The organism is Pseudarthrobacter naphthalenicus, assembly GCF_029076445.1.
In the GTDB taxonomy this organism is placed as follows: domain Bacteria; phylum Actinomycetota; class Actinomycetes; order Actinomycetales; family Micrococcaceae; genus Arthrobacter; species Arthrobacter naphthalenicus.
On record NZ_JARESG010000020.1, the window covers coordinates 1 to 57,671 of the forward strand.

The 57,671-nt window shown below is 64.2% G+C and carries 46 protein-coding genes and 1 riboswitch (1 of these 47 running past the window's edge); of the genes, 27 read left to right on the forward strand and 19 right to left on the reverse strand.

From position 1 onward, the window contains the following. Window positions 1–112 precede the first annotated feature (112 nt). From PY310_RS17015 to PY310_RS17050, 8 genes are all read right to left on the reverse strand, one after another. The gene (locus tag PY310_RS17015; RefSeq protein ID WP_275215655.1) at window positions 113–1,342 is read right to left on the reverse strand and encodes an alginate O-acetyltransferase AlgX-related protein; all 1,230 of its coding nucleotides are present in this window, start codon (window positions 1,340–1,342) and stop codon (window positions 113–115) included. 158 nt (window positions 1,343–1,500) lie between these two features. Next, complete coding sequence (locus PY310_RS17020; protein WP_275215656.1) at window positions 1,501–4,644, reverse strand: glycosyltransferase; 3,144 nt, start codon at window positions 4,642–4,644, stop codon at window positions 1,501–1,503. Window positions 4,645–4,691: 47 nt separating this feature from the next. Then, window positions 4,692–6,224, reverse strand: a complete 1,533-nt coding sequence (locus tag PY310_RS17025; RefSeq protein ID WP_275215657.1) for a rhamnosyltransferase WsaF family glycosyltransferase — start codon at window positions 6,222–6,224, stop codon at window positions 4,692–4,694. Between the two features lie 97 nt (window positions 6,225–6,321). Beyond that, window positions 6,322–7,662 carry a UDP-glucose dehydrogenase family protein gene (locus PY310_RS17030; RefSeq protein ID WP_275215699.1) on the reverse strand — a complete coding sequence of 447 codons (1,341 nt, stop codon included), beginning with the start codon at window positions 7,660–7,662 and terminating at the stop codon, window positions 6,322–6,324. A 73-nt stretch (window positions 7,663–7,735) separates the two neighbouring features. Beyond that, window positions 7,736–8,599 carry a glucose-1-phosphate thymidylyltransferase RfbA gene (rfbA, locus tag PY310_RS17035; RefSeq protein ID WP_275215658.1) on the reverse strand — a complete coding sequence of 288 codons (864 nt, stop codon included), beginning with the start codon at window positions 8,597–8,599 and terminating at the stop codon, window positions 7,736–7,738. 91 nt (window positions 8,600–8,690) lie between these two features. Next, window positions 8,691–9,830 (reverse strand): non-hydrolyzing UDP-N-acetylglucosamine 2-epimerase, encoded by a 1,140-nt coding sequence (wecB, locus tag PY310_RS17040; protein ID WP_275215659.1) that lies wholly within the window; start codon window positions 9,828–9,830, stop codon window positions 8,691–8,693. 85 nt (window positions 9,831–9,915) lie between these two features. Further along, a complete protein-coding gene (locus PY310_RS17045) occupies window positions 9,916–10,212 on the reverse strand; it encodes a hypothetical protein (protein ID WP_275215660.1) in 297 nt (98 codons plus the stop codon). Between the two features lie 73 nt (window positions 10,213–10,285). Further along, window positions 10,286–10,852, reverse strand: coding sequence for a YdcF family protein (locus PY310_RS17050; protein ID WP_275215661.1), 567 nt, complete (start codon window positions 10,850–10,852; stop codon window positions 10,286–10,288). 151 nt (window positions 10,853–11,003) lie between these two features. On the opposite strand from PY310_RS17050, the gene thiL reads away from it, so the two are divergent. The 4 genes from thiL to rsmD are packed head-to-tail and all read left to right on the forward strand — an operon-like array spanning window position 11,004 to window position 15,877. After that, on the forward strand, window positions 11,004–11,957 hold the full coding sequence (gene thiL / locus PY310_RS17055) for a thiamine-phosphate kinase (RefSeq protein ID WP_275215700.1): 954 nt from the start codon (window positions 11,004–11,006) through the stop codon (window positions 11,955–11,957). Between the two features lie 22 nt (window positions 11,958–11,979). Further along, window positions 11,980–12,990 carry a DAK2 domain-containing protein gene (locus tag PY310_RS17060; RefSeq protein WP_275215701.1) on the forward strand — a complete coding sequence of 337 codons (1,011 nt, stop codon included), beginning with the start codon at window positions 11,980–11,982 and terminating at the stop codon, window positions 12,988–12,990. Further along, window positions 12,980–15,262, forward strand: coding sequence for an ATP-dependent DNA helicase RecG (locus tag PY310_RS17065; RefSeq protein ID WP_275215662.1), 2,283 nt, complete (start codon window positions 12,980–12,982; stop codon window positions 15,260–15,262). The genes PY310_RS17060 and PY310_RS17065 overlap by 11 nt, the downstream gene beginning before the upstream one ends. A gap of 9 nt (window positions 15,263–15,271) precedes the next feature. After that, entirely contained in the window at window positions 15,272–15,877 is a 606-nt protein-coding gene (gene rsmD, locus PY310_RS17070; protein ID WP_275215663.1) for a 16S rRNA (guanine(966)-N(2))-methyltransferase RsmD, read from the forward strand. 91 nt (window positions 15,878–15,968) lie between these two features. Here the strand turns inward: rsmD and PY310_RS17075 are convergent, their stop codons facing one another. The 3 genes from PY310_RS17075 to PY310_RS17085 form a co-directional block, all read right to left on the reverse strand. Next, window positions 15,969–16,946: an ABC transporter substrate-binding protein gene (locus PY310_RS17075; RefSeq protein ID WP_275215664.1), complete on the reverse strand. Its 978-nt coding sequence runs from the start codon at window positions 16,944–16,946 to the stop codon at window positions 15,969–15,971. 181 nt (window positions 16,947–17,127) lie between these two features. Next, window positions 17,128–17,919 carry a spermidine synthase gene (locus PY310_RS17080; RefSeq protein WP_275215665.1) on the reverse strand — a complete coding sequence of 264 codons (792 nt, stop codon included), beginning with the start codon at window positions 17,917–17,919 and terminating at the stop codon, window positions 17,128–17,130. After that, entirely contained in the window at window positions 17,919–19,148 is a 1,230-nt protein-coding gene (locus tag PY310_RS17085; protein ID WP_275215666.1) for an aminotransferase class I/II-fold pyridoxal phosphate-dependent enzyme, read from the reverse strand. Before PY310_RS17085 ends, PY310_RS17080 begins: the two co-directional genes overlap by 1 nt. Before the next feature lie 43 nt (window positions 19,149–19,191). On the opposite strand from PY310_RS17085, the gene coaD reads away from it, so the two are divergent. The 8 genes from coaD to PY310_RS17125 all read left to right on the forward strand — a co-directional run bounded on the left by coaD (window position 19,192) and on the right by PY310_RS17125 (window position 25,457). Further along, window positions 19,192–19,671: a pantetheine-phosphate adenylyltransferase gene (gene coaD, locus PY310_RS17090; RefSeq protein WP_275215667.1), complete on the forward strand. Its 480-nt coding sequence runs from the start codon at window positions 19,192–19,194 to the stop codon at window positions 19,669–19,671. Between the two features lie 145 nt (window positions 19,672–19,816). Beyond that, entirely contained in the window at window positions 19,817–20,341 is a 525-nt protein-coding gene (locus tag PY310_RS17095) for a YceD family protein (protein ID WP_275215668.1), read from the forward strand. 36 nt (window positions 20,342–20,377) lie between these two features. Beyond that, a complete protein-coding gene (gene rpmF, locus PY310_RS17100) occupies window positions 20,378–20,581 on the forward strand; it encodes a 50S ribosomal protein L32 (RefSeq protein WP_009356569.1) in 204 nt (67 codons plus the stop codon). A 21-nt stretch (window positions 20,582–20,602) separates the two neighbouring features. Continuing rightward, window positions 20,603–21,343, forward strand: coding sequence for a ribonuclease III (rnc, locus tag PY310_RS17105; protein ID WP_275215702.1), 741 nt, complete (start codon window positions 20,603–20,605; stop codon window positions 21,341–21,343). A gap of 8 nt (window positions 21,344–21,351) precedes the next feature. After that, a complete protein-coding gene (mutM, locus tag PY310_RS17110; protein WP_275215669.1) occupies window positions 21,352–22,314 on the forward strand; it encodes a bifunctional DNA-formamidopyrimidine glycosylase/DNA-(apurinic or apyrimidinic site) lyase in 963 nt (320 codons plus the stop codon). Between the two features lie 108 nt (window positions 22,315–22,422). Beyond that, on the forward strand, window positions 22,423–23,118 hold the full coding sequence (locus PY310_RS17115; protein ID WP_275215670.1) for a hypothetical protein: 696 nt from the start codon (window positions 22,423–22,425) through the stop codon (window positions 23,116–23,118). 12 nt (window positions 23,119–23,130) lie between these two features. Next, the gene (locus tag PY310_RS17120; protein WP_275215671.1) at window positions 23,131–24,417 is read left to right on the forward strand and encodes an MFS transporter; all 1,287 of its coding nucleotides are present in this window, start codon (window positions 23,131–23,133) and stop codon (window positions 24,415–24,417) included. Then, on the forward strand, window positions 24,414–25,457 hold the full coding sequence (locus tag PY310_RS17125) for a TolB family protein (RefSeq protein WP_275215672.1): 1,044 nt from the start codon (window positions 24,414–24,416) through the stop codon (window positions 25,455–25,457). Before PY310_RS17120 ends, PY310_RS17125 begins: the two co-directional genes overlap by 4 nt. An 81-nt stretch (window positions 25,458–25,538) precedes the next feature. Here the strand turns inward: PY310_RS17125 and PY310_RS17130 are convergent, their stop codons facing one another. The 4 genes from PY310_RS17130 to PY310_RS17145 form a co-directional block, all read right to left on the reverse strand. Continuing rightward, window positions 25,539–30,314 (reverse strand): DUF4082 domain-containing protein, encoded by a 4,776-nt coding sequence (locus PY310_RS17130; RefSeq protein WP_275215673.1) that lies wholly within the window; start codon window positions 30,312–30,314, stop codon window positions 25,539–25,541. A 361-nt stretch (window positions 30,315–30,675) separates the two neighbouring features. Beyond that, window positions 30,676–31,671 carry an NAD-dependent epimerase/dehydratase family protein gene (locus PY310_RS17135; protein WP_275215674.1) on the reverse strand — a complete coding sequence of 332 codons (996 nt, stop codon included), beginning with the start codon at window positions 31,669–31,671 and terminating at the stop codon, window positions 30,676–30,678. Then, the gene (locus PY310_RS17140; RefSeq protein ID WP_275215675.1) at window positions 31,668–34,430 is read right to left on the reverse strand and encodes an alpha/beta fold hydrolase; all 2,763 of its coding nucleotides are present in this window, start codon (window positions 34,428–34,430) and stop codon (window positions 31,668–31,670) included. The genes PY310_RS17135 and PY310_RS17140 overlap by 4 nt, the downstream gene beginning before the upstream one ends. After that, entirely contained in the window at window positions 34,424–35,446 is a 1,023-nt protein-coding gene (locus PY310_RS17145; protein ID WP_275215676.1) for a 3-oxoacyl-ACP synthase III, read from the reverse strand. Before PY310_RS17145 ends, PY310_RS17140 begins: the two co-directional genes overlap by 7 nt. Window positions 35,447–35,736: 290 nt before the next feature. Between PY310_RS17145 and smc the strand changes: the two genes are divergently transcribed. Both smc and ftsY read left to right on the forward strand, forming a co-directional pair. Beyond that, window positions 35,737–39,324, forward strand: coding sequence for a chromosome segregation protein SMC (gene smc, locus PY310_RS17150; RefSeq protein ID WP_275215677.1), 3,588 nt, complete (start codon window positions 35,737–35,739; stop codon window positions 39,322–39,324). 54 nt (window positions 39,325–39,378) lie between these two features. After that, window positions 39,379–40,581 (forward strand): signal recognition particle-docking protein FtsY, encoded by a 1,203-nt coding sequence (ftsY, locus tag PY310_RS17155; RefSeq protein ID WP_275215678.1) that lies wholly within the window; start codon window positions 39,379–39,381, stop codon window positions 40,579–40,581. Between the two features lie 126 nt (window positions 40,582–40,707). On the opposite strand, the gene PY310_RS17160 is transcribed toward ftsY, so the two are convergent. Continuing rightward, window positions 40,708–42,417 carry a hypothetical protein gene (locus PY310_RS17160; protein ID WP_275215679.1) on the reverse strand — a complete coding sequence of 570 codons (1,710 nt, stop codon included), beginning with the start codon at window positions 42,415–42,417 and terminating at the stop codon, window positions 40,708–40,710. Between the two features lie 72 nt (window positions 42,418–42,489). After that, the gene (locus PY310_RS17165; protein ID WP_275215703.1) at window positions 42,490–43,674 is read right to left on the reverse strand and encodes an MFS transporter; all 1,185 of its coding nucleotides are present in this window, start codon (window positions 43,672–43,674) and stop codon (window positions 42,490–42,492) included. A gap of 319 nt (window positions 43,675–43,993) precedes the next feature. Here PY310_RS17165 and PY310_RS17170 point away from each other — a divergent pair, with 319 nt between their 5' ends. Both PY310_RS17170 and PY310_RS17175 read left to right on the forward strand, forming a co-directional pair. Next, window positions 43,994–45,337 carry an ammonium transporter gene (locus tag PY310_RS17170; protein WP_275215680.1) on the forward strand — a complete coding sequence of 448 codons (1,344 nt, stop codon included), beginning with the start codon at window positions 43,994–43,996 and terminating at the stop codon, window positions 45,335–45,337. Further along, window positions 45,334–45,672, forward strand: a complete 339-nt coding sequence (locus PY310_RS17175; RefSeq protein ID WP_056349123.1) for a P-II family nitrogen regulator — start codon at window positions 45,334–45,336, stop codon at window positions 45,670–45,672. The genes PY310_RS17170 and PY310_RS17175 overlap by 4 nt, the downstream gene beginning before the upstream one ends. A 94-nt stretch (window positions 45,673–45,766) precedes the next feature. Here the strand turns inward: PY310_RS17175 and PY310_RS17180 are convergent, their stop codons facing one another. Continuing rightward, window positions 45,767–47,170, reverse strand: a complete 1,404-nt coding sequence (locus PY310_RS17180) for a glucose-6-phosphate dehydrogenase (RefSeq protein ID WP_275215681.1) — start codon at window positions 47,168–47,170, stop codon at window positions 45,767–45,769. A gap of 99 nt (window positions 47,171–47,269) precedes the next feature. On the opposite strand from PY310_RS17180, the gene ffh reads away from it, so the two are divergent. Beyond that, window positions 47,270–48,850, forward strand: a complete 1,581-nt coding sequence (ffh, locus tag PY310_RS17185) for a signal recognition particle protein (protein ID WP_275215682.1) — start codon at window positions 47,270–47,272, stop codon at window positions 48,848–48,850. A gap of 102 nt (window positions 48,851–48,952) precedes the next feature. After that, a complete protein-coding gene (locus tag PY310_RS17190; protein WP_275215683.1) occupies window positions 48,953–49,687 on the forward strand; it encodes an alpha/beta hydrolase in 735 nt (244 codons plus the stop codon). Here the strand turns inward: PY310_RS17190 and thiC are convergent. After that, window positions 49,670–51,556 (reverse strand): phosphomethylpyrimidine synthase ThiC, encoded by a 1,887-nt coding sequence (gene thiC, locus PY310_RS17195; protein ID WP_419095514.1) that lies wholly within the window; start codon window positions 51,554–51,556, stop codon window positions 49,670–49,672. The genes PY310_RS17190 and thiC overlap by 18 nt on opposite strands. Then, window positions 51,552–51,659, reverse strand: a riboswitch (TPP riboswitch). Its footprint overlaps the gene before it by 5 nt. A 117-nt stretch (window positions 51,660–51,776) precedes the next feature. Between thiC and PY310_RS17200 the strand changes: the two genes are divergently transcribed. The 9 genes from PY310_RS17200 to lepB (PY310_RS17240) form a co-directional block, all read left to right on the forward strand. Then, complete coding sequence (locus PY310_RS17200) at window positions 51,777–52,652, forward strand: VOC family protein (RefSeq protein ID WP_275215684.1); 876 nt, start codon at window positions 51,777–51,779, stop codon at window positions 52,650–52,652. Window positions 52,653–52,766: 114 nt separating this feature from the next. Then, entirely contained in the window at window positions 52,767–53,204 is a 438-nt protein-coding gene (locus tag PY310_RS17205; protein WP_275215705.1) for a hypothetical protein, read from the forward strand. A gap of 208 nt (window positions 53,205–53,412) precedes the next feature. Next, complete coding sequence (rpsP, locus tag PY310_RS17210; protein ID WP_190989827.1) at window positions 53,413–53,829, forward strand: 30S ribosomal protein S16; 417 nt, start codon at window positions 53,413–53,415, stop codon at window positions 53,827–53,829. A gap of 1 nt (window position 53,830) precedes the next feature. Continuing rightward, window positions 53,831–54,073 carry an RNA-binding protein gene (locus tag PY310_RS17215; RefSeq protein WP_056349097.1) on the forward strand — a complete coding sequence of 81 codons (243 nt, stop codon included), beginning with the start codon at window positions 53,831–53,833 and terminating at the stop codon, window positions 54,071–54,073. 113 nt (window positions 54,074–54,186) lie between these two features. Continuing rightward, window positions 54,187–54,732, forward strand: coding sequence for a ribosome maturation factor RimM (rimM, locus tag PY310_RS17220; protein WP_275215685.1), 546 nt, complete (start codon window positions 54,187–54,189; stop codon window positions 54,730–54,732). Further along, window positions 54,733–55,560: a tRNA (guanosine(37)-N1)-methyltransferase TrmD gene (trmD, locus tag PY310_RS17225; protein WP_275215686.1), complete on the forward strand. Its 828-nt coding sequence runs from the start codon at window positions 54,733–54,735 to the stop codon at window positions 55,558–55,560. Window positions 55,561–55,809: 249 nt separating this feature from the next. Beyond that, on the forward strand, window positions 55,810–56,169 hold the full coding sequence (gene rplS, locus PY310_RS17230; protein WP_275215687.1) for a 50S ribosomal protein L19: 360 nt from the start codon (window positions 55,810–55,812) through the stop codon (window positions 56,167–56,169). 83 nt (window positions 56,170–56,252) lie between these two features. Next, window positions 56,253–56,930, forward strand: a complete 678-nt coding sequence (lepB, locus tag PY310_RS17235; RefSeq protein ID WP_275215688.1) for a signal peptidase I — start codon at window positions 56,253–56,255, stop codon at window positions 56,928–56,930. After that, window positions 56,931–57,671 carry the 5' portion of a signal peptidase I gene (lepB, locus tag PY310_RS17240; protein WP_275215689.1) on the forward strand. 78 nt of this gene lie beyond the right edge of the window, so 741 of the gene's 819 nt are visible here — the first part of the coding sequence; the start codon lies at window positions 56,931–56,933; the stop codon falls past the right edge of the window.

Below are 57,671 nucleotides of genomic sequence, written 5' to 3' on the forward strand. Positions count from 1 at the left end.
GGAAGAGGCGGCGCCCAGTGCACCGCCTCACCCATAGCGCAGCACCCAGCGGCCACGACAGCACCAACTCACCGGAACAGCAATACCAACAACCCGGAACACGCGTACCAACTCAAGCTATCTGCCAAAATATTACCTTTGCCCACCACGCTATTTCTCTGGGGATCTTTCCCGATCCAAAAAATGAATTTCCGAAGACGGTGACCCGCAGGGGGCTAGGCGATGTTTCGTTTCGCCACGCAAACCAACTGCCGATGTGTCCCCTAGAAGGCTCAAAATTCTTGGTCTGCTGAAGATCCTTGTTGAACGGCCTCAGTTGTAGTTCGCTGGGCTCAAGGAACTTGCAGTAAATCGGTAGATTGTAGAATCGACGACTTAGGTCACCCATGTCGTAGCGCGCTGTGTCAAGGGCGATACCTTTGACAAACTTCTCCACTTTGGGATCAATTCGGCGTCCTAGCAGTGCAATCATAGCTTTTGCCCCTGCGGCCGAGAGATGACTATCTGCTGCGAGGAAGGGATCGTCATCCTCTTCCCAAGAATCGAATAGCCTCAGGCTGCTAACATAGCTTGAATCACTCTGCAGTTCTTTGTCGAGGGCGGCATAAAGCGGCGTGGGTCCATCAATTTTTATCGGAGCATATTGTCTTAGGGCGGTGAGCTTTTCCGGGATTATTGTTTGGTAGAACGTGATTCCCCGAGATTCAGCCTCATGCCTACGCGTTGCAACTAGCTCTTTCCATTGGGCCACGCGGCTGTTCAGCCGGCCCTCAACGTTCGCGAAATGTGCATCGTATTGCTGGAGGAGGTCATTAGTGCCAGCAGTGAGAAAAAGATGCCCGCTGTGGCCAATGCGGGCAGATTTGTCCCTTGACTCGAGACCCACGGGAAGCAATACAGGTGACAGGATGCCTGCCCGTGCGTCGTCCACCGCATGCGAAATCTCTCCGCCCGAAAGCAGTGATCGCACCGGCTGAAATGTTCCCAACAAGTCGGTGTCCATTAGAGCTTGAACAACCAAACGCCGCAGCATTAAAGACGCTCCTGCGGTGGGCGCCAGGGTGGCTTGGCAAGCATGGCCCAGGACATGGACTTCCAATCGTCCGGAAATAACGTCCAGCGGAGTAAATGCCGTTCGGCACGACACCGAATAGACCAGGTCCTGTGCCGTTGTGACCTTCTTGAGATCACCCCTTGTTCCGTGTGGACGTCCGCTTCCGATCGATATCCCATCACGACGTACGACGACTTCGGTGTCACCATTGACTGAAGATGTATCGTCGAGCGCCCAGCCATGGATGACTCGTCGCTTAAAATCGAATGACTCGATGTAGCCACGCATGCAAGCTTCCGCCTTTAATGTCATACCTGGTTTGTTCCAAGTCTGGAGAAATTATCGGGCACACTAAATGAAATTCCTTGGCTGGGACGGATGGCGTCCCAATCAAACGTCCCAGCCATCCAGGCGACACCAGCAAGGTCAAAGCTGGCGTTTATGGTTTAGCGAGTGATCGTCTCAACCCAGCGGCGAACGTGCTCGTCGCTCATTGCTCGGTTAGCGACGGATTGTGTTCCGCCCAACCGAACTTCGCCGAGGCTTTTCGCCAAGACTTTAGTTATTCCACTCTTCCAAGCGGCCGTTGTGTTGTCGACGACGAGACTTGGCTGAAGGTGATCACGGTATGGGCCCACGTTGGAAGCAACCGTAGGTAAACCGAGAGCAGCGTACTCAAGTAGCTTAAGGTCGCTCTTGGCTGCGTTGAAATAGTCATCGACAAGTGGAGCCAACGCCACATCCCAGCGCGTGCTGTTGATTCGGAGATACTTGATGAAATCGGGGTATTCCGAGGCAGTTGGCTGCAGTCGCTGGAACCACGCTTTATTGTCCGGGGTAACGCCGATCACGTCGAGCAGTACTTTCCGACCGTGGAAGCTGAATCCATCAGCAAAGACGCCTTCGAGCAGAGCCAAATCTGCTGTGTGTGTAGTGGTCCCTATGTACACGGCGCGGATAGCATCGTCACTTGGTCTGGCAAAGTGAGAACCGATCTTTGTATCCCAAATACGCGGGTCAAGCCTGTTTTCAAAAACTTCAATCTCTCGCGCAATCGGACCCAGCCGCTTTGCAAGTTCAGGAGTGCTGACGATCACAGTTTCAGCGGCGCCAACAAGAACTTCCAAGCCATCTGAAATCTCAGGATTAAGCTGCGATATCTGTCGGTGAGCCGCGCCGTGCCCAACTGTAACTAGATCATCATCCAAATCCAGGACGATCTTGATTCCTCTCGAAGATGCCGTCGAAATAAAGGCAGCAGTCTGTTCGGGAGTCAAAGCGTCTCTTTGAACATAGATTGCGTTGAAAGCGCTACGGTCTATCCCAGCGATGAAGTCATCGGCAACTACGCGTTTGAAATGCGCAAGCCCCAAAGCCGAAGCTTTTTCTATCATTCTCATGCTTCGGACATGAACTGATGCCGGATAGCTGCCAACGCGTTTAAAAGCACGCACGACGTACCCCACGGTAGGAAGCAGCTCTGTGTCATTGCGCATGGTTCGGGTGTACAGACTTAGGTAGTCCTGACCCATCGTAATGTCCGAGCGTATCGACGATCCGGGAACCTCAGAGCGTAGAGCTTCGCGCTGTTCGACGTTTCGGGCAAGGGCTAGGATCTCACGAGAAGCTTGGTAGGCATCGAGGGGAACGGTAATTCCACCACCGTGCTCCTTGATTCGGTCAGCGGGGGCGCCGATGTCTGTGGCAATGAGGGGAACTCCCAGAGCCCATGCTTCAGTGACGGTGTGTGAATAAGTCTCTGCCCAGATGGAGAAAATCCCGATAAAGTCAGGATCCACTTCATCAGCTAGCTTTTGCAGATTCTCCCTTGTGTACTCATCGTGGGCAATCGCAATGTCAGCAAAGTTGGACGAACTCCTTCGTCCAAAGGCATGCCATTCCACCACCGGTGCCGTCAGAGTAACAATCTCCCGGATGAGATCTATGCCCTTATGGGGAGCCCAGTTTGCTGGCACCATGATGCGTAGCGGACCAGGAAGCCGCTCCCCAGATTTACGAAGCTGCCCAATCTTCGAAACGTCCCGTCCGTGCTCGATTAACTGAATCTTATTCGCATGCTTAGGGTAGTTCGATGCGTATATTTGTCCGGCGGAAGGGGTAGTTGCTATCACATGCCTTGACAGGGCTAAGACTTCGTCGGAGCGTCTCTTCCACTCCTCTATCCACTGGTGCTTTAAAGGTGGGACTTCTGATACAAACTCGGTGGGCAAGCTACATAGGCCTTCGCCCGGAGTGCACTTTCCTCCACAGAAAGCCAATTTGTCATCGAGCAGGTTCACCGTGGGGCAGATGTAATAGAAGTCGTGAGTCGAGAGAATGACTGGTATCGACAGCAGATCTGCCAAGACTGGAACGGTTGTCAGGGGCTGATTAATCAAGTGCCGAATGTGGATAAGTTCAACGTTGTATGAGACCAGGATTTTGGCAACGAACTGCGCATAGTCTTCTCGCCATGTGTCCGTGACGGCAAACTGCGGCTCCGCATCCCATTGCGCCAACTCCTGAAATCGACCGGAACTGAATTTGTAAAGTCGAACAGAATTAGTGCTTGCCTCGAGAAGGATACTATCCTGATGTTCTACGAGCTGGCCTAGAAGATCCTTGTTTGTAGCAGGCGTTCCGCCACCAGCTTTGTGGATGACATACATCACCACTGGCTTTGTTCGGGACTGTCCTGTTAATTGGGTGCGCGTCACATCTAAGGATTTGCGCATTTCCTTCATAGCGCTTGAGCCGGCCCAATCGCGAACTGACTTTGTATATTCAGGATGAAGTTCATCCACGGCGGCCCTGCCGGCACGGATCAGCTCTGCACGTCTGCTTTCGCCAAACGACTGACTCCGAGCGTGCTTAACCATCACGTGGGGTGCCACCAGATTGACAAATCCACTCTTAACCGCTCGCCGGGAGAAATCATTTTCCTCACCGTAGCCCTGCGGAAATGAGGCCTCATCGAAATACCCAATACTCTCAATAAGACTCCGACGTACGTACATACAAAATCCATGTCCGGTGGGCGTTTCGACCCCGGCGCTCTTGACTCGATGAGAAACACCGCGAGCAATTTCTGGCCATGTAAGATGCTGCGGCCAATCATTGGCTTTTCCGGATTCGGGGACCGACATGGCTCCAGCATTGTCGGAAACGGCGCTCACGGTTCCGATATTCTCGCGGGAGTAAGCGGTCCAGCGAAGCCGGCGAAGCCAACTCGGGCCCACGGCAGTGTCACTATTCAGAAGAACGACATCATCAGCCTCAGCCAGGCGGAACGCATGATTGGCAGTTCGGGTATAGCCCCAATTCTCAGCATGGCGCACGAATGAGATGTGTCCATCGGAGGCTAGACGGTCCAGCATGCTGACCACGGCATTGTCTGTGCTGGCATCATCGATGACGATTATCCTTGCGCCATCTGAATATTGAATTGCCGACAGTATGCAGTCTCTGACGACTGATGCTCCGCCGTTAAAGACCGGGATAGCGACCGTCGTGGCGCCAGCACGCCGCAATAGTCCCAGCATCTCTGCAATCGTGTCGGGGGTCCATTCTGTTGCTGCTGCCTGCGTCATATCTTCCCCATTACTTTGATGATTCAACGTTTCCCTCATGTGCCGTTTCAGACCCTTTTCTTCAGTAGAGTGCGGACTTGACGGCGCAGGCGGACCATCCGGCGGAATGTCGGTAGGAGGGGCTGGATTGATTTGAGTGACTTGATCTTGTTATAACGCCATAGCTGGCGGCGCTGCAATTGCAGCTTCTGACTGAGACTCTTGACTTGCCTCTTCAGTTCGACAACTTCATGACTCTGCGAGTTGGTTTGGTTATTGGGTAGTTTGTTGGCTTGTGACAGCTTCTTTTGTGTTGCTTCCAGCTCTTTGCGCAGCACTGTGATCCGAACGGCGCGTAGGGCGGCGATTCGACGGTATTCCTGGAGCAGGTCGCCAGTGGTGCCTGGCGTTTCACAATCACGTCCAAGTTCGCGGATTCCGCTCCCGACAGCGAGCTGAGCAACGTGGGCGGCAGAACTCTCAAGAGTGGGACCTAGCTTGCCAGCATCAATTGGCTGGAAGTCGTGAGCGGTAAGTCTGTCAGCGATCTGCTTCGCGTGCTCCAGTGCTGACGCCAGTTGAGTCGGTTCCGGTGCCGAGACGGTCAGGAGGGGATTCCAAGGCTGCCGATACCCACCAAAACTGTTGGTGACTGTTGGAATACCAGCGGTGGGCATTTCGAGCGATAGATGCCCGGGGTGAGGACTGTGCATAAGTGAAAAGCCGATGTCTGAATGAGCAAGTAGTTCGTAGTAATCTCCGAGCGAAAGCTTGCCCAGTGAATGCAGCACCTTGCCGCGTCCCAGTTCGATTGGTTCATGGGGCGTGCCGGCCGAGGTGAACGTGATTCTGTCCAGGTCACTTGATGGGAGTTCGTGAACCCACGCGCGAAGGGCATCAAGACCCAGCTCGAATAGATTTCTTGGATGGGCGGGTCGTCCATAAAACAATACTCGTAGGTTGGCATCGGCCGCGGGACGCCAATTTGCCGCCGCACTCATGAGTTTGTTTTCATCTAGCGTAGGACTAAAACAGTGTGCTAATGCGAAATCAGCATGGCCCTTATCGGTAAGGTATTGGGCGAGCGGACGCGAATTTACCAACGGTATAAAGCCGTAATGATAGGTATTCTCAGCTAATGCAAACGACGTACCCCAAGGCGCAAAAGCCGGCTCAAAGTCCTGAATCAGATAGATGGCCCGGTCTGTGGCGTAGTCCCTTTCTTTGAGGAACTTCTCCAATACAACGGCAGTCATCCAGTGGGTGCAGACCCAGGTGTCTGTAGACGATGTGACAACGGAAGCCAGATCTGGCCCGTGGAAAACTTCTGTGGGCTGGTCAAAGTCTGGGACCTGAGTCCTTATCCATGCATCCAATGCCCCGGGATCAAGTTCACCGCGTTTGTCAGGATCTTTAAGGATAAAAATTCGGAGCGGTCGTTGAATAGCGGAAGCTATTTGCACCCCAGTCAGCAGCGCGGTTCTTTGCCCGGCAAAGGCTGCAGCCGGGTCCAAATCGATCATGAGGAGATTGACATGGTGGTTGGCTGTACCGGATTTAGTCGCCGCGAGCCAGGTGTGCATCTCTGTAATTCGGTCCAAGATGGGATTCCAAAGTCTGATTGGTGGTGTGTGGGTATGAACTGTGCCGCTGAATAAAGTTGAGGTCAAGAATCCACCCTTCGCGGATTCGTGTCTTTCAGCCGGCAGCTTCTGAAAGTACTTTAGTAGCCGATTTACGGCCGAGAGCCTGAAATGTCCATCCAGCACCGATCCAAACATCAGGGTCGAGAACATTTCGACCATCTATAAGGTTCCTCCGATTGACCAGCCCACCGAGCGCTGCTGGCGTCATGCCGACGAATTCGTCCCACTCCGTCAGCAGAAGGACGATGTCTGCCCCACGAACTGCTTCTTGAAGTGAACCGCAGTAGTTTAGCCGTGGGAAGCGCTTTGCTGCATTGGCGTTTGCTTTAGGGTCATAGACATTCACGTCAGCGCCAGAACTATATAGGCGGCCAGCAACGTCTAGCGCCGGGGAGTCCCGGACATCGTCGCTGTTGGGCTTGAACGCCGTCCCGAGAATGGCGATTTTTGCGCCTTCAACATTCTCCTCTAGAACTTCCGTAACTAAGTGGATGACGCGTTCACGTCTTCTCAGATTAACCTCGTCGACTTCATTTAGGAATCGCATTGTTGAATCGAGGCCCAGCTCGGAGACTCTTGCCTGCAGGGCTCGAATATCTTTTGGAAGACAGCCGCCGCCAAAACCTATTCCTGCGTTTAAGAAGCGGCGTCCTATGCGGTTGTCATGTCCAATTGCGTCGGCCAATGTGCGTATGTCCCCACCCACCGTTTCAGTTACTTCAGCGAATGCATTGATGAACGATATTTTCGTGGCAAGGAATGCATTGGCGGCAACCTTGACCAGTTCGGCCGTCTCGAAATCTGTGGAGATATACGGAGTTTTCCTCGAAAGAGCGTTTTCGTAAACTCGCCGCAAAACCGAATCTGCCTCATCCGAGTCGATGCCGACAACGAGTCGGTCTGGTCGCAGGGTGTCTTCCACTGCGAAGCCTTCCCGCAGGAATTCGGGGTTCCAGGCGAAATCCACTCTCACGCTGGGCCTAGCCTCTTCCGCAACGAGGGCCTTAAGTCGGCGTGCTGATCCCACGGGGACTGTGGACTTTCCCACGATCAAGGAGTCCCTGCATATTGCCCGAGCGATGGAGGTGACGGCGGCATCCACATATGTCATGTCGGCTGCGTGTTCGCCTGACCGCTGGGGGGTGCCAACCGCTATGAAATGCACGTCCCCGAACGCCCCAGCTTCTTCAAAAGACGTTGTGAAGCGGAGGCGACCTGATGCGGTGTGCTTGCGCAAGAGTTCGGGCAAGTCCGGCTCGTGAAACGGCAGTTCACCGCGGCTGAGGCTGTCGATCTTTCTCTTGTCAACGTCGACCCCGAGTACTTCGAACCCGAGTTCGGCCATGCAGGCCGCATGAGTTGCACCGAGGTAGCCGGTGCCGATGACTGTCATTTTTAGAGTCAAGATTCTCCTCGAGAATTTGAGGTGCTGCTGTGTTCAGGGGCGTAAGTGAGTTCAGGGAGCGCTAACGGTCAAGGAGTCCTAAGAGGTAGCTCCCGTAGCCGCTCTTGATCAGCGGTTGAGCCCGCTCACACAGCTCATCGTCCGTGAGGAACCCTTGGCGCCAGGCAATTTCTTCAGGAGCGCCGATCTTCAGACCTTGCCGGCTTTCAGTGGTCCTAACGAAGTTCGATGCGTCATTGAGGTCGCTAAATGTCCCCGTGTCGAGCCAAGCGGTGCCTCGAGGCAAGATTTCAACGTGCAGCTTGCCCCGTTCGAGATATTTGAGGTTGACGTCGGTAATCTCAAGCTCGCCGCGGGCCGAAGGCTTCAGGTTTTCGGCGATGTCCACCACATCGTTGTCATAGAAATATAGTCCCGGCACCGCGTAATGGCTTTTGGGCTCTTCGGGTTTTTCCTCGAGAGAAATTGCCCTTCCGGCACCGTCGAATTCAACCACGCCGTACGCTTTCGGATCTGAGACCCAGTAACCGAACACGGCACCCCCGTCAATCGATGCAAATCGGCTCAATTGCGTGCCCATGCCGCGTCCATAGAAAATATTGTCACCTAGAACCAGTGCGACGGTGTCGTTGCCGATGTGCTGCTTGCCCAGGACGAAGGCCTGTGCCAAGCCATCGGGGGAGGGTTGCCGCGCGTAGGTCAGATTGATGCCGAACTGGGACCCATCTCCCAAGAGGCGTTCAAACTGTTCTGCGTCATGGGGAGTGGTGATGATCAAGATGTCTCTAATTCCAGCAAGAATCAGCGTGGAGAGGGGGTAGTAGATCATCGGTTTGTCGTAGACGGGAACCAATTGTTTGCTAATGCCGTGGGTAATGGGATGCAGCCGCGAGCCTGTCCCTCCGGCCAAAATTATGCCTCGCATCTGTCGAATTCTCCTGTGTAAGGGTGCTGCGTGCAAACGGATAAACATGTGAACCTGGGCGGAATGCCCAGTTGGAGTGGGCCGCGGCTCTTCACGAAAACGCAGCCATGCGGGACCCCGCGCCAAGCAGTTGAGCGACTGCGGCTACGCTTCGCAGAGCTGCCTTCCCATCGCCGTACGGGTTCACTGCCTGGGCCATTTTGTCGAATGAAACGGAGTTGTGCAGTAGGGCGTTGACTTCGGCGACAATCCGATTTTCATCAGTGCCGATGAGCTTCACCGTCCCCGCACTCACTGCCTCGGGACGCTCAGTATTTTCACGCATCACCAGGACCGGTTTGCCAAGGCTGGGGGCTTCTTCCTGCACTCCGCCAGAATCCGTGAGCACGATGTGCGCTAGGGAGAGCATGCGCGTGAACTCACCGTAGGAGAGGGGCTCAGTCACTATGACGTTGCCTTTCCCCTCAAGAGCCGGAAGGACGGCTTCGCGGACAACGGGGTTCTTGTGAGCCGGCAGCACGATGACGAGGTCGGGTTCAGCGTCTGCGATGCGGGCGAGAGCCCGGCCGATGCCATGCATGGTATCGCCCTGGTTTTCGCGGCGGTGGGTTGTCACCAGGAGGATCCGGCGTCCGCTGGCAGCCAATTCCTCGAGCCGAGGGTCCACGAATGCGATCATCTTGTCCACGGTGGTGAGCAGCGCATCGATCACAGTGTTTCCTGTGACAACGATGTCTTCCCCGGAGATGCCCTCTGCCAGGAGGTTTGCCTTGCTGGTGCTGGTGGGTGCCAGATGGAGGCTGGCGATCTGGCTGGTGATCTTGCGGTTCGCTTCTTCCGGGAAAGGCGAAAAGAGGTCGCCGCTACGGAGACCGGCCTCAACGTGCACCACGGGAATGCCGTGGTAGAAGGCGGCAATGGCGCCAGCCGTGGAGGTTGTGGTGTCACCCTGGACGATGACGGCGTCGGGCTTGTTTTCAGTAAAGAGTTTGTCCAAGCCATCGATGGTGCGGGTCATGATCGCCGACAGGGACTGACGCTGCTGCAGGATGTTCAGGTCGTGGTCCGGGACGATGCCGAACAGCTCGTTGACTTGGTCCAGCATCTCGCGGTGCTGGCCCGTGACGGTGACGATGCAGTCGAAGTCGGGGGATTCCTGAAGAGCCATGACGATGGGGGCCATTTTGATGGCTTCCGGACGTGTCCCGAAAATTGGCATGACACTAGGCATGGATTTCCCTCAAAAGTGGCAGTGGTGGTGTCCTGATGCTATCGCAGTGACTACGAACCGATGAATTGTGTTGCGGCCTCAGGGCTCAGCCGGCAAAGATCAACAGCAGAGCCAGGGCTGGGATGCTGAGCGCAACCAGGATCACTACGCACAGTGCCACAAGGCGTTTTCGGCGCTGGCCGGCACTTCTTGATGCGGGCCCCGACGTTGCATTTGGCTTTTCGGGTTCCCCGGTGGAATCTTCGCGGCGTGGTGAAACCGGCTCCGCCAAAGCGCGGCCTCCCGGCAGCAGCTCGTCCGGTACTTCCCGGCGGAACCGGCGTTTGCGCATGTGCCGGGGACCCGTGGCCGGTGGCAGTTCGGGACCGTCAGTCTCGCTCAAAGTCACCTCTCCTCACCATGAATTCAGCCCGACCGTTCTACCCAGGGCAGCTTCAATTGTTGCATCCAGCGCCCTAGGTACCGCATTCCGGATGCAGCTTCACATCCAGGAGGCCGCCGGTTTCGATCACAAACCGCCGCAGCCACTGCAGGGAGTCCAGCTTGGGTTCGGACGCCACCATGCTCACCCGGGCATCGGTGCATTGCTCGATCAGCGTCCTGGCCCGGGGGACATGGTAGGAGGACGTGACCACTGCAATGGATGACCATCCGTTGGATTTCACCAGCTTCCGGATCGCCTCCGCCTCCCCGCGGGTATCCATGCCCGGCGGCCGGAAACAGACCAGCGAGGAACTGGGAAAGGACGCCTCCCGGCACAGGGCGTCCGCGGTGAGGTTTCCCGGTGTATCCGTCCAGGAGACCGCCAGAACGGGGGCACCGGCGTCGGCGGCCAAGCGCTGGGCCACGGGCAGGCGCTCCGCGCTGCTGCCGCCTAGAACAATGACGGCATCAACATGGGACGCCGGCGCGGCGGGGGAGTCAAGGTTGAAAAGGAACAGGCAGACGGTGAACCACACCGCAAACAGACCGAGGAGGGTGTCGGTGATGATCTTCACGGCGACGGTCCCCTTCTGATGCACCCTGCAAGTCTAGGTGCAGCGGCAGTGCCTCGATGTCGGTGCCAGCAGATACCGTAGTTGAGTGCCTGAAAAACCGCTGACCGATGAATCCCCCGCAGTCTCCGCGCTGTCCGAATCCCAGCTCCTGGCCCGGATCTTTCCGCGCCTGGACATGACCGGCCATGCCCGCGGCGCGGCCACGCTCCTCGGCCCGGGGGACGACGCCGCGCTGGTGTCGGCGCCGGACGGCCGGACCCTGATCAGCATCGACACCCAGGTCCAGGACCAGGACTTCCGGCTTCACTGGAACAACGGCTACCGCACCACCGGCTTCGATGTCGGGTGGAAAGCCGCGGCCCAGAACCTCAGTGACATCAACGCCATGGGCGGCACGGCGACGTCGCTGGTGGTCAGCCTCACCCTGCCGCCGGAAACACCCGTCAGCTGGGTGGAGGACCTGGCCGACGGGCTCACCGCCGCCATCGGGGAACTGGGTGCCACGGCCTGCTCCGTGGCGGGAGGGGACCTGGGCCGCGGCACGGAAATCTCCGTGACCGTGGCAGTGCTGGGCACGCTGGACGGCGGAAACCCCGTGCTCCGCTCCGGGGCCCGCGCAGGCGACGTCCTGGCGCTGGCGGGCACGGTGGGCCGGGCGGCCGCAGGACTGGCACTCCTGGAATCCGCAGCCCCCTTCGACTCCCTCAACGAACCTCAGCGCGCCCTCATCCACACCCAGTCCCGCCCGCAGCCCCCCTTGGCAGCGGGCCCCCTGGCCCGGTTGTCCGGGGCCACTGCCATGATGGACATCTCGGACGGCCTGGTGCGCGACGGCGGCCGCCTCGCCGCCGCCAGCGGCGTGGTGCTGGACCTGGACCCGCTGGAACTGAAGCGGCAGGCCGGAAGCCTCAGCCCGGCGTCGGACATCCTCGCAGCGGACCCCCTGGCCTGGGTGCTGGGCGGGGGAGAGGACCACGGGCTGCTGGCCACATTCCCTGCCGGCATTCAGCTTCCGGCCGGATTCACTGCGATAGGCTCAGTACAAGCCCCGGGAACCCACACTGGCCCGGGCGTCACAATTGCAGGCCGCGTCGCTGGCGCCACGGGATGGGATCACTTTGCAGACTAAGGTTGCCGCGAATGCCCAGGCGATGAAGCGGTGGTTGGACCAGGCCGAAACGGCCATCGCCAACCATAGCGACCGCATCAACGCCATCAACATCTTCCCCGTGGCCGACGGCGATACCGGCACCAACTTGTACCTCACCGTCCGCGCGGCCGCGCGTGCCCTGCACAGCTACCACGCAGGCCATGACCCGGCCGCCCCTGCGGACCTGGCACAGACGGATGTGGGAGCAGTGCTGGCGCACGCCGGCCGGGCCGCCATGGAGCAGGCCCGCGGTAACTCCGGCACCCTTTTCGCTGTGTTCCTCTGCGCCGCCGCGGAGCCTCTGGAAGGGCACACCCGCCTCACGTCGGCCCTGTTGGCCGCGGCCCTGAACCGTGCCCAGATCCGTGCCTGGTCCGCGTTGAGCGACCCCGTGCCGGGCACCATGCTGTCAGTAATGGAAGCCGCCGCCCGGGCCGCCGCCGCAGTGGATGCCGGCCACAACGGCGACGACAGCAACCTTGCCCTGGGCAAAACCCTGGATGCCGCCGTCGAGGGGGCGCTGGGAGCGGTGGTCAGCACGGAGGGCCAGCTGGCCGCCCTCGAAGCCGCCCATGTGGTCGACGCCGGGGGCGTTGGCATGCTGCTGATTCTCGATTGCCTCCGCTCCGCTGTCCTGGGGGAGGGCCTGCAGGGCGAACTCCTCGACGGGCTGCACGGCTACGACGTCCAGGACCCCCACATCCACGCCACCATGCCCGATGACGACGGCGTTGAGGTCATGTGCACCATCAGCCTCTCACCGCTGAACGCAGCCACCCTCCGGCAACGGCTGGACGAGATCGGCGATTCCGTCATCATGAGCCAGGTGGGCAACGCCGCGGAACCGGACGGCAACTACCGCTGGCGCGTCCACGTCCACGTTCCGGACGCCACCCCGGCCGTGGCCCTGATCCGCTCCCTGGGCCACCCTTCGGAACTCACCGTCAGCGAACTCGCCATAGCCCGTGATCCCGAACCAGCTCCAGCGAGCTCCTCTGGACATGAGCGCTGAACTCGGCCAGCGCCTTGAACGCCTGATCGGAAAACGGTCAGCCTCGGCCATTGAAAAACATTTGGGCATCAGCACCGTGGGCGGGCTGCTGAATTACTTCCCCCGCCGCTACCTCAACCGGGGCGAGCTGACACCCATCGACGAACTGCCCGTGGACGAGGAAGTCACCCTCATCGCCCGGGTCCTCTCCAACAGCACCCGCAGAATGCAGACCCGCCGCGGGTCCATTACCGATGTCATCATCACCGATGACGCCGCCTCCCACGGCCGTCCGCGCCTGGCCTCCGTCAGCGCCGGCAGCGGACACGGCACCCTCAAAATCACCTTCTTCAGCGGTTACCGCGCCCAGGCGGAACTCCTGCCGGGCCGGCGGGTCATGTTCTCCGGCAAAGTAACCCGGTACGGCAACTCGCTCGGCCTGACCAACCCGGACTTCAACCTCCTGGACGAAGACCCGGACATGCCCGGCATGGACCCGGAAAAGCTCGCAGCCATGCCCGTCCCGGTGTACCCGGCCACGGCAAAGCTCACCAGCTGGTCCATCCAGAAAGTGATCGACACACTCCTCCAAACCGTCGATCTGGAGGCCCTGCCGGACCCGCTCCCGGCCGACATCGCCCGCAGGGAAAAGTTCCTCCCCGTGGCGGAGGCCTACCGGCTCATCCACAAACCCGAAACGCAGGCCGACTGGAGGCGCGCCCAGGACCGGCTCCGGTTCCAGGAGGCCCTGGTCCTGCAGGCCGCACTGGCCCGGCGCCGTGCCCAGCTCGCGGCCGAGGAAGCCACCGCCCGCCGCCCCGCCGCGGAGGGCCTGCTGACGGCCTTCGACCGGCAACTGCCCTTCACGCTCACCGCCGGACAGGCCGCCGTGGGAAAAACCCTTGCCGCCGAACTCGCGCAGGACAGCCCCATGAACCGGCTCCTGCAGGGGGAGGTGGGCTCCGGCAAGACCATTGTCGCGCTGCGGGCCATGCTGCAGGTGGTGGACGCCGGCGGCCAGGCGGCCCTGCTCGCGCCCACCGAGGTCCTCGCCGCCCAGCACTTCGAATCCATCCGCCGTACCCTGGGCTCCCTCTCCCGCGATCCCATGCTGTCCCCGGACGGGCTGCTGGGAAGCCTGGCCGAAGGTGCCGTGCAGGTCACCCTGCTCACCGGTTCCATGTCCACGGCGGCCCGCAAACGGGCGCTGCTCGATGCCGCCTCCGGTGCCGCCGGCATTGTGATCGGCACACACGCGCTGCTGAGCGAGAACGTCTCGTTCTATGACCTGGGCCTGATCGTGGTGGACGAACAGCACCGGTTCGGCGTGGAGCAGCGCGACGTCCTCCGATCCAAGGCCAACAAGCCGCCGCACCTGCTGGTCATGACGGCCACCCCCATTCCCCGGACCGTGGCCATGACGGTCTTCGGCGATCTCGAGACCTCCATCCTGGACGAGCTCCCCGCAGGGCGCGCGCCGATCTCAACCCACGTCGTGGGCCTGGCCGAAAACCCCGGCTGGGCAGCGCGGATCTGGTCGCGTTCGCGCGAGGAAATCGACGCCGGGCACCAGGTCTACGTTGTGTGCCCCCGGATCGGAACGGACGACGACGGCGATTTCAGTCCCGGCGAAGCGGAACCGTCCGCGCCTGCCCTGGCAGGCGGCGGCGGCGAACGCGAACTCGCGTCCGTCACCGCCGTCGTCGAGCAGTTGCTCCAGGAACCCGCACTCGCCGGCGTGCCGCTGGGACCGATGCACGGCCGCCTGGACACGGCAGTGAAAAACGCCGCCATGGCCGACTTCACCGCCAACCGGACCAAACTCCTGGTGTCCACCACCGTGATCGAAGTGGGTGTGGACGTCCACAACGCCACGCTCATGGTGATCCTCGACGCCGACCGCTTCGGCATCTCCCAGCTTCACCAGCTGCGCGGGCGCGTTGGCCGCGGCGGCCTCCCGGGCACCTGCCTTCTGGTCACCAGCCTGGAACCGGGGCACCCGAGCCGGCGCCGGCTGGATGCGGTGGCCTCCACGACGGACGGTTTTGTGCTTTCCCAGGAGGACCTCAAGCTGCGGCGCGAAGGCGACATCCTGGGCGCGTCCCAGTCCGGCGGCCGTTCCACCCTGAAACTGTTGCGTGTGCTGGAGCACGAGGACATCATTGCCCGGGCAAGGAAGGACGCCCAGGACGTGGTGGGATCGGACCCGGCGCTGGTACGGCATCCCCGCCTCGCCGAAGCCATTGACGAATACCTGAACCCCGAGAAGGAGGCGTTCCTTGAACGCGGATAGGACGCGGGCATGAGCCGCATCATTGCGGGCGCGGCCGGCGGGACACCGCTGGTCAGCGTCCCGGGGTCCCTGACCCGGCCCACCACGGACCGCGTCAAGGAGGCGCTCTTCTCCCGCCTTGACGCCTTCGGGGTCATTGCCGATGCCCGGGTCCTGGATCTGTACGCCGGGTCCGGGGCGCTGGGGGTGGAGAGCGGCAGCAGGGGAGCCAGCTCCGTGGATCTGGTGGAATCCGATGGCAAGGCAAGTTCCGTCTGCCAACGCAATGCCGACCTCGTCAACGGCGCGGTGGGCCGCAAGGCCGTCACGGTCCACCGCTCCAGGGTGGAGCCGTTCCTGGAGCGGACGGCCGAGGACACCCACTGGGACCTTGTTTTCCTGGATCCGCCCTACCCGCTGGACGAGGTTGCCGTGTCCGCGGTTCTGGCCAAACTCGCGCCCCACCTCGCCCCGTCCGCGGTGGTGGTGGTGGAACGTTCCTCACGCTCGCCCGAACCCGGCTGGCCCGCGGGCCTCGAACGGTTTGCGGAACGGAAGTACGGCGAAACCAAGCTCTGGTTCGCGGAACCCTCAGTGCCGGACGCCATCGTTCCCTGCGTGGAGGCCATGGCCTAGCGCCTCCCCCCGGCGGAAGCACCCCCTGCAGGACGCAGAGGGACGACGGCGGAGTTCCCGCCGTCGTCCCCGTCCGGTCACCCGGCAACCGCTATTTCAGGATCGTGCCCGAAACATCCGGCGCCGAAGGCACAATGCCGTACTTGGCCATCAGGTCGCCAAGTTTGCCCAGCGTTCCCTCATCCAGCTTCCCGTCGAATGCTTCGAGCCGCAGGTTCTTGGCCACCGACTCCGGCATCTTCATAAACGCGGGCAGCAGTGCCCGGACCTTGTCCGGGTTGCTCTGCGCCAGGGCGAGAGTCTCCGTTATGGCCGCCTTGAAGTCAGCCACCACCTGGGGATTCTGTTGGGCGTAGCTGCCGCTGGTGAAGGTCACCATGGTGGGCGGGCCCGGGATTGCCTCCTGGTTGTTGTACGTCACCAGTTTGTTGCCGTCGGCCAGCAGGCCGGAGAGGAACGGTTCGGGAACCCAGACGGCGTCCACATTCCCCTGGGCCAGCTGGGCCCCCATGTCCTGGAACGGCAGCTCAAGGAACTGGACCCCGCCCGGATCGCCGCCCTGTTTGGACACCACTTTCTTGATGGTCAGGTCTCCCTGGGCATTGATGGTGTTGACGGCCACTTTCTTGCCCACCAGGTCCTTGGCCGTGGTGATGCCGGAGTTGGCCTTGGCGACGACGCCGTTGATGTCATTGCCGGTGGGGAGGGAATTCGAAAACCCGGAGACAATCTTCATGTCCAGGCCCTTGTTCTTGGCCAGGAGTACGGACAGCGGGTTACCCACGGAGAAGTTCATCGTGCCGGTGGAAACCGCCGGCAGCATGGCTGCCCCGCCCTGCCCGCTCTGCAGCTCGACCTTCAGCTTGTGCTTCTCAAAGATGCCCTCGTCGATGCCCAGCTGCACGGCAGCGGACGGCGCGATCGAGATGACACCAACGCTGATGTTGCGTACACCGTCGCCTCCGGCTGCCGCAGAGGACGAGGTGGAGCCCGACGGCGATCCGCCGCCGCAGCCGCTGAGCAGCAACGCCGCGGCAACGCCGGCAACGGCCAGTTTTAGCTTTTTCATAACAGTCCACTTCCTTGGGGCGAGTTATCAACGATCGGGTCCGCTGCCAGGCAAACTCTGCGGTCCCGCGAAGGTATATAGATAACAACCCATATAGTTGAAACTGTCAATGATACTTTTCCCCAACGCTTTAGTTCCGCCCGCAAAGTCCCCGCACGGCGGGGGTGGGCCGGGCTGCGGCTCAGTCCGAGAGCACGTCCAGCTCAACACCGGCGAGTACCTTTGCCGGGTGCGGGCCGCGGGCGGTCAGTGCCGCGGTCCAGGCGTCAGGCCAGGCGGACTGCGTGCCGGCGAGGATGATGTTGCCGGGGTAGCGGCCCGCGAACATGCCGGTCTCCGCGAAGGCCGCAACGTCGGTCATGGCCCGGCGCATCGCTGTGACCTGGCTCCGCACCAGTGTGAGGCCCGGCTCGTCGCCCACGTTCACGATCAGCACGCCCCGCGGCGTCAGCCGAGCCGCGGCCTCCTGGTAAAATCCGGTGCAGGCGATGTGTTCCGGCGCATTCGGCCCGGAGAAAATGTCCAGAATGACGACGTCGAAGCGCAGTTCCGCGGGCAGCGTGGCAAGCGACTCCCGGGCGTCGCCGATCACCGTGTGCAGCCGTGTTCCCTGCGGCATCGGGAGCTGCTGCAGCACGAAGTCCAGCAGTTCGCGCTCCAGCTCCACGGCGTACTGCACGGACCCCGGCCGGGTGGCCTGGATGTAGCGGGCCAGCGTCAGGGCACCGGCGCCCAGGTGGAGGGCCGTGATGGGCTCACCCCACGGGGCCGCAAGATCCACCACGTGCCCGATCCTGCGCAGGTACTCGTAGAAGATGTCGGCGGGGTCGGCCAAATCGACGTGGGATTGCTCGGCTCCTCCGATGCTCAGCACAAAACCGCCCTCCGTGAATGTGTCGGGCTCGATCACCGCATGCTGCCCGGTGGTGCGCAGGAAGCGGCTGGCGGTCCGGGTGCCGTCGGGCTCCGCCATCACAGCTTCCCGGCCAGTGTGGCCAGCCGCGCGGCAGCCTCCTCGAGGACCTCCACCTTCTTGCAGAACGCGAAACGGAGCAGGCTCCGGGTCCGTGCGGCACCCTCGGGGTGGCAGAAGACGGGCACGGGGATCGCGGCGACCCCCACCAGGGCGGGCAGCCGGCGGGCCAGGTCCACGGCGTCGGCAATGCCGAGGGGAGCGGTATCAACGTTGACGAAGTAGGTGCCCTGCGGGGTAAAGACATCAAAGCCGGCGGCACGGAGGCCATCGCTGAGGATGTCCCGCTTCTTCTGCAGCGTGGCCGAAATCCCCTGGAAGAATTCGTCCGGCAACGCCAGCCCGGTGGCAATGGCGGCCTGGAACGGGGTGCCGGAACTGTAGGTCAGGAATTGCTTGACGGTGCGGACGGCCGCCACCAGCTGTTCCGGTCCGGTCAGCCAGCCGATTTTCCAGCCCGTGAAGGAGAAGGTCTTTCCCGCCGAGGAGATGGTGATGGTCCTTTCGGCGGCTCCCGGCAGCGTCGCGACGGGAAGGTGGCTGGCACCGAAGGTCAGGTGCTCGTACACCTCGTCGGTGATGATCAGGCAATCGAACTTTTCGGCGAGCTCGACGACGCGCTGAAGGACCTGGCGGGGGAACACCGCGCCGGTGGGATTGTGGGGGTTGTTCAGCAGAACCACCCGGGTCCGGTCCGTGAACGCCGCCTCGAGGGCCGCCATGTCCGGGAAGAAGTCGGGGGCAAGCAGCGGAGCGGTGGTGTGGGTGGCCCCCGCCAGTCCGATGACGGCGCCGTAGGAGTCGTAGAACGGCTCGAACGTCAGCACTTCATCGCCCGGGCCTACGAATGCCAGCAGGGCGGCGGCGATGGCCTCGGTGGCTCCGGTGGTGACAATGACCTCCGTCTGCGGGTCCGGAGTCAGGCCATAGAACCGGGCCTGGTGCGCCGCGACAGCCTCACGCAGCTCCGGAAGGCCCTTGCCGGGCGCATATTGGTTGGCCCCGGACTCGATGGCGGCCATGGCTGCGGCCTTGATCTCAGCCGGTCCGTCCTCGTCCGGAAAGCCCTGCCCCAGGTTGATGGCGCCGGTGCGCGCCGCCAGGGTGGTCATCTCCTCGAAGATGGTGACGCCGAGCTGGCCGGCGGGGCCCAGGAGGTTCGCGCCGGCCGCTGTCCGCTGCCACGGAGCCGGGGCTGCGGGCAGGGAAAGTTGCCGTGGTGGATGCATGCAGTCATGGTATCCCGGCCTTCGGATGCGGTAGGTTCGGTGCATGAGACGCGCTGTCTGCCCCGGATCCTATGACCCCATCCACAACGGTCACCTCGAGGTCATTGCCCGCGCCTCCGGGCTTTTTGACGAAGTCATTGTGGCGGTATCCACCAACTACGCCAAGAAGTACAGGTTCAGCCTGGGGGACCGGATCGACATGGCCCGCGAAACGCTGGCGTCGCTGCAGGGCATCGTGGTGGAGCCGGTGGGGGAGGGCCTGTTGGCTGAGTATTGCCGCCAGCGTGGTGTGTCCGCGATCGTGAAGGGCCTCCGGTCGTCGTCGGACTTTGATTACGAACTCCCGATGGCCACCATGAACCGCCAGCTCAGCGGCGTTGAAACCGTGTTCCTGCCGGCCGAGGCACACTACCTGCATTTGTCCTCCACCCTCATCAAGGAAGTGGCGAGCCTGGGCGGCAGCGTCTCGGACTATGTACCGCGTTCCGTGCAAAAAAGGCTGCTCTCAGGCGAGTCGGCGTAGGACCCGCGCTCAAGAGGGTAGGCTTGTCCGGTACTTCGGCGGCTGTCCGACGCCCGGTTTGAGTCCCTGCGGCTCTTCAGGCTAAGATAGTACGTCGGTCATATGTTCAACAGGAGTTCTCATTAAACGAGATGCTAGTTCGCCCTTGGCGTTCGACGTCAAGGATCTCGGGCGCAGCCCGGGCAGCATGCGGACGCTGAAAGAACATGTACCCGCGCCAAAGGATTTTGGCGTGGCACTCATTGGCGTTCAGGAAGGCTCGGATATCGAGCTGGACCTGAGGCTTGAGGCCGTACACGAAGGAATTCTGGTATCAGGAACCGCGCTCGCCGAAGTTACAGGCGAATGCGGCCGATGCCTGGATCCCCTTGCGTATGACCTTGAGGTCAATGTGCAAGAACTTTTCTTCTATGAAGGCGTCCTGCTTTCGGATGAAGAAGACGAAGAAGAGCAACGTCGAGTCGAGCACGATCTGATCGATCTTGAGCCGGTGTTGCGGGACGCAGTTGTAACCATGCTGCCGTTCCAGCCGGTGTGCCGGGAAGACTGCCAGGGCCTTTGCTCCGAATGCGGAGCGCGCCTGGAAGACGAGCCGGGGCATCACCACGAGGTTGTAGATCCTCGCTGGGCCGCCCTGGCTGACTTGGCTAAGCCTGACCGGCAAAACTGATTTGTACGTGTTTGTCTAGAGAGAAATGAGTTAGCCGTGGCTGTCCCGAAGCGGAAAATGTCTCGCTCGAATACCCGCGCCCGCCGCTCCCAGTGGAAGGCAACTGCCCCCCACCTGGTGAAGACTGTCGAGAACGGCCAGGTTACTTACAGCCTGCCGCACCAGGCAAAGGTCGTTACCGACTCGGCTGGCACTGCGCTGTTCCTTGAGTACAAGGGCCGCAAGGTCGCAGACGTCTAATCGGCCCCCAAGGCTGACATGATGTCTTCAACTGAAGAGCTTCTGAAGCGTCTCGGTGTCTCCATTGACGCCGGGACGCTTCGTCTTGCTCTGACACACCGTTCCTACGCCTACGAAAACGGCGGCATCCCCACCAATGAGCGGCTCGAGTTCCTCGGCGACTCCATCCTGGGTTTCTCCGTGACGGACGCCCTGTACCGGGACAACCCGACGCTGCCCGAAGGCGACCTTGCGAAACGCCGCTCCGCGGTGGTCAGCACAAGGGCCCTGGCGGGCATTGGCCGGAGCCTGGGCATCGGCGACTACATCTACCTGGGGCAGGGCGAAAAGCTCACCGAGGGTAAGAACAAGGCCTCCATCCTGGCGGACACCATGGAAGCGCTCATCGGCGCCACCTACGTGTCCAATGACATCGAAACCGCACGGCAGCTGGTCATGCGGCTGATCGGCCCGCTCCTCAAGGACGCAGCAGCCCTTGGCGCCGGCACCGACTGGAAGACCAGCATCCAGGAATTGGCCGCCAGTCGTCAGCTCGGCACCATTTTCTACGCGGTCGAGGGTGCCGGTCCGGATCACGCCCGCACCTTCAAGGCGGTCCTGAACATCGGCGGCATGCCGTACGGCAACGGTTCCGGCCATTCCAAGAAGGAAGCCGAACAGGAAGCTGCCGCGGACGCTTGGCGTACCCTGTCGGCGGCCAAGGATGCGGCGGCCAAGGGAACCGCGGCCGGCGGATCAGCCGAGCCTGCGCCCGGCGCCTAGGTCCGGCTTTGCCCGAACTGCCTGAAGTTGAAGTGGTCCGCCGCGGGCTGGTGAGATGGCTCCGCGGCCGCACCATTACCTCCGTTGAGGTCCTGGACCCCCGATCGCTCCGCCGCCACGCCCTCGGTCCCGAGGACTTTATCGGGAACCTCCAGGGCACCACGGTGGTGGACGTGGTGCGCCGCGGAAAATTCCTGTGGATGCCGCTGCGCGACACCCCGTCCGCAGCGGCCGCTCCGGAACAGTCCGTTCCGGCCGTCGCCCTGATGGCCCACCTTGGAATGAGCGGTCAACTGCTGATGCAGGACCCTTCCGTTCCGGACGAGAAACACCTGAAGGTCCGCCTCCGCCTGAGCCCCGCCGACGGCATGCCGGACGAACTGCGGTTTGTGGACCAGCGCATCTTCGGCGGGCTTTTTGTGACGGACCTGGTGGCCACGGACGACGGCGGCCCCGGCGGCCTCGCCGAATCGCCGCTTCCCCTGATTGCCGAAGAGGCGGCTCATATCGCCCGGGACCCCCTGGACCCCGCCTTCTCCTTCGGGCTCTTCTACAGCCGGCTCAGGAAACGCAGGACCGGCCTCAAGCGCGCCCTTTTGGACCAGGGGCTGGTCTCAGGCATCGGAAACATCTACGCGGACGAATCCCTGTGGCGTGCCGGCCTGCATTACGCCCGCCCCACGGACAAGCTGCGCCGTTCGGATGCGGAACGCGTGATCGCCAGCGCCCGCGAAGTCATGCTCGATGCCCTCGAGGCAGGCGGAACCAGCTTCGACTCCCTGTACGTGAACGTCAACGGCGCCTCCGGCTACTTCGACCGCTCCCTGAACGCCTACGGCAGGGAAGGGCAGCCCTGCAACCGGTGCGCCGCCGTCGGGATTAACTCCCTCATCCGCCGCGAACAGTTCATGAACCGGTCCTCCTACACGTGCCCTGTCTGTCAGCCGCGACCACGGAACGGTCGCTGGTAGACCACAGGAAAAGTCTGCGGATTCTGCGGTTCCCCAATGCGGGTTCCGTTGGCAGACTGGGCGCATGAAAGCCTGGGGTGTCATTACCGCGGTGGCCTTGGCGGGGCCATGATCGCGAAGAAACTGGTACTCGCCGGAGTCATTGCAGCTGTTGCCCTGGGCGGAACAGCTGTTGTGCTGGACCAGGCATCACAGCCCGCCAAAGCCCCGCCCGCAGCGGTCAACGGCACCGGACCGGTGGACAGCAGTGTCCCGCAGCCCTCCGGGGCCGGGACCGTCGCAGCACCTGGAAGCGGCACGGAATCGCCATCGGCTGCGGCGGCACCCCCTGACGCCGGCGTGACTCCTTCACAGGGTCCCTCCGATCCGGCAGGACGCCGGATCCAGGAGGTTCTGCCGCCAGCCAGTGATGCCCCAACGGGGCTGCCCATGCCTTCGCCGCCGGCCGCCCTGATCCGGACTCCGCTGCCCGCACCCGCGTCAGCCCAGGGCAAGATAGTGGACGGCTTCCCCGCCAACGTCGTGTCCTTCCCCGACCGGACAGCGGTGGTGTCGACGAGTGTGAGCTCCGAGGACCGGACCCTGCAGGCCAGCGCGGTCGGTATTGTGGACCTGACTCCTCTCCAGACCATAGGTCATTTCCAGCAGTCACTGCTGGCCCTGGGCTTCCAGTCCGAATCAGTGTCTTCCGGGGATGGCCGGTCCGTCCGCCTCTCACGCGGGACTGACACCGTGACGGTAGCCATCACCACCACGGGTACCGGAAGCACGCGGTTCACACTTCTGGCCACCCTCCATGCGTAAACGGACCTGCTGATGTACCTTTCGGTGTCAGACCGCAACGGCGGCAAGAAGGACGAACAGGTGGTCACGGCAGGCCGGACCCGCCGGTCCGGAACCCGGTTCAAACTCTCCCACACCATAGTGTGGCTTGGTGTGGTCAGCATGTTCACCGACGTCTCCTCAGAGTCTGTGGCAGCCATCCTGCCCCTGTACATCACAGGCTTCCTGGGGCTCTCGGTGATCGCGTTTGGCGTGCTTGACGGCCTCAACCAGGGGGCAAGCGCCCTGGTCCGGATCGCCGCCGGGTGGACTGCTGACCGGATCGGCCATCCCAAGCGGGTGGCCCTGGCCGGGTACGGGCTGTCGGCGGCGGCCAGAATCGGGCTGCTTTTTGCCGGCGGCTTTTGGTCCCTGACAGCCATCATCACCGGCGACAGGATCGGCAAGGGAATCCGCACCGCTCCCCGCGACGCGCTGGTCACGGTATCGGCGCAGCCCGAACATCTGGCCAGGCACTTCGGCGTCCACCGTATGCTCGATAACATCGGCGCCGCCACCGGTCCGCTCCTGGCATTCTTCATTCTGATGCTCATCCCCAACGGCTACCTGACAGTCTTTGTGGTGTCGTTGGCGTTCGCGGTCATCGGCGCGGCGGCGCTGGTTCTGTTCGTCCCGGATCTGCGGGCCGGAGGACGCCGCCCGGGGGACACCCGGAAAAGTCAGGCATTTGCATTCCGCTGGGGCATGCTCCGGGAACCGGGGCTTGGGCGCCTGCTCATCGTCGCCGGCGTCCTGGGGCTGCTGACCGTGGGAGACGGCTTCATCTACCTCGTCCTCCAGGATAAGAATTCCTTCGCCGTGCAGTGGTTCCCGCTGCTATATGTGGGCACGAACCTGGTGTTCCTTTTGCTTGCCATCCCGCTGGGCAGGCTCGCCGACCGGTGGGGCAAAGCCAAGGTCTTCATCACAGGGCACGCGGCGCTTCTCGCCTGCTACCTGCTGGCCGCCATGCCGTTCGCGGGAATCGGACCCACGCTCGGCTGCCTGGTCCTTCTGGGCATTTTCTATGCGGCCACGGACGGGGTGCTGGCAGCACTTGCCGGCCAGCTCACACCGGTTGAGAGGCTGGCCACGGGCATTGGCGCAGCGCAGACGGTAGTGGCGGTGAGCCGGATGGCTGCTTCGGCAGGTTTCGGAGTCCTCTGGTTCGCAGTTGGGCCGACGACGGCGATGGTTGCCGTTGGCTGCCTGTTGGCCGTCGCCGTCGCGGCATCGCCGTTCATCCTTCACGGGATCGGGCAAGAGAAGCGCGTGGCATGACCCGGAACCGGTGGGAGCCCGACGGAAAGCTTCGGTGGGTCATCCTCCTGGTGGTGACTGTCAGTGTGGTCGCCGGCGCTGGCGTGTACGCCGCCCAGGCGTTCCAGCGCTTTCAGGCTGCCAGCCAGGCAACATCCTCCGCTGCGATCGCCGCGGCCGGATCGTCGCTTCCGGACCAGCCGTTTGTCCTGTTCCGCAACACCGCCTCGGGCCAGGGCTATGGCCAGGCTGCCACAGTGCTGTTGTCCGCTCCGGGAGCGGAACGGGCGGTGGGCGGTGCGGCCTGCGACCGTGTCTACGGGACGAGACGGGAAGTGATGTGCCTGCGGACGAACCGTGGCCTGGTCACCAGCTACGAGGCGGCACTCTACGACAGGAACTGGCAGGAGGTCCGCAGCTGGGCGCTGCGGGGGATCCCCAGCCGGACAAGGCTCGATGGCACGGGAAGTGCCGCGGCAACAACGGTCTTCGTGACGGGCCACTCCTATGCCGGCACAGGCTTTTCGACCGAGACAGTGATCAGTCCGGTGGAGGGTGGCCCCGGAACGGGCAGCCTTGAAGACTTTGCCTTGTGGGTGAACGGAGCGCAGGTCAGTCCGTCGGACCGGAACATCTGGGGGGTCACCTTCATGCCGGGCCAGTCCGATTCCTTCTATGCGACGGCGGCTTCGAACGGCCGGACATGGCTGGTGGAAGGAAGTGTTTCGGCCCGGAAGCTCACGGCCGTCCACGACGCCGCTGAGTGCCCGTCCGTGTCTCCTGACGGGAAAAGCATTGCGTACAAAAAGAACATGGCCGGCAGCGTCCATCCGCACTGGAACATCGCGGTCCTGGATATTGCCACCGGAACCGAGACCCTCCTTGCCGAGACCAGGAACGTTGACGACCAGGTTGAGTGGCTGGACGGCCACACCGTGCTGTACGGGCTGGGCCGGGAGGATTCGGCCGGCGACAGCGACATTTGGCGGCTGGACGTAGCAGGGGCTTCGCGGCCGGAACTTTTCATCGAACACGCCTGGTCGCCGTCGGTGGTGCGCTGAGGCCGAGTGGGTCATCAAGGCTTGCGTCATCACACAGACCGGCGGCGGGAGGAAAACCCGCTGCCGGTCTGTTCACGTCATTCAGCCTGCCGAATCAGGCGCGAACACCACGTCAACGAAGTAGTTCGTGGCGGTGTCCGTCCGGTTCGGTACTGCCGTTCCTGATCCCAGGCGGTACAACCCGTTGGTGGTGGGCGCGCGGAGGACGCCGCTTGACCAGATCTGGGTAAAGAAGTTGGGGGTGTACGAGTAGCGCCCAACCGGCGCGTTGTACGAGACAACGTAGCTGGCGCCGACGGTCAGCCGGATGGGGCTGGCCAGCACCGCGGACTGCCACCCGGTGGCCGTTTCATTGGTGAAAGTCAGGCGGACCAGCCTGGCACCTGCCGGATCCCAGAGCGATCCGGTGTGGATGCCCGTGTTGCTGGGTCCCTTGTAGAAGCGGAGCGCGGTGACACTACCTGGGGCCGTGGTCCGGAACGCCGTGCCCAGCTCGATGGCACGGGTGTCAGCGGCGGCGGCCACTTGGGGGACCATGGACGAAAACAGGGTCTGGGCCGCCGGCGCCGCGTTGACTGTTGTGAATTGCCAGGACGTGGGAGCGAGCGAGGTGCCCGTTGTGGACACAACGTTGCTGGCGCTCGCGGTGATCTGCGTATTCGAAGGTAAGGGCTGTGCGGGGCTGAAAGTTATGGTGCGGGCATCCGCGGACAGCGCCGACGAGCCGGCCACGTTGGCGCCTCCTGCCGAGAGCACCAGTGCCGAACCCGGTTGCACGGCGGCGGACAGGGTCAGGCTCGGCTGGGCGCTCTGCACCACGCCGGTTGCATTCGGCGCCGGCGACTGGGCGGTGACAGTCAAGGGTGCCGGCGGGGGCGGTGTGCTGCCGCCCTGTTCAAACACAAGGTCCACCAGGTAGCTGGCGCTGGAGCCCGACGACGGGAAGTCGCCGCTGTAGGAGAAGGAACCGGAACCCGAGGCCGTGCGGAGCGGACCGCTGGTGAACCCTGAGGCGAACCCTCCGGGCGACGCCGAATAGATGCCGCTGGGGGAGCGGTAGGCGGCAACGTATTCCGTGTCGGCCGCGATGGCCACCGGCTGGCTGAAGGTCGCAGTCTGCCAGCCCGCTGAGGTTTCCCCGCTGAAGGTCACCGTGGCGAGCTGCTGGCCTGTGATGGTGAAGAGCGAGCCGGTGTGTGTGCCGGTATTGCCGGCGGCCTTGTAGAACCGGATGCCGCTAATGGTGCCGGCAGCCGAACTTGCGAACCGGACTCCCAAAGCCACCGGGATGCCGTCATTTGCCTCCATCAGCGTGGGCGTGACGGTGTCCTGGTAAAGGGTGCAGGGGCAGGTCCCTTCGGTCCGCGGCGCCGGGACTGTGGTGAAGGTCCAGGAGCCGCCGGAACTGAGCTGTTGGCCTGTTGCGGAGGTGGCTGTCACTGTGGCTGTGTAGGTGGTGCCGGCAGCCAACGGGGCCGAGGGGGTGAAGGTCATCCTGGACGTTGCGGCGTCGAAGGCCGTCGTCCCCTGGACGGACGCCGTACCCGGGCCGGTGAGGGTGGCCTTCACGGTGGATGCCGTGAGGGCTTTGGAGAAGACCGCGGACACTGCGCTGTTCAGCGCCACGCTTGATGAGCCGGGCAGTGGTGACTGGGCGGTGGCGGTAAAGGGCGGATCCGGGTACTGGACCACCACATCGACGAGGTAGCTGGCCGTTGAACGGGAATTGGGGAAATCACTGGAGTAGGAGTAGGCGCCCGCGTCCGAAGATGCCCTCAGATTGCCTGCGCTAAGTCCCGGGCCGAACCCGTTGACGGTCGCTGAGTACGTGCCGGTGGTGGTCTTGTAAGCCATGATGTATTCCGTATTGGCGGTCATGCCAACAGGTTGGTTGAAGTACGCTGTCTGCCAACCGGAGGTGCTTTCGTTGGCGAACGTCACGGTGGCCAACTGTTGGCCGGAGGCAGTGAACAGCGTGCCCGTGTGCGTACCGGTATTTCCTACGGACTTGTAGAAGCGGACGCCGGTCACGGTGCCGTCGGTGGTGCTGGAGAACCGAATGCCCAGGGTGAGCGGCACGCCGTCCCTGACTTCCGGGAGCCCCGGAAGCACGGAATCGTCATAGAAGCTGCACGGACACGTCCCCGGCACAGGGGGTGAGATAACCGTGGTGAAGGACCAGGTTCCGCCCGCCGTCAGGGATCCGCCACTGGAAGCGGTGGCACTGAGCGTAGCCGTGTAGGTCGTGCCCAGGTCGAGGCCGGACGCAGGCGTGAACGTGACTTTCCGTGCCACAGCGTCGTAAGCCGTGGTCCCCGCGACGTCGGTCCCGGCAGCGGCCGTGAGTTTCAGCTGGACGCTTGACGCCGTTACCGGCTTGGAGAAGACGGCCCCCACCGTGGTGGATTGCGGAACGCTTGACGAACCGCCCAGAGGCCACTGCCCTGCGGCCGTCAGCGGCGTGGTGTCTGTGGTGTCAAAGACGGCGTCGACGTAATAGTTTCCGTTGCCGTAGCTGCTCGTCGGGTAGGCGTCCGGGCTGCCATAGACTCCGGCCGGCGGGCTGGCGAAGCCGCCGGCGACCGTCAGCGGCGGATCGGTGAAGCCGAAGCTGTCCCACTGGCGGTCCTTGGCGGCGTAGTGGCCACGCGGCGCTGTGTACGACACGGTGTAGGTCTGGCCGGCTCCCACGGCAACTGGCTGGGAAAACAGGACCTTCTGCCAGCCGCTGGCCGTTTCCGCTGCGAAGGTTGCACTGGCCACACGCTGGCCGGCGGAGTTCCACAGGGAGCCTACGTGCGTTCCGGTGTTGGCGGTGCTCTTGTAGAACCGCACACCGGTGATGAAACCATCCACCGTTGGGGTGACCTTCAAGCCGAGCTCGTACGCTCCGCCGTCCCCGGAATCCACCACAGCCGGAACCTGGCTGCCGAAGACCGTGTAAGGGCCGGTCAGGTTAAGGCTGCGGGTTGCCGCGGCGCCGATGTTGGCGCTGTCGTCCACGGCACGGACTTTCAGCGTGGCGCTGGTCAGGCCCTTCTGGATGTAGGTGTACGTCCAGTTCTGCTTTCCCTGGGCGGGATGCCAGGAAGCTCCGCCGTCGGTGGACACTTCCACGCCTGAAACAATTCCCCCGGTGTCAGTGGCACTCCCGGAGGCAGTGACACTGCTTCCTTGCGGTATTGAAGCACCTTCGGCGGGGGAGGCTATGGTGACCACCGGGCCAGCGGTATCACTACTGGCTGTGGCGGGCGCGAGCGCAGGGTCACGTGTTCCCGGCTGGGCGCCCATATCGGCCAGCAGGTTCACTTGGGCCTGCTGCATCCGAGGATCTGCCGGCGCCCCGGGGCCGTCATGCTCCTGGTCAAGGCCCCACGTCCACTGAACGCTGCCCGCGGAGAAAACCAGGGCCCCGCTGGCCGCACGGTACAGCGTGATGTTGTGGGTGGTTGTTCCGGCTTTGACCGTGTTTCCGTAGTCCTGAAGGTACTGGTCTACCGGCCCGGTGGTTGTGGACAGCCGGATGAGTCCTGCTGGCCGGAACCCGTTGTCCAGGTCCTCGTTGGATTCGTAGCCCACCGTGTGCGGGGCCAGCTGGGCCGATGTCCCGGTCGCGAGAGTGGCGAGTGAGGTGCCGCGCCAAAGCCGGGCCTTACCTTCCGCGGCGCTGACGGTAACGGGCAAATCTGAGAAATTCGACATGTACAGCGTGCCGGTGAGGCCGTTTTCAGGCAGGCCGCCGCCGTTGGCCTGTGAGGCATACCGGGGATCGCGCCACGTGCCCGTCCATTCAGTGCTGGGATCGATCTTGCTGTTGGCCCACGTTTCCTTGTAGGAGGTGATGGTCCGGTACCCGGCCCCATCCACGGCGGACGGTTCGTACCGTGTGCGCCAGTACATTTCGTTTCCGGAGAGGAACTGGAGATTGACGCCCGCATCACGGGCCGCCGTCACATTGGCCCGCTGTGCCCCCGACCAATATTCATCGTGCCCCACTGAAAGGAACGTTTTGTGGTTGCGAAGCAGTCCTCCGCTGCGATCGGTATCCACGCCGCTGATGTAGCTGACGTCATAGCCATTTTTCTCCAGGAAGCGGACCATCGGATATTCGTTGCTGAAGTAGAAATCCCGGCCGTCCGGACCGCCCCTGGTGTTGACGGGCCGGTTGTAACTGACCTTGTACGCGCGGCCGTTTGCCGCTCCTTCGTAGAAGTTAGAGCCCCCGTAGCTGTTATAGGCCTGCCACGTCGTGTCTGATGTTTGGAAGACGACATCCGAGTGGCTCGCATCGTTGCGGACAATGAAGGTGATGTGGCTCTGGTCGCCGTTGTCAGGGCGGGTCAGGAGCGCTATGTAGACACCGGAGACGGCGGCCGAGGGTACCTGCCATGTCGCCGAAACAGCCCAGGTGCCACAGTCATAGAGTTCAGTGCTCACGTCCGTCCGGCACTGCGGCTGGTTCTGCCGCAGGGCGGACGGGGTAACGTCGGCGATCTTGCGGGCTCCAAGGCCCTGATACCAGCCGGTCCGGTAGATGCCGATGGTGTAGTTGGCGGCGGTGGTGTCCACTTTGAACCGGATGGGCTGGCCGGCATTGACACTGATTTCGGTGGCAAAGCCCTGAATGTCGGAATCGCCCGCCCCGGAGATATCCCACTCCGAGGGCGGGCTTCCGGGCTTGGAGTTCTCGCAAGCGATGGCGTTGATCAGGGGAGCGCAGGGGTCGGCCGCTGCCGCGCTGGCGAGGAAGGACGCCGGCAGGCCAACAGGCAAGAGCGCAGCTACGAGCGCGAGGGTCACTGCCAGGACGGTCTGCCGCAGGGGCTGCAGGGAACGCTCGGCTGAGGATACGGGCATGTGAACTCCTGGAGTGAGTGCGCTGTTGCGTAGCAGGCCCGCAGCGAGTTGCTTCGGGCCGTTGCCGCTCCCCCCAGGGGCAGCCAAACCAAGACATTCAGTTGTCCGCAGGGCTGATGCTCCTGTGCTGCCTCCCCGCCGTCTGCACCGGTGATGGAATTAGCTTGGCTGGAACCGGTCCGAAGACCCGTGAGAGACCACCAAGCTGAGCAGCTCATAGCAACCCTGTTGGTGCGATAATAGGCTCCGCTTAAACCCTCAACAAGGCGACCGGTCAGCCTGCGGCCAAGTCTGTGGAAACCCGCACAACCCCGCGAAACGGGTAGCGCCACGTGCTTTTATCGCTGCGTCCGGCGTCTCGTTACGGACGCACAGTCCGTGCGGTCGTTGGCGCGCCGTAGTGTGCGGCCAGCTTCGCCAGGCCCTCGTCAAGGGAGACGGCGGGGGTCCAATCGAGGAGCGCACGGGTCTCGCGCTGATCGAACCAGTGGGCGGTGGAGAGCTGCTCGGCGAGGAACCGTGTCATGGGCGGCTCATCCTCCCTGCCGGAACGGAGCCAGATCTTTTCCACCACGGATCCCGCCGCACGGGCAATCCTGCCCGGCACCCGCCACGATGGCGCCGGCACGCCGCCCGCCGCACAGATGCCGGCCAGCAGCTCACCCACCGGGCGGGGTTCGCCGTTGCTGACCACGAGGGCCCGGCCGTGGACCTGTTCCATGCGGTGCAGCGCGGCAACGATGGCGGAGGCGGCGTTGTCCACGTACGTGGTGTCGATCAGGGCGGCGCCCGCGTCGAGCAGCGGCAGGCGGCCGCGGGCGGCCCGCTCGAGCACCCGTTCCACCAACTGGGTATCGCCCGGCCCCCAGACAATATGGGGGCGTACCGCCGCGACCCGGAATTCCCGTGAGTCCGCTGCCAGCGCCAGCATTTCCGCGGCTGCCTTCGTGCGGGAGTAATCCCCGTGTGCGCGGGCCGGGTCTGCCGGTTCGGCACCCAGCCCGGCAATGGCGGCCCCTGAGTTGGCCACCGAGGGGGAGGAGACGAACACCAGGTCCCGCACGCCTGCCTCGCGGGCGGCCTCGATCAGCCGGCGGGTCCCTTCGACGTTAACCTCGTGGAAGTCAGCGGCACGCCCCGTGAAGGAGACCTTCGCCGCGAGATGGATGACGCCTTCGAACCCGGCCACCGCACGTCGGACCGCGTCCCCGTCCGTAACGGACCCCAAAAAGTCCGCGGCGCCGTCGACCCCCGCGGCGCGGCGCTGGAACGTCGTGACGGCGTGCCCCTGCCGCACCAGCAGCCGGGCCACTTCACGTCCCAGCAGCCCGCTTGCGCCGGTGACCAGCACCCTCATGGCGTGCCCGGGCGGCCGCCGGCCAGCACGCGGGAGGCCCACCGCGCCAGGCGGGTCCTGTCGATCTTGGCGTTGTGGCGAATATCGGTTGGCTGGGCGGGGACCGCAAGCACGGCGGAGACACTGACGCCTGCGAGGCGCGCGGCGTCCCGCACCCGTCCGGCCAGGTGCGGCGCGGCGGGGCCGGCCCGGCGCACAGCAGGCACCGTCTCGACGACCGCCACGACGGCCTGCGTCCCGGCGGGGCCGACCCCCACAACGGCGGCCAGCCCGACGTCGTCCAGGTGTTCGATGGCCTGCTCGGCACCCACCGGCGTCACCACCGAACCCGGCGCCGTCACGACGTGCGCGAGGCGGCCTTCCACCCAGAGCCGGCCCGCGGCGTCAAAATGCCCAACATCGCCCGTGCGGTGCCAGCCGGCGGTGCGGACGCTCTCCCGCTGGGTCAGCCAGAGCCTGTCGTACGCCTCTTTCACATGCGGCGCACTGACGAGAATCTCGCCGGTCACCCCCGGCGCCTTGACCGGGCAGTCACCCGGGGCGGTTCCGTCTTCGGCCAAAGGGATCACGGCTACGCGCGCGCCGTGCACGGGCAGGCCAACACACACGCCGTTGCCTGCTCCGGGCATGGTCCGTGCGTCCGCGTCCGCCCGGGCCGCACGGATCTGCTCCAGGCTGATGTCCGTGACAGGCAGCGCTTCGGTCATCCCGTACGGGGTGTGCAGCGAAGCCCGCGGCATAAGCCGCTGCATCTCGGCGAGGAGGGGCTCCGGGACCGGTGCGCCGGCGGAGAGCAGCAACTCCACGCGCTCCAGTGCCTCGTGCCCGGCGGGGCTCAGGCTCCCCGCGCTGGCGAGGACGTTCCGGAGGGCCGCCGGCGAGGCGAAGACCACGGTGGCGTCAATGGATGCGGCGGCGTCTGCCAGCGCGCGGGCCGTGAGGGTGCGCGGTGCCGTGACGTCCATGGCAGGGGTCACCGAAACCGCTCCGAGGGCAGGCCCCAGGAGAGCGAACGGTGCGAAGCCCGCCACCAGCCGTGCGCCCGGACGGATCCCCAGCGTTGCGGCCAGGGTATCGCGCATCGCGGCGAGCTGCCGGTGGGTGTAGAGAACGCCCTTGGCAGGTCCGGTGGAACCGGACGTAAAGAGGACGGCGGCCGGTGCGTCGGGAGCCGGAGCCGCGTCCGGAACGGAAGAGTCCGACGTCGGCCCCTTACAGGTGCGGATTCCTTGACGGGCGAGCGCGGTGAGGGAGGTTTCCACTCCCAGGAGCCGGCGCCGGGCGGCGGGTAACTCCCGCACGCTGATCCGCCGGCCGGGCCACCCGAGTACCGAGGCGGCGGTGAGGGCCTTGTCGATTCCGATGAGGAAATCCGGGGTGGCGCCTTTCACGGCGCGGCTCAGTCCGCGGGTGCCAAGGCCGGCGTCGGCCACGACCACCACCGCGCCGAGCCGCAGGCAGGCGTAGAGCACCACGGTCAGGTCCACGCCGGGCGGAACCATCAGGCTCACCCTTTTCTGCGGCCCCACCCCGATGTCCCGCAGCCCCGCCGCAAGGCGGGCTATGTTCTGTTCGAGCTCCAGCCAAGTGAGAGAGCGGGTGACCTGCCCGTCCGCGGCCATTTCCGCGACGGCGGTACCCCCGCCGTCGGCTCCTGCTGCCAGTCCGGTGAGCGGCGCCCAGAGGGGCGGAACAGCGGTGCCTGCCTGTTCCGTTGCGGCGTGGTCCGCCGGCTCAGGAGCGCCGGCCGCGGCGGCCGCGGCGTCCTTCGGCGGAAGAGCGGACGACTCAGCCAGGCCAAGCCCGGCGAGCCATTCGAAGACGGGGGCGGCGATGTCCCGGTCCTCGGCGACGAGGTGCCCGGCACCTTCGAAACGGTGCACCTGCGCGTGCGGCAGACGGCCGAGCAGGTCCTTCAGGTACCGGTCGGAGAAGATCGGATCAGCGGGGCCCCAGAGCATCAGCGCGGGAACGCTCAGCCCTCGCAGGCCTTCGGCGACGTCATTGAGTGCCGGGAAGCTGGGATGGGACGCGTCCGCCGGGATGTCGGCAACAAAGTTGCCAACGCCCGTGCGGCGGCCGGCGCCGCGGTAAGGGGCCATGAAAGCGCGGCGGACCTCCGCGGCCAGGGGCGGACGGGCCAGGGCATGCGTGACCCGCAGGAAGGCGTCCGACGTCGTCGTTCCCCAGCGGTGGACGGCAGGGTGCAGGGCGAGCCGCAGCGCCGCCGGGATGGGGGAGCCGGCGGGCTGGTGGACCGCGGTGTTGGTCAGCACCACCCCGGCGAGCTGTTCCTGGTGTGCCAGCGCCCAGCCCAGGCTGATGACGCCGCCCCAGTCATGGCCCACCGTGACCACCGGCCCGTCCAGCCCGAGGGCGGCGGTGAGGTCGGCCAGGTCGTTGATGCGGTCTGCCAGGCGCCGGAACGTTCCGGTTCGCTCCGAAAAGCCCATGTCCAGTTGGTCCACGGCCACCACACGCCACGGCCGCCCGGCGGCGGAACCGGTATCCGAAGTGGCGGCGGAACCGGCGTCCGAGCCGGCGGCCAGCAGGCTGCGCCAGAGGAAGGACCACGTCGGGTTGCCGTGCACGCACAGCAGCGTGCCGGCAGGAACCAGGCCGCGGCGCGCGAGCTGCGGACCGTTATCGAGCAGGTGCCAGGTGCGCACCGCGCCGGGTTTATCCGCCGCTGAGGTGGACGGCACGTCAATTTCCCGGGACCATTCGGGGTCAACGCCGGGCCAGTCTGCGGTCACCACACGATTTCCAGCAGGGCGGTGTTGAGCCCGGAACCGACGCCCATGCACAGCACCCTGTCCCCGGCCGCCAGCGTCTGCGCTTCGGCAGCCAGGGTCATGGGGAGCGAGGCCGGGCCCACGTTGCCCCAGTGGGGAAAGGTGATGGGGACCTTTTCCGGATCCAGGCCCACTGCGTCGATGATGGCCTGGGTGTACGCGTTGCTCACCTGATGGGTGACGTACCGGTCCATCGTTGCCCAGTCCCACTCCGGCTTGGCCTCGTGCCAGGCGTCCACCACCAGTTGCAGACCGCCGTCCAGCAGGCCTTTGGTGTCCGTGGCCATGCCGTCGATGCCGCCCACGCACAGCTCATGGTGCTCGGTGCCGGCGCGCATCACGCCCCCCACGATCCGGTGCGCCCCGGGATGCTGGTCCGCCGGGCCCAGCACGGCTGCGGCCGCGCCGGAACCCAGGGTGAGGGTGGCGAACTCACGGCCGAAGTCCTCACGGGTGGTCTCCGGCCGCTGCAGCCGGGCCAGGGTGGCCTCCTGAGTGGCCTGGGCATCCTCACCGTTGACGATCATGGCGTATTTGATCTGGCCGGAGTCGATCATGTTGGCCGCCAGGGTCAGGCCGTTGACGAAGCCCAGGCAGGCGTTGGCAAGATCGAAATTCATGGCCGACGACGGCAGGCTGAGGCCATGATGGATCTTCACCGCGACGGACGGCTCCAGGCTGCGCCGCGTGACGGAGGTGTTGATCAGCAGACCCACCTCCGACGCTTCCACCCCGGATTCGGCCAAAGCCTTAGCGCCCGCCTCGATGGCGGCGTCGTCGAACGAGGTCCCCGGCGCCCACCAACGGCGGTGGGTGATCCCTGCCACCCGTTCAAGCAGGCGCGGGGGAAACTTCAAGCGCCGCAGGGTGGGGGCCAGCCTGCGGTCGAAATCAGCGGAACTGACGATCTTGGGAGCTTCGACGCTGCTCACCGAAAGCAAAGCGGTGTTGTTGTGCCGGAATGTTGCATTCCCTGTCAAATTAAGCCCCTATTCGTGTCTGTACTGCGCTCCGGTGGCTGACCGCACCATCGAGCACCAGCCCAAGTGCTTAACTATGCCGGGTCCGGGCCAGTTCCTGCACATGCCGCCGGTCCCGCACCTGCCGGTAGTACCTGCGGCTCCTGCGCGCGGATCTGCAAGGAATTGTCGCAGCCCCGCAGTAGATTGTAAGTAACAGGGGCCGTTTTCCCGCTACATTCCCCGCTACATTCCCCCGATACCAGCCCCCCATACCAGCCCAGTGCGCCGAGCAGGAGACCCGAACCACCTTGCACCTCAAGAGCCTTACCGTCCGGGGATTCAAGTCGTTCGCGTCGGCAACGACGTTCGACTTCGAGCCCGGAGTCACGGCCGTGGTGGGGCCTAACGGTTCAGGAAAGTCCAATGTGGTGGATGCCCTGTCCTGGGTGATGGGGGAGCAGGGGGCCAAGACACTGCGCGGCGGCAAAATGGAAGACGTCATTTTCGCCGGCACGTCCGGGCGCCCGCCCTTGGGCCGCGCACATGTCTCCCTGACGATCGACAATACCGACGGTGCCCTGCCCATTGAGTACAGCGAAGTCACCATCTCCCGGACGCTGTTCCGCACCGGCGGCTCCGAATACGCCATCAACGGGGCCAGCTGCCGCCTCCTTGACATCCAGGAACTGCTCTCGGACTCCGGCCTGGGCCGGGAAATGCACGTCATCGTGGGCCAGGGCCAGCTCGACAAAGTCCTGCACGCCACCCCCGAGGACCGCCGCGGATTTATCGAGGAAGCCGCCGGAATCCTCAAGCACCGGCGCCGCAAGGAAAAGACGGTCCGCAAGCTGGAGGCCATGCAGGCGAACCTGCAGCGGCTCACGGACCTGACCGGAGAGATCAGGCGCCAGCTGACCCCGCTCGGCAAACAGGCCGACGTCGCCCGCCGTGCCCAGAGGGTCCAGTTCGATGTCCGCGATGCACGCGCGCGGCTGTTGGCCGATGACCTGGCCCGGGAGCGAAACTCCCTGGCCCGGGACGTCGCGGATGAGGCAGCCCTGAAAGCCCGCAGGGCCGCGGTGGAGCAGGAACTGGAGTCCGGGCGCCGGCAGCAGGCCGCCATCGAGCACCTCGCGGCGGAGGCCACACCCAGGCTCAACGGGGCGAGGGACACGTGGTACCGGCTGAACGCGGCGCGGGAACGCCTCCGCTCCCTCGGTTCCCTGGCCCGGGAACGCGGCCGCCTCCTCGGTGCCGCCGATGCCGAACCGTACTCGGGACGGGACCCGGAGCAGTTGGAGCGGCAGGCGGCACGGGTCCGGGAGGAACTCTCGGAACTCGATCGTCACATCCTTGACCGGCGCAGCGCCCTGGAGTCGGCAACAGGTGCCAAGTCCGAAGCTGAACAGGCCGCCGCCGCCGAGGACAAGCGCCTCACAGCCGTGCTCCGCGCCGCAGCAGACCGCCGCGAAGGGCTCGCCAAGCTGGCCGGCCAGGTGGGCGCGGCCAGGTCGCGGGTGGAGTCCGCCCAGGCCGAACTGGGCCGGCTCCGCGATTCGCTCGCCGCCGGGCAGGACCGCCGCAGCAAGGCCCAGTCCGAGTTCACCGCCCTCGAAAGCCAGGTAGCCGGCGTTGAGGAAGGCGAGGAAACCCTCGACGCCGACTACGAGGACGCCAGCGCCGAACTCGACGCCGTTGTTCAGGAGATTGCCAATCTGACCGCCGCCGGCAGGGAAGCCGTCCGCGAACGCGACTCCCTGGTGGCCCGGCGCGACGCCCTGCAGCTTGGACTCAACCGCAAAGACGGTGCGGCCCATGTCCTCAGCGCCGGCCTCGAAGGTGTCGCCGGGACGCTGGCGGCAGGGCTATCTGTTGAACCGGGCTATGAAACGGCCATCGCCGCCGCACTCGGGGAAGCCTCCGAAGCCATCGTGGTCCGCAATCCCGAGGTGGCGGCCGCCGTGGTGAAGCTGCTCAAGGACGACGACGCCGGCCGCGCCGTGTTGCTGCTGGAATCGGCCGCACCGGCGCGCCCGGGCACGGTGACGTCGGGTTCGTTGCCTGCCAAGGCCCGCCGGGCACTTGACCTGGTGACCGCCAGCGGGGACAACGGCGCGGCGGTGGCCGCGCTTCTCGGGGGATCCGTCGTCGTCGATGACGTGGCGGCCGCCGGCGCATTGGTCGGTGAACGGCCTGAGCTCACCGCCGTTACCGTGGCCGGGGATGTTCTGACAGCGCTGACCGTCACCGGAGGATCCGCGAAGGCGCCGTCGCTGCTTGAAGTGCAGGCCGCCGTCGACGACGCCGAGACCCGCCTCGCCGCTGTCACCGCGGATCTTGAGCGGAACCGGTTCGCGCTCGCCGGCGCGGAAGCGCGGCGCGCCAAAGCGCAGGCCCGGACCGACGCTGCCTTGGACAGGCTGCACGATTCGGACGCCAGGCTCGCGGCCGTCGCTGAGCGCCTCGGCCACCTGAATTCAATCCTGCGCAGCGCCGTCGGGGAAAGCGACAGGCTTGCCGCTTCCCTGGCCAGGGCTGAAGCGAATGTACGTGCCGAGGAGGAGGCGCTCGCGGCCATCGCCGCCCGGCTGGCCGCGGCGCAGGAAGCGCCCGCGGAGGAAGAACCGTCCACCGAACAGCGCGACGCCCTGGCCCGGGCAGCGTCCCTGGCCCGGTCCGCCGAAATGGAAGCCAGGCTCGCGCTCCGCAGTACCGAAGAACAACTGACCGCCACCCGGAACCGGGCCGTCTCGCTCGAGCGCGCAGCCGCCACGGAGCGCAAAGCCCGGGAAGAGGCGGCCGAAAGGGCGCGCCGCCGGCGGCTCCAGGCCCGGCGGGCCGCGGCAGTGGCAGCCGCGGCGGATCTGGCCATCCGCTACATTGACGTCTCCGTGGAGCTGGCGCGTGAAGAGCGCGATCTTGCGGAGGAGAACCGGGAGCAACGGGACCGCGAACTGCAGTCGATCCGCGGAGGCAACGATTCCCTGGCCCGCGAGCTCACCGAATTGACTGATTCGGTGCACCGGGAGGAACTGGCCCGCACCCAGCACAGGGCGCGGATTGAGGCCCTGGAAAGCCGGTCCATCGAGGAACTGGGCATCACGCCGGACGTCCTGGTGGCGGATTTCGGCCCTGACGTACCGGTGCCGGTCCCTGCGGAGGACAGCGGTGATAAGTGGGCCGCGCTGCGGACACCGGTGGACGGCAGCGGCGCCCCGGTGGTTGAGGGCAAACCGTTTGTCAGGGAGGAACAGGAGAAACGGCTCCGGAAAGCCGAACGGGACCTCTCGGCCCTGGGTAAGGTCAACCCGCTGGCGCTGGAGGAATTCGCGGCCCTCGAAGAACGGCACCAGTTCCTCAGCACCCAGCTTGAGGACCTGAAGTCCAGCCGCAAGGACCTCCTGGACATCATCAAGGAAGTGGACGATCGGGTGCAGAGGGTCTTTGCCGAGGCCTTCGAAGACACCCAGGCCCAGTTCGTCCGCGTCTTTGGCCGGCTCTTTCCCGGCGGCGAGGGCCGGCTGGTCCTGACCGACCCGTCGGACATGCTCACCACAGGCATCGAGGTGGAAGCCCGGCCGGCGGGCAAGAAGATCAAGCGGCTCTCGCTGCTCTCCGGCGGCGAACGGTCCCTCACCGCCGTAGCCCTGCTGGTGGCCATCTTCAAGGCCCGCCCCTCGCCGTTCTACGTGATGGATGAGGTGGAGGCGGCCCTGGACGACACCAACCTTGGCCGCCTCATCACCATCTTCGAAGAACTTCGCGAGTCCAGCCAGCTGATCGTGATCACCCACCAGAAGCGGACCATGGAAGTCGCCGATGCACTCTATGGCGTCACCATGCGCGGCGACGGCGTGTCAACCGTTATCAGCCAGCGGCTGGGGGCCGACGTCTAGATCGGTGCTGGTGGGACCCCCAAGCGGCTCCGGCGTTTGTGAGAAGCTAGGGGAGTGAATGACATCCTCCCCATTATTCTGTCCATCGTTGCTGCCCTGGTGGTTATTGGCGGGCTCATCCCGGTCCTGATGAAGACGCGGAAGAACATCAACCAGTACCCCGGGACGCGTGACGCCAACGATCCCGTCGGGGGCGGCGGTACGCTGCTGGAGGACGCCCCCGTGGCGCCGGCCGAACGGCAGGCTCCGGCCGGCGTCGACCTCGAAGACCTTGAAATCACCGACGTCCCGGACGACGCCGCCGGCCTCGAAACCATCCCGGTGGAGACGCCGCTGCCCGTTGCAGGCCGCCTCACCCGCCTCCGTGAACGCCTGGTCCGGTCCAACAACATTCTGGGCAAGGGCCTGCTCGCCCTGCTGTCCAGTGACAAGATCGACGAAAATGTCTGGGACGAAGTTGAGGAAACCCTCCTGCTGGCGGACCTGGGCACCGAACCCACCATGCAGCTGGTGGACGCCCTCCGGGAACGCGTGAAGGTACTCGGCACCCGGACCCCCGAGCAGGTCAAAGCATTGCTCCGGGAGGAACTGATCAAGCTGGTGGACCCCACCATGGACCGCAGCCTCCGCACCGAGCGGCACGCGGACAAGCCGGCCATCATGCTGGTGGTGGGCGTCAACGGCGTGGGAAAGACCACTACCGTGGGCAAGCTGGCCCGTGTCCTGGTGGCAGAGGACAAGGACGTCCTGCTGGGCGCGGCGGACACGTTCCGTGCTGCCGCGGCGGAGCAGCTGGCCACCTGGGGGCAGCGCGTGGGCGTTCCCACGGTGAAGTCCGACGTCGACGGTGCAGACCCGGCGTCTGTCGCCTACGAGGCGGTCAAGGCAGGCATTGACCAGGAGGTCGATGTTGTCATGATCGACACCGCGGGCCGCCTGCAGAACAAGACCGGCCTGATGGACGAACTGGGCAAGGTCAAGCGGGTCATCGAAAAGCTCGCCGAGGTGGACGAGGTACTGCTGGTCCTGGATGCCACCACCGGCCAGAACGGCCTCAACCAGGCCCGGGTTTTCGCCGAGGTTGTGAACATCACCGGCATCGTCCTGACCAAGCTCGACGGCACCGCCAAGGGCGGCATCGTGGTGGCCATCCAGAAGTCGCTCGGTGTGCCGGTCAAGCTGATCGGCCTTGGCGAAGGGGCCGATGACCTGGCGCCGTTCGATGCCGAGGGCTTTGTGGACGCGCTGCTCAACTAACCAGCGTCCCAACGTCGAGCCAACGTCCCAACGTCGAGCCAACGTCCCAACGTCGAGGGGCGGGCTTTCGCCGCTAAGCACATGCTTTAGCGGCGAAAGCCCGCCCCTCGATGTTTCCCGGTGGACTCAGTAGGTGAAGTTGAGCACCGTGGCGGTTCCTGCGGTGAGCTTGAAGGTCTGTGTCTTGGACCCGTAGTTGAACCCTTCCACGGTTGCCCGTTCCGCGACAGGTGCCGGCGCAGTAAAGGCGCCGTCAATCTTGGTTTGGTCCTCGGCTCCGAAGGAGGGGCCTGTCAGCTGGGTCATGGTTCCGGTCAACGCCTTCCCAGGTAGTTCGAGCGTGACCCTGGTTTGGGCAGCCTCGGTGGGATCATTTTCGTTGACGACGATGACGGTGGTGCTTCCGTTCGCGTTCTGCAATGCGTAGGCGTATGTCAGTCCGCCCCCGGAAGCCTGCAGGCGCAGGAACTCACCGGCGCCAAGCTCCGCTGCGAAGGACATGCCGAAATAGTTCGACCTTTCACTGTATGTGCCGTTCGGCTTGAGGTACGGTCCCCCTGCGCAGATTGCCGACATGGGCGGCCCACCCTGACAGGTCATCAAGGAACTGTGGAATCCGAGCTTCTGGATCCCGAGCTGCGCCGCATGCAGGGTGTAGTCCACAGCCCATAGTGCCGAAGCGTGAACCTTGGTGGTTGGGTTGGAACCAGAACAGGCGGAGATGCCGGTCTCCGGCATCCAGGTGTCCACATTGTATTTGCGGGCCAGCGTCAGTGCGGCCGTCTGGTAATCAGCAGTTGCATCATGCAATGCGCTGCTCATAAGGTTCGTCAGAGTTGGAGACCGATCACCCGCAGTGCTGTCACAGACGTGCAGCGGATAGTTGTGCAGTGAGAGGATCCGTTTTTGGGGCAGATCGGTCCTAAGGAAGGGCTCCCACCACGATTGCTCGTAAGCGCCCGGGCCCAGCAGAGGCAAGTCGGGTGCCACTACAAAGATGGCTTCCGCGTAGGCCTTAAGCTCCCGGAGGTAGTCGTTGATCCCCCACCTCTTGTCCCGTACCCCACTTAGGGGAAAGCCATTGGGCTCATTTCCCACGGTTAGGCTGACAAGCCTTTTGCCGAAAGCCTCCCTGGCATACTTGACCATGTCAGCGGCTCGGGCCGGGTCGTAGTGGCCCAGGTCCACCGTCAGGCTGATAGTGGCGTCAGCGGCTTCCAAGAGAGTGTTCACCCGCACCAGGTCCGCCGGAGTGACAGCCTTGACCGGATGGGCTTTGTCGCCGGTGAGGTTGCCGGGAATAGCTTCCCCAGACGATGTCCAAAAGAATCGTCGGTCCACAGAATTCCCTCCGAAGCGGAGGAGGGGTTTGCCCAGGCCCTGGAGGCGGGCGACAATCTCGGGGTTGTCACCGCGGAGACTTGCATCGGCGAGGTCCGTAGCCTCAAGGGACAGGCCCACGATGCCATCCGGAAGGGACGTGCCCATTTTCTCGGCTGACACTTTGATGCTCAATGGCTCTATGGCGGTCAGTGGAGACCCGTTCGGCGGCCCTGCCTGCTGATAGTAAGTAACGGCCGGCGCGGGTGGTAGTACCTTTTCAGGCGTCGGTGTGGGCGCGACTGAGGCAGTCGGGGCGGCAGTGGCGGCCGCTGAGCCGGGCGTTGCCGACGGATTCTGGCGGGTGGGCAGAAAGAGCAGCGCTGCCACTGCCACGAGGATCAGGGCGACGGTCGCGGCAACCGCGAGCAGTGCTATTCGCTTCTTCCGGGCCGGCCCGTTGTCGGTGCCGTCACGCCGCCTCTTTCGCGGTGAGGGTTGTACAGGAAGGGACATACGAGAGTTTCTCCAACGTTTGAATGAGTTGCCGGTAAGCCTATCTAATGCGCATGAACGGCAGATTCACGGCTATTCTTCGGCCGGTCCGGTCTTTGCCGAGGGAAGCTCTCCGCCGCTGCGTACCAGCGGCTCGCGTGTGACTGACCAACAGGCGGCTGCCACCACCAGGACGCAGCCGGTGACGCCGAAGGCCCAGCCGTAGCCCAGCCGGTCAGCGAGGATTCCCACCAGAACCGGCCCGGCAATTGTTCCGATGTCCGTGGTCATCTGGTAGGCCGCCAGGACTTTCCCGCCGGAGCGTTCGTTCCCGATCACGTCCGCCACGGCGGCCTGCTGGGCGGGGCCCAGCAGGCCGGAACCCGCTCCGGCCACGGTGGAGGCAGCCAAAAACCAGGCCAGTTCAGAGGTGAAGCCGATGGCAGCCGTGGCGAGTCCGGCCACCAGCAGCCCGGCGAGCATCATCGGCTTGCGGCCCAGGCTGTCGGCCAGCCGGCCGGAAAATGTCAGCGCAGCCGCGTTACCACCGGCGAAGACGGCCAGAGCCAGGCCAGCCGTTTCAGGTCCAGCTCCCAGCACTGCAACCGCAAAAAGCGGGACCGTTGCCATGCGCACGCCGAATGTTGCCCAGCCGTTGGCGAAGCTCGAAACCAGGACCGAACGGTAGGCGCCCACGCCAAGGGCATCGGCGAAGCGCATTGCCGGCGCCCGGACCCCGGCAGCGCGGGCTGAGGACGTCGTGTGGCTGAGCTGGGTCTGAACCACGACGGCGGCGACGATAAGCGCCGCGGCGTAGCACAGGAACGGCACGCGCAGCCCAAACCCTGCCAGCAGGCCGCCCACCACCGGGCCCAGGACGCTCCCCACCAGGAAAGCGGACGCGTAGGCCCCGGACACCCGTCCCCGGCTCTCCGGGGGTGCCAGCCGGACCACCAGCGCCATCGAGGCCACGGTGAACATCACGGACCCCACTCCGCCCAGGCCACGGAAGACCAGGAGCTGCCAGTAGTTCTGGGCGAAGGCGCAGGCCGCCGTCGAGACCGCCACGATGAGCAGGCCGGACACATACACGGGCCGCTCGCCGAGCCGCCCAATCAGGGCGCCGCCGGCCGGCGCGAACACGAGCCGCATCAGAGCGAAGATGCTCACGATCACTGCGGCGGCCGTTGCCCCGACGTCGAAAGTCGTGGCAAATTGCGGCAGAACGGGCGCAACGAGTCCGAATCCGAGGGCAATCAGGAAGGCAGCGGCGAGCATCACCTTCACGTCGCGGGGAAGCCGGGGCCGCTCCGGGCGGATGAGCGCCGGAATCCTTGGTGTGGCGCGGCTCACAGGGCGGCTGCCGTCATAATGCTGGTTTCCTTGCAGGGCGGGAGGCCTGGGGCCGGTGGAAGTGGTGAAACATAACCGTAACAAGCCAGATATGCACCATTTACTTCCTAGAGGTTGTTGTAACAAACCAGCAATGAAATACCTCAGCGGTAGAAACACGGCACGGACAAACTCATTTCAGGACGCAAAAGGCGTTGGCAGGCGGAACACATCCGCAGCATCGATAAGAGGGAGGACGTGCACCATGGAACTTACCGCAGGTCACGTATGGCTCATGATTGCGGCAGCACTCGTGCTGTTCATGACACCGGGTCTGGCATTTTTCTACGGCGGCATGACGCGCGCCAAGGCTGCGCTGAACATGATGATGATGAGCTTCATTTCCATCGGCATGGTGGGCGTGGTCTGGGTGCTTTGGGGGGCTTCCATGAGCTCCGGCGAAGGGTTCTTCCAGATCGTCGGAAACCCGTTCGCCACCTTCGGCCTTGAAGGCATCACTTCCCCGGACGGCCTGATCAAGGTCGGCTACGCCGCCACCTTCGCCATTATCACGGTGGCCCTCATCAGCGGCGCTATCGCTGACCGTGCCAAGTTCGGCGCCTGGACTGTCTTTGTGCCCGTCTGGGTCACGCTGGTCTACTGCCCCCTGGCGTACATGATCTGGGGCGGCGGGCTGTTCGGCCCCGAGGGTGCCATTGGACAGGCCCTCGGCCCTGCCATCGACTTTGCCGGCGGCACGGTGGTCCACATCAATGCCGGCGTCGCGGCCCTCATCCTTGTCCTGATCATCGGCAACCGCCGCGGCTTCGGCAAGGACCCGAACCACCGCCCCCACAACATCCCGTTCGTGATGCTCGGCGCGGCCATCCTCTGGTTCGGCTGGTTCGGCTTCAACGCCGGTGCGGCTACCACGGCCGAGCAGGGCGGCCTGATCTGGATCAACACGCTCGCAGCCCCGGCAGCAGCCATGCTTGGCTGGCTCGTCACCGAACGCATCCGCGACGGCCACCCCACCTCCCTCGGTGCGGCCTCCGGTGTTGTGGCCGGTCTGGTTGCCATCACTCCGGCCTGCGCCAACGTCAGCCCTGTCGGTGCCCTCGGTCTCGGTGTCGTCGCCGGCGTGGCCTCCGCCCTGGCCGTCGGACTCAAGTTCCGTTGGGGCTTCGATGACTCCCTGGACGTTGTGGGCGTCCACCTGGTCTCCGGCATCATCGGCACCGTCGCCCTGGGCTTCATCGCCCTCCCCACTGACGGCGTGGGCGGCGGCCTCTTCTACGGTGGCGGCCTCACCCAGCTCTGGGCCCAGCTCGCAGCTGCCGGCATCGCCATTGCCTACTCGGCGATCCTCACCTTGATCATCGCCCTGGCTATCCACAAGACCATGGGCTTCCGCGTCTCCCAGGAGCAGGAGACCGTCGGTGTGGACCTCAGCCTGCACGCTGAGACGGCTTACGAATTCGGTGTGGGCGGGCAGGGCGGAAGCTTCCAGCCCCTGCACGAACTGATCACCGGGAAGTCCCCGGCCAGTGAGCTGTCCGCAGCCAAAACGACTCAGCCGGCTGCCGGCAAGGAAAGCGTGGAAGCATGAAACTGATCACAGCCATCGTCCGCCCGGAAAAGCTCGAGGCCATCCGGGAAGGTCTGGAGTCCTACGGAGTCCAGGGACTGACGGTCAGTGCCGCAAGCGGCTACGGCCGCCAGCGCGGTTACACCGAGGTCTACCGTGGCGCCGAGTACAACGTTGACCTCCTGCCCAAGATCCGGGTGGAAGTGCTTGCCACAGATGAGCAGGCCGATGACATCCTGGACGTCATCATCGCCAGCTCCAACACCGGACGCGCAGGCGACGGCAAGGTCTGGACGGTGGACGTCTTCGAGGCAGTGAGGGTACGCACCGGAGAACGCGGCGTGGCAGCAATCTAACAGCCACCACGCCGGACTTCAGTAGCCACTAAGCGGCAGTAAAGGACAGGGCGGGCAGGGAACCAGGTTCCCTGCCCGCCCTGTCCTTTCGGGCTTACTCCGCCGGCACCGAACCCTGCCAGCCTGCAGGACCTGCCGAGCCGGCGTCGTACTCTTCCAGCGGCACGGTCCCGCGCTGCCAGGCCTTCAGCACCGGTTCAAGGATCCGCCAGCAGTCCTCCGCGGTGTCCCCGCGGACTGAAAGCAGGGGATCCCCGTTCAGGACACCCTCCAGGACTTCGCCGTAGGGCAGCAGCTCCGAATCGCTGAGCTCCGCGTTCAGGGTGACCCTGCCGAGTGAGAAAATGTTGCCCGGCCCGTTGACGTCCACGTCGAACTGGAGGGTGTCCGGGCCGAAACCGATCCGCAGCTGGTTGGGGGAGTCCACCCCGGTGAACCCGCCAGGGAGGTGCGGGACGGGGAGGAAGGTCACCACAGCCTCTTTGCGTTTGGTGCCGAGGGCCTTGCCGGAGCGCAGGATGAAGGGAACCCCCTGCCAGCGCCAGTTATCGATATCCACCCGGACCTCCGCCAGGGTTTCCGTTTCCCGGGCCGCGTCCACACCCTGCTCCTTGACGTAGTCCGGGACCTTCTTGCCCGCGATCGAACCGGCCGTGTACCTGGCACGGTGGGTGGACTTCGCGTAGGGCGCGCTGATGCTGCTGGCGCGCAGCACAGTTGCCACCGCATCGCGCAGGTCGCGCTCGCCGATGGTGGCGGGCGGCTCAATGGCCATCAGTGCCATGATCTGCAGCAGGTGGCTCTGGATCATGTCCCGCAGCGCCCCGGCGGAATCGTAATACCGTGCACGCCCCTCGAGGGCCAGGTCCTCGTCGAAGATGATCTCCACCTTCTCCACGTGTTCCCGGTTCCAGACGGGCTCGAGGAAATTGTTGGCAAAGCGCAGGCCCAGGATGTTCAGCACAGTTGCCTTGCCGAGGAAATGGTCCACCCGGTGGATGTGGTCCTCGGGAACGAGTCCGGCGAGCGTCTGGTTCAGGGAACGGGCCGAGGCCTCGCTCGAGCCAAAAGGCTTCTCCATGACCAGCCGGGTTCCGGCCGGGACCTGGTCGCGGTGCAGGGATTCGCAGGCCAGTTGGCTGATCCTCGGCGGCAAGGCGAAGTAGATGGCGGTGGGACCTTCCAAGCCGGCCAGCAAGGCTGCCAGCGCCCCCTCCGCGGTGACGTCCACCTGGTGGTAGGTGGTGGCTTTCTCCAAGGTGGTCAGCGCTTTTCTCCCGGCGGCGTCCGCATCCTTTGCGGAGTCGGCGAATGCGTCGTGGACCCGGTCCTTCCACTGGTCACGGCTCCAGTCATCGGAGCCGGCACCCACCAGGGTCAGGCCGTCGGCGCGGCCTTTCGCCACCAGACGGGCCAGGCCCGGAAGGAGAAGGCGGCCGGTCAGGTCCCCGGAGGCCCCCAGGATGAGCAGGGTTTTTACACTCGTTTGGCTCGTCACCTTGCCAGCATGCCATCATGCAGGCCCGTCTTGGTACCCTAGATAGTCGAGTCCCCCTGTAGCTCCACCTGTAACTCCACTGAAAGAAGTGCGCGGCGCGTGTTCAATTCACTCTCTGACCGGTTGACAGCAACCTTCAAGAACCTCCGTGGCAAGGGCCGCCTCACCGAGGCTGATGTTGATGCCACAGTCCGCGAGATCCGCCGTGCCCTCCTGGATGCCGATGTTGCCGTGCCGGTGGTGCGCGAATTCACCGCCCGGGTCCGTGAACGCTCCCTCGGGGCTGAAGTATCCGGTGCGCTGAACCCCAGCCAGCAGATCGTCAAGATCGTCAACGAGGAACTGGTCGAGATCCTCGGCGGCGAAACCCGCCGCATCCGGCTTGCCAAGACCGGCCCCACCATCATCATGCTGGCCGGCCTCCAGGGTGCCGGTAAGACGACGCTGGCAGGCAAGCTCTCCAAGTGGCTCAAGGCCCAGGGGCACAGCCCCATGCTGGTGGCCTGCGACCTCCAGCGCCCCAACGCCGTCACCCAGCTCCAGGTGGTGGGCAAGCGCGCCGGCGTGCCCGTCTTTGCGCCGCACCCCGGTGCCACCTCCACCGAACTGGACCACCCGGCCGGTGACCCGGTCGCCGTCGCCCGTGCCGGCGTCGAGGAAGCCAAGCGCACCCTGCACGACGTCGTCATCGTTGATACCGCCGGCCGGCTGGGCGTCGACGCCGAAATGATGGAGCAGGCGCGCCAGATCCGCCGCGCCATCGTGCCCAACGAAGTGCTGTTCGTGATCGACTCCATGATCGGCCAGGACGCCGTGAACACGGCGATGGCCTTTGATGAAGGGGTCAACTTCACGGGCATTGTGCTTTCAAAGCTCGACGGCGATGCCCGCGGCGGTGCCGCGCTTTCGGTTGCGTCCGTCACCGGCAAGCCCGTGATGTTCGCGTCCACCGGTGAAGGTGTGGACGACTTTGAGCTCTTCCACCCCGACCGCATGGCCTCCCGGATCCTGGACATGGGCGACGTCCTCACCCTGATCGAGCAGGCCGAGAAGAACTGGGACAAGGACGAAGCAGCCCGGATGGCGAAGAAATTCGCTGACCAGGAAGACTTCACCCTGGACGACTTCCTGGCGCAGATGCAGCAGATCCGCAACATGGGCTCCATGAAGAAGATGCTCATGATGATGCCCGGCGCGCAGAACATTCGCCAGCAGCTGGAGAACTTCGACGAACGTGAGATCGACCGCGTCGAGGCAATCGTCCGCTCCATGACCCCGCACGAGCGCGTGGCACCGAAGATCATCAACGGCTCCCGCCGCGCCCGCATCGCCAAGGGCTCCGGTGTGCACGTCTCCGAGGTCAACGGCCTGCTGGAGCGCTTCGCGCAGGCCCAGAAGATGATGAAGAAGATGGCCCAGGGCGGCATGCCGGGCATCCCCGGAATGCCTGGCCTGGGCGGTCCGGGCGGCGCACGGAAGGGCGGCAAGAACGCCCCGAAGAAGAAGGCCCGTTCCGGCAACCCGGCCAAGGCGGCCCAGGAACTCAAGGATGCCGAGGCCCGGCGCGCAGGTGCGGCGAAGGCCCTGCCGACGGGCGCTGCCTTCGGCCAGCAGTCCGGCGACTTTGATCCCTCGCAGCTGAACCTGCCCAAGGGCTTCGACAAGTTCCTCGGCAAGTAATCGCCCGCCCAACCAGGTAGCAGTAAGTGTCGTTATGAGCGCTCAAAACGACACCTGCTGCTACCTACTTTTGATGTCATTGCCGTGGAATAGGGTTGGGTCATGTTCAAGCAGAGGATAGTGTTCGTGCACGGCGCCGGACCGTTCGGGGCGGCGGCTTGGCCGCGGCAGCACGGCATGGCGCTGAAATACGATGCACTCTTTCTTCGGCGGCACGGATTCGATGCCGCAGCTGAACCGGTTGACTCCTCCTTTGACGAAGACACCGCGATTGTGCTCAGATCCCTGGCCGATGACGGCCGGGGGGCCGCCGGCGGTCACGTGGTGGCGCACGCCGAGGGTGCCATCTCGGCCATGATGGCAGCCGTCGAGCGTCCGGACCTGGTGTATTCACTGACGCTCGTGGAACCGGCGTGTCTGTCACTGACTGCTGAACTGCCGGCCACCGCCGCGCACCGCGCGCTCATGCAACCCCTCTTCGAGGTCCGGCATCAACTGGGTGACGAGGACTTCCAGCGCGAGTACATCCGGCGCATGTTCGCCGTGGATCTCCACGAGCCGGCGTCCACGGAGGAGAGGCGTTCGGCGCGCAGGCTTCGGCTGCAGGCACCATCGTGGGAAGCGCCGCTGCACATCGTGCCGGGCGTCCCCACCATGGTGTTGACCGGGGGATGGGAGCCGCTTTACGAGGAGATCGCCGGTTACCTGAGGGAGACCGGCGCCCTGCACCGCATTGCTGCGGGCGGGCACCGGCCTCAGGATTCGGTTGAAGGCGACCGTGCCATCCGGTCTTTCATTGCCGGCGTCAGCCGGTCACCGTCAGTCCAGGCCTCCTGAGGACTCTGCTCCTGCCTCTTGGGGGAGCTTAAGTTCGGGCAAATAGACCTTCCCGCCCATGGCCAGGAACTCCTCACTCTTTTCCCGCATGCCGCTGTAAATCCCGGCAATGGCGGCCTGCGCATCGGCGGAACCGTATTCGTCCCGGATGTCCTGGCTGATCTTCATGGAGCAGAACTTCGGACCGCACATGGAGCAAAAATGTGCGGTCTTCGCGGGCTCGGCCGGCAGTGTCTCATCATGGAATGCCTCGGCGGTCACCGGATCCAGGGACAGCGCAAACTGGTCGCGCCAACGGAACTCGAACCTGGCCTTGGACAGGGCATCGTCCCGCGCGTGCGCGCCGGGGTGGCCCTTGGCGAGGTCGGCGGCGTGGGCGGCGATCTTGTAGGTGATCACCCCCGTCTTGACGTCGTCCTTGTTGGGCAGGCCCAGGTGTTCTTTGGGTGTGACGTAGCAGAGCATGGCGGTACCGTACCGGGCGATCTCCGTCGCCCCGATCGCCGAGGTGATGTGGTCATAGCCCGGAGCGATATCCGTGACCAGAGGCCCCAGCGTATAAAACGGGGCCCCGTTGCAGAGCTCCTGTTGGCGCTCCACATTCTCCCGGACCAGATGGAACGGCACGTGGCCGGGGCCCTCCACCATCACCTGAACGTCGTATTCCCAGGCGCGCCGGGTGAGCTCGGCGAGCGTGTCCAGTTCCGCGAACTGGGCGGCGTCGTTGGCGTCCGCCGTGGCCCCCGGGCGCAGCCCGTCGCCCAGCGAGAACGCGACGTCGTACTTGGCGAAGATTTCGCACAGTTCATCGAAGTGGGTGTACAGGAAGTTCTCCTGGTGATGGGCAAGGCACCAGCCCGCCATGATCGACCCGCCGCGCGAGACGATCCCCGTCACGCGGTTGGCCGTCAGCGGCACATAGCGCAGTAGCACGCCGGCGTGGATCGTCATGTAATCCACGCCCTGCTCACACTGTTCGATGACCGTGTCGCGGAAAATCTCCCAGGTCAGCTTGTTGGCCTCCCCGTTGACTTTCTCCAGCGCCTGGTAGATGGGCACGGTGCCGATGGGGACGGGGGAGTTGCGGATGAGCCATTCACGGGTGGTGTGGATGTCGTCGCCGGTGGAAAGATCCATCACGGTGTCTGCACCCCACTGGGTGGCCCACTGCAGCTTGTCCACTTCCTCGGCGATGGAGCTGGTGACGGCCGAGTTGCCGATGTTGGCGTTGATCTTCACCAGGAATGCCTTGCCGATGATCATGGGCTCGGATTCGGGATGGTTGATGTTGTTGGGGATAATGGCGCGGCCGGCGGCCACTTCGCTGCGGACGAGTTCCACGTCGCAGTTTTCGCGCAGCGCAACGAACCTCATCTCCGGCGTCACCTGTCCCTGCCGGGCGTAGCGCATCTGTGTGACGGTTTTGCCTCCGACGGCGCGGCGGGGCACCGGTTGCGCCCCTTTCCACTCCGCGGAGGCGGCGCCGCGGCGCACGGCCGACTTGCCGTCGTCGAGCAGGTTCCGTTCCCTGCCGCTATACGGTTCGGTGTCAGCGCGCGCCACAATCCAGGGAAGCCGGAACGGGCTCAGACCCACCACGGGATCGCTGCCCGGACCGGACGTCCGGTAGACCCGGAAGGGGCCGTTCGCGTCGCCGTTGGGTGACGGCTCGAGGGCAATTTCCGTGACCGGCACCCTGATTCCGGAAGATGCGTCATCGATGAACGCCAACGAGTGGGACTTCAGGGACTGGGTTTCCGGAGACCGGTCCTGTGCCGGCCCGGTTACGGCAGCTTCAGTGTCCGTGGCCGCCAAGGCGGTGGCAGTGGCATTTTGGACAGGGAGGGGCCATGCTTTTTGCGTACTCAAGGGAATACTCACTTCCTTCGCCGGCATTACCCGGACAGGTTCAACGGTCGCAGGCCGCGTCAGCCCGATCTCAGCCCCTGCAAGGGCACCCGTGTGGTCAAGACGAAGCTACCACAGCCGGTAGGGATGCCCGAAGAACACTTGAATTAAATTGAAGCTTCAAGTAAATTAGATGCATAGCGGCTTTCACTCCGAAGGCCGGCGGACCGGGAGCGTTCACATGACTGCAGAAGCCACCACACAGGATCTACTTCCTGCCGACCTCTCCATGGGCACGGTGATGCTCAAGGTAGGTGACATGAAGCTGATGACCGACTACTACCAGCGGGCCCTGGGCCTGGAAATCGTCGCCGAAGAAGACGGCGGCCTGTACCTTGGCCGCCGCCAGCGTCCCCTGGTCCACCTGGCCCCTGCTCCTTCGCTGCATCTGCCGGGCAGGGGAGAAGCCGGCCTGTTCCACACGGCCCTCCTTTTCGAAGACCAGGCCGCGCTGGCTGCCACCGTGGCCACCGCTGCCCAGTACGAGCCACGGCTTTTCACCGGCAGCGCCGACCACCTGGTGAGCGAGGCCTTCTACTTCAACGACCCCGAGGGCAACGGCATTGAGCTTTACTGGGACCGGCCCCGCAAGAACTGGTCCTGGAACGGCACCGAAGTAGTAATGGACAGCCTGGCGCTCCCACCCCAGCGCTACCTTGAACAGCACCTCAGCCAGGAATCCCTGGACAGCCAGCTGGGAACCGAAGCCGGAGTGGGGCACATCCACTTGCAGGTGGGGGACGTCCACTCAGCGCACGAGTTCTATGTGGGCACCCTGGGATTTGAAAAGACCGCCGGTTGGCACGGGCAGGCCCTGTTCGTCTCGGCCGGCCGCTATCACCACCACATGGCCATGAACGTCTGGAACAGCCGCGGCGCCGGCCCCCGCAAGGACACTCTCGGCCTCGGCGAAGTGCTCATCGAAGTGCCGTCCGGAGACGACGTCGGCGCCCTCGCTGACCGCCTGAAAGTCGCCGGAGTGGCCTCCCACCACACAGGTGCCGAGTTGCGCTTTGAGGATCCGTGGCGCAACAACATCCGCGTTGCTGTCCGCTGACTGACCCTGGCCGGAAGTCAGCCCTGCCATGTACTAGGCTGATTTTGAACGGCCGGGGCTGCACTGGGTGCTGCCCGCGCGGGCCGCACCGTCGACGGAATGAGGGCTGTTCCCATGGGCTTCACTGAAATCTTTGTAGCTAGCCACGATGCCGCGCTGAAACGCGCCGGCGTGCTCGATGCCGGCGGCTCGCCGTCGGGACCAGGGCTGAGGATCCCGGGCGTCAGTGACTTCGAGATCGAGCAGCTGGGCGACCTCGCCGGCACGGCTGTACATGCCGGCGGCGAAGGCTATGAACTCGCAATGGTGGACGTTTCCAGCGACTCCCTTCTTGGCGTACCCTCGGCCATGGTGCGGGCTCTCGCGGACCTCCTCACCTACGAAACCGAGGGCGAGGGCAACGTGCTGGACGACGTCGCCGAAAAGTGGGCCGCCCAGGACGATATGCCGTTCGGTGCCGCCGACGCCCGCACCTACATCCAGCAGCTCGCTGAGCTGGCCAGTGGAGTTGACGACGCCGACCGGACCGGTTTGTACGTCTGGTCCTCCTAGTATCCTGGCGTTTTCGGGTCCGCCCCGCCGGCCCCGACCCGTCTCAAGTCGAAATCCTGACGCTGATCTGGCACAATAAACAGGTACTCGATCTGCGTGGCCCCTCTCTCCGCGTCCGGATCCTGTCCTTAGAACCCGCAAGTATGGCCCGCCCCACGGGTGCAGAACGTCGGTTCACCCCTTTTCTGAAACAGGAGTGACCACAAAAGTGGCCGTAAAGATTCGCCTTAAGCGCTTCGGCAAGATGCGCGCACCGTACTACCGCATCGTCGTTATGGACGCACGCTCCAAGCGTGACGGCCGTGCCATCGAAGAGATCGGCAAGTACCACCCCACCGAAGAGCCCTCATACATCGAGGTCGACACGGACCGCGCCCAGTACTGGCTCGGCGTCGGCGCACAGCCGTCCGAGCAGGTTGCCGCGATCCTCAAGATCACCGGTGACTGGCAGAAGTTCAAGGGCCTGCCGGGCCAGGAAGGCACCCTGAAGACCAAAGCTCCCAAGGCTGCCTTTGTTGCCCCGGAAAAGGGTTCCGTGATCATCCCGGAAGCCATCACCAAGAAGGCGAAGCAGTCTGACGCCGCCGAGGCCCCGGCCGAAGCAGAAGCCACCGAGGCTGAGTAGATTGCTGGCAGAAGCGCTCGAACACCTGGTCCGGGGAATCGTTGATTCGCCGGAAGACGTCAAGGTCAGCTCCAAGAACAACCGGCGCGGGGACACCCTCGAGGTCCGGGTTCACCAGGATGACCTGGGACGGGTGATCGGCCGCCAGGGGCGCACCGCACGTGCATTGCGCACCGTGGTTGCGGCACTGGCAGACGGCGAACCGGTAAGGGTCGACGTCGTCGACACCGACCGTCGCCGCTAAGCGCTCGGCAGTACCAGTTTTTTTGCACCGGCCCTTCCACCTGTCAAGGTGGAGGGGCCGGAGTGCTTTCATCCCAACACCGTGGATCATCCCACGACCGAACAGAGGAACACATGCAGCTTCAGGTGGCACGAATCGGCAAACCGCACGGAATCCGCGGGGAAGTGACGGTCCAGGTGCTCACTGATGCTCCCGCCGACCGGTTTGTTCCGGGCACCGAGTTTGTGGTGGAGCCGGCCTCAGCCGGGCCGCTGACTGTTGAGAGTGCCCGCTGGAATAAAGACATTCTGCTGCTCGCTTTCGAGCAGATCGAAACCCGCAACCAGGCCGAGACCCTCCGCGGGGCGAAGCTGTTCATCGAAACCGAAGAGCTGGATGAGGATGACGACGAAGGCTGGTACGAGCACGAACTGGTGGGCCTCGAAGCCAGGGTGGGCTCTCAGGTGGTGGGCAAGGTTGCCGCCCTGCACACCCTGCCCGTCCAGGATCTGCTGGTGATTGAAGACGCTGACGGCAAGGAAATCCTTATCCCCTTCGTTGAGCAGATTGTTCCGGAGGTTAATGTTGCCGGGGGTTACATCCTGCTCACGCCGCCTGACGGGCTCTTTGAGATCAACGCCGACGACACTGCGCCCGGCGAAGCTGAGGGCAACGCGTAGATGAGAATCGACGTCGTCAGCATTTTTCCCGAATACCTGGCTCCCCTGGAGCTTTCGCTCATCGGGAAGGCCCGGCAGGATGGCCTGCTGGACCTCCACGTCCATGATCTTCGCGCGTTCACCACCGACAGGCACCGCACCGTGGATGACACCCCTTACGGTGGCGGGGCCGGCATGGTGATGAAGGCCGAGCCCTGGGCGCAGGCGCTGGCCTCGGTGGCCGGGGAGGGCAGCGGGACCAAGCCGGTGCTGATCGTTCCGTCACCGGCAGGGGAGCGGTTTACCCAGGCACTTGCTTATGAGCTCGCCGAAGAGGAGCAGCTTGTTTTTGCCTGCGGCCGCTACGAAGGAATCGATGAGCGTGTGATCGAATGGGCGGCCGAGCACTTTACGGTGCGGCCGGTGAGCCTGGGTGACTACGTACTCAATGGTGGCGAAGTGGCCGTCCTGGCCATGGTCGAGGCCATCGGCAGGCTCCTGCCCGGCGTGGTGGGCAACCCCGAATCCCTGGTGGAGGAGTCCCACTCCGACGGGCTGCTCGAATATCCGGTCTACACCAAGCCGTCCGTGTGGCGGGACCGGGAGGTGCCGGCGGTGCTCCTGAGCGGCAACCACGGGAAAATCGCGCAGTGGCGCCGCCACCAACAGTACCGGCGGACGGCGGAACGCCGCCCCGACCTGCTCGAAACGTTCGACGCCGGAAAGCTGCCGCGCGCCGACCGGACTGCCTTCTACGAACTCGGGTACGACGTCGTCGACGGTCACCTCCGGGCCCGGCCACCGGTGGACGGTGAGGACGCCCAGCGGGGCGCAGACGCTTCGGCCTAGCGGGATCGACTGCAGCAACGGCAATTGGCTGAAGGGCCGCGAGTGTGGCAAAATTAGTCTTTGTGTCTGCTGGGTCCGCACCTGCCACAGGGGGAGCGCAACCAACAGCTTAGACAACCGGTACTTTCAATCAGTGAAAGAACCGGACCACTTAACTTTCGGCGGCAATCTCCGGGACGTCCTGCGTTCCCGGGCCTGTCCGCCGTAACCCAAAGTGAATGACCTGTGGCGTTCACCAGGAGTGCAATTATGCATATTCTCGATTCCGTAGATGCCGCCTCGCTGCGCAGCGATGTTCCCGAGTTCCGCGCGGGTGACACCCTCAAGGTTCACGTGAACATCATCGAAGGCAAGAACTCCCGTGTCCAGGTCTTCCAGGGCTTCGTCCTGGGCCGCCAGGGCGACGGCATCCGCGAAACCTTCACGGTCCGCAAGGTTTCCTTCGGCGTCGGCGTGGAGCGTACCTTCCCGGTTCACTCCCCGATCATCGACAAGATCGAACTCGTCACCAAGGGTGACGTGCGCCGCGCCAAGCTTTACTACATGCGTGAACTGCGCGGTAAGGCTGCAAAGATCAAGGAAAAGCGCGACTTCCAGACCGCCAAGTAAGTCCTCAGGACCTACAAAGCAGGCCCAGCCGTGCCAGGGCAGCGCCAGAGCCACCAGCAACAGCGCCCCAGGAAATACGGAACATGGACCAGACAAAACGCCAGCCCGGAAGAACGGGCTGGCGTTTTGCGTTCCTGGCGCTTTTCCTGGCCGTGGTTGTCAGCGGACTTGTCCGTTCACTGTGGCTTGACGTCTATTTCATCCCCTCCGACTCCATGGAACCCGTCCTTGAAGACGGCGACCGCATCCTGGTCTCCAGGACGGACTTCGACAATGAGCCGATCCGCCGGGGCGACATCGTCGTCTTTGACGGCCGGGGATCCTTTGCCCCGCTGAACAGCGGAAAGGGTCCCGTGCTGGACTCCGTCACCGCGGCCGCCCAGTGGCTCGGCCTCGCCGGAAGCGACACGACTTATGTTAAAAGGGTCATCGGGCTTCCCGGAGATACCGTGATCTGCTGCGACGCCGGCGGAAAGATCACCGTGAACGGGATGGCCCTTGAGGAGCCCTACCTCTTCCCCGGAGACAAGCCCAGCACGCAGGTATTCACTGCCGTGGTACCCGAGGGAAGGCTGTGGCTCCTGGGCGACCACCGCTCGGTTTCCGCTGATTCACGAAGCCTGCTCGGTGCCCCGGGCGGCGGCATGGTGCCTTTGTCCAGGGTTATTGGCAGGCCGGTCCAAATCGTCTGGCCGCTTGATAGATTTGCAGAAGTACCACGGCCGCCCGCGGCAGGACCAACCACAGAGAACGGACCGTAGATGCCCGAGAACAATGCGCCGACACCTGAGACGCCTCGTGACGGCGTTTCAGGAAGTGCCGCTCAGCCAGTTACCGACGGCGGTACTGAAGTGCCGCCGTCGTCACCGGAACGTGGCAGGCGCGGATCTTCGAAGGCAACGGACGGCGCGCCCAGCCAGATCTTCGTGTGGCTGAAGGAAGTAGCCACTGTGGTGGTCATTGCCGTGGTGCTGTCCTTCCTCATCAAGACGTTCCTGTTCCGGGCGTTTTACATCCCTTCCGAGTCAATGGTGAACACGCTGGACGTCAACGACCGGATCTTCGTGAACCTCCTGGTGCCCGAGCCGTTCGCCCTTTCCCGCGGCGACGTGGTGGTCTTCCGGGACACCCAGGGCTGGCTGGCCGCGGCACCGGAGAAGGATTCGGGTCCCTTTACGTGGGTACAGGACGGCCTGACGTTCGTTGGCCTGCTGCCCGACAGTTCGGAGCAGCACCTCGTCAAGAGGGTCATCGGGCTCCCCGGAGACCATGTGATCTGCTGCGACGCCGCCGGTAAACTGACCATTAACGGAACCTCGCTTGATGAAACCTACGTCAACACCGCCGAGGAACCTCAGATCCGCGAATTTGACGTCGTTGTTCCGGAAGGGAAGGTGTGGGTCATGGGCGATAACCGTAACCACTCGGCGGATTCCCGCTCGCATCAGGATGTCAACGGCGGCTTCGTCGATCTGGTTGATGTGGAGGGCAAGGCTGCTGTC

What these genes read in the sequence shown, in the direction of transcription:
- PY310_RS17030 (WP_275215699.1), bottom strand. Translation starts at nt 7,662, where the DNA reads ATGACAGTCATCGGCACCGGCTACCTCGGTGCAACTCATGCGGCCTGC.
- wecB (WP_275215659.1), bottom strand. Translation starts at nt 9,830, where the DNA reads ATGCCTAGTGTCATGCCAATTTTCGGGACACGTCCGGAAGCCATCAAA.
- PY310_RS17190 (WP_275215683.1), top strand. Translation starts at nt 48,953, where the DNA reads ATGTTCAAGCAGAGGATAGTGTTCGTGCACGGCGCCGGACCGTTCGGG.
- PY310_RS17060 (WP_275215701.1), top strand. Translation starts at nt 11,980, where the DNA reads ATGAAGCGGTGGTTGGACCAGGCCGAAACGGCCATCGCCAACCATAGC.
- PY310_RS17165 (WP_275215703.1), bottom strand. Translation starts at nt 43,674, where the DNA reads ATGCTCGCCGCTGCCTTCCTGATTGCCCTCGGATTCGGACTCGTTGCG.
- PY310_RS17115 (WP_275215670.1), top strand. Translation starts at nt 22,423, where the DNA reads ATGATCGCGAAGAAACTGGTACTCGCCGGAGTCATTGCAGCTGTTGCC.
- PY310_RS17085 (WP_275215666.1), bottom strand. Translation starts at nt 19,148, where the DNA reads ATGCATCCACCACGGCAACTTTCCCTGCCCGCAGCCCCGGCTCCGTGG.
- PY310_RS17135 (WP_275215674.1), bottom strand. Translation starts at nt 31,671, where the DNA reads ATGAGGGTGCTGGTCACCGGCGCAAGCGGGCTGCTGGGACGTGAAGTG.
- PY310_RS17200 (WP_275215684.1), top strand. Translation starts at nt 51,777, where the DNA reads ATGACTGCAGAAGCCACCACACAGGATCTACTTCCTGCCGACCTCTCC.
- rnc (WP_275215702.1), top strand. Translation starts at nt 20,603, where the DNA reads ATGTCTTCAACTGAAGAGCTTCTGAAGCGTCTCGGTGTCTCCATTGAC.
- PY310_RS17065 (WP_275215662.1), top strand. Translation starts at nt 12,980, where the DNA reads ATGAGCGCTGAACTCGGCCAGCGCCTTGAACGCCTGATCGGAAAACGG.
- thiL (WP_275215700.1), top strand. Translation starts at nt 11,004, where the DNA reads ATGACCGGCCATGCCCGCGGCGCGGCCACGCTCCTCGGCCCGGGGGAC.
- PY310_RS17075 (WP_275215664.1), bottom strand. Translation starts at nt 16,946, where the DNA reads ATGAAAAAGCTAAAACTGGCCGTTGCCGGCGTTGCCGCGGCGTTGCTG.
- PY310_RS17130 (WP_275215673.1), bottom strand. Translation starts at nt 30,314, where the DNA reads ATGCCCGTATCCTCAGCCGAGCGTTCCCTGCAGCCCCTGCGGCAGACC.
- PY310_RS17020 (WP_275215656.1), bottom strand. Translation starts at nt 4,644, where the DNA reads ATGACGCAGGCAGCAGCAACAGAATGGACCCCCGACACGATTGCAGAG.
- rfbA (WP_275215658.1), bottom strand. Translation starts at nt 8,599, where the DNA reads ATGCGAGGCATAATTTTGGCCGGAGGGACAGGCTCGCGGCTGCATCCC.
- PY310_RS17175 (WP_056349123.1), top strand. Translation starts at nt 45,334, where the DNA reads ATGAAACTGATCACAGCCATCGTCCGCCCGGAAAAGCTCGAGGCCATC.
- PY310_RS17080 (WP_275215665.1), bottom strand. Translation starts at nt 17,919, where the DNA reads ATGGCGGAGCCCGACGGCACCCGGACCGCCAGCCGCTTCCTGCGCACC.
- coaD (WP_275215667.1), top strand. Translation starts at nt 19,192, where the DNA reads ATGAGACGCGCTGTCTGCCCCGGATCCTATGACCCCATCCACAACGGT.
- PY310_RS17170 (WP_275215680.1), top strand. Translation starts at nt 43,994, where the DNA reads ATGGAACTTACCGCAGGTCACGTATGGCTCATGATTGCGGCAGCACTC.
- rplS (WP_275215687.1), top strand. Translation starts at nt 55,810, where the DNA reads ATGCATATTCTCGATTCCGTAGATGCCGCCTCGCTGCGCAGCGATGTT.
- trmD (WP_275215686.1), top strand. Translation starts at nt 54,733, where the DNA reads ATGAGAATCGACGTCGTCAGCATTTTTCCCGAATACCTGGCTCCCCTG.
- PY310_RS17125 (WP_275215672.1), top strand. Translation starts at nt 24,414, where the DNA reads ATGACCCGGAACCGGTGGGAGCCCGACGGAAAGCTTCGGTGGGTCATC.
- PY310_RS17160 (WP_275215679.1), bottom strand. Translation starts at nt 42,417, where the DNA reads ATGTCCCTTCCTGTACAACCCTCACCGCGAAAGAGGCGGCGTGACGGC.
- rsmD (WP_275215663.1), top strand. Translation starts at nt 15,272, where the DNA reads ATGAGCCGCATCATTGCGGGCGCGGCCGGCGGGACACCGCTGGTCAGC.
- PY310_RS17120 (WP_275215671.1), top strand. Translation starts at nt 23,131, where the DNA reads ATGTACCTTTCGGTGTCAGACCGCAACGGCGGCAAGAAGGACGAACAG.
- rimM (WP_275215685.1), top strand. Translation starts at nt 54,187, where the DNA reads ATGCAGCTTCAGGTGGCACGAATCGGCAAACCGCACGGAATCCGCGGG.
- lepB (WP_275215688.1), top strand. Translation starts at nt 56,253, where the DNA reads ATGGACCAGACAAAACGCCAGCCCGGAAGAACGGGCTGGCGTTTTGCG.
- PY310_RS17015 (WP_275215655.1), bottom strand. Translation starts at nt 1,342, where the DNA reads ATGCGTGGCTACATCGAGTCATTCGATTTTAAGCGACGAGTCATCCAT.
- PY310_RS17205 (WP_275215705.1), top strand. Translation starts at nt 52,767, where the DNA reads ATGGGCTTCACTGAAATCTTTGTAGCTAGCCACGATGCCGCGCTGAAA.